The organism is Tepidimonas aquatica (genome assembly GCF_007556585.1).
GTDB lineage: Bacteria > Pseudomonadota > Gammaproteobacteria > Burkholderiales > Burkholderiaceae_C > Tepidimonas > Tepidimonas aquatica.
On the sequence record NZ_VJNA01000001.1, the window covers coordinates 55,411 to 111,049 of the forward strand.

Below are 55,639 nucleotides of genomic sequence, written 5' to 3' on the forward strand. Positions count from 1 at the left end.
GTTTCATATCACGGGCATGGTGGCGGGCATGCACACCAGCGTGTACCTGGGCGCGACGGCGGTGATCATGCCGCGCTGGGACCGGGATCTGGCGGGCCGGCTCATCTCGCGCTGGCGGGTGACGCACTGGACCAACATCCCCACCATGGTGATCGACCTGTTGGCCAGTCCGCACTTCGATCACTACGACCTGTCCAGCCTGGTGTTCATTGGCGGTGGTGGCGCGGCCATGCCGGCGGCGGTCGCGCAGCGCTTGCAGGATCAGTTTGGCCTGCGCTACGTCGAGGGCTATGGCCTGACCGAAACCGCTGCGCCGTCGCACCACAACCCGCCCGACCGCCCCAAGCCGCAGTGCCTGGGGGTGCCGTTCATCGGCTGCGATGCGCGCATCGTCGACCCCGATACGCTGCAGGAGCTGCCGGTGGGGCAGGCGGGCGAGATCGTCGTCAGCGGCCCGATGGTGTTCGACGGCTACTGGCAGCGGCCGGAAGCCACCGCGGCGGTGTTTTTCGAGCGCGACGGCAAGCGGTTTTTCCGCACCGGCGACCTGGGGCGCATGGACGAAGAGGGTTATTTTTTCATCACCGACCGCTTGAAGCGCATGATCAACGCCAGCGGCTACAAAGTCTGGCCAGCGGAGGTGGAAGCGTTGATGTTCCGCCACCCGGCGATCGCCGAAGCGTGCGTCATCGGCGTGCCCGATCCTTACCGCGGCGAGACGGTCAAGGCCGTGGTGGTGCTGCGGCACGAGGCCCGTGGCCGTGTCAGCGAGGCTGACATCATCGCCTGGTGCCACGAGCACATGGCCGTGTACAAGGCGCCGCGCATCGTGGAATTCGTCGAGTCGCTGCCGAAGAGCGGCAGCGGCAAGGTGATGTGGCGGCTGCTGCAGGAAGCGGCACGCGCCAGTGCCGGCGCGGCCTGAAGCCCCCCGCCTGCCGCGGGTGGACCATGCTACGCTTGGACACCGTTGAAGGAGACACCGTATGCCCTTTCGTGCGCTTTGGATCGACAAAACCGACGCGTCCGGCTACAGCTGCGCATTGACCGAGCTGCCCGACGAGCGCCTGCCCGCGGGGGACGTGACGGTGCAGGTGGCGTACTCGACGCTGAATTACAAGGACGCGTTGGCCATCACCGGACGCTCGCCGGTGGTGCGCCAGTTCCCGATGGTGCCCGGCATCGACCTGGCCGGCACCGTGCTGGCCAGCGACGACGGGCGTTTTCGGCCGGGCGACGCCGTGCTGCTCAACGGCTGGGGCGTCGGCGAGGTGCACTGGGGCGGGTTGGCCCAACGCGCCCGCGTGCGGGCCGACTGGCTGCAGCCGCTGCCGGCGCCGTTGAGCGCGTGGGACGCGATGGCCATTGGCACCGCGGGCTACACCGCCGCGTTGTGCGTGCAGGCGCTGCAAGCGCACTGGGCCGCGCAGGGTGTGGCCCCCGGCAGCGGCGAGGTGCTGGTGACCGGCGCCGCGGGCGGGGTTGGCAGCATCGCCGTGGTGCTGCTGGCGCGCGCCGGCCACCGCGTGGTGGCCAGCACTGGGCGCGTGCAGGAGGCCGAGTACCTGCGCCAGCTGGGGGCGGCCGAGGTGATCGACCGCGCGACGCTGGCCGCGCCGGGCAAGCCGCTGCAAAAAGAGCGCTGGATCGGCGTTGTCGACGCGGTGGGCAGCCACACGCTGGCCAACGCCTGCGCCAGCACCCGCTACGGCGGTGCCGTGGCCGCGTGCGGCTTGGCGCAGGGGATGGATTTGCCCGCCACCGTGGCGCCCTTCATCTTGCGCGGGGTGACGCTGTACGGCATCGACAGCGTGATGGCGCCGATGCCACGCCGTCAGGCGGCGTGGGCGTTGCTGGCGCAAACCCTCGACCACGCCACGCTGCAAAGCTTGAGCCGCACCATCGGCTTGGCCGAGGCCATCGACGCGGCGTCGGCGGTGCTGGCCGGTCAGGTGCGCGGCCGGCTGGTGGTGGACGTCAACACGTGAGCGGATCGGCACGCGGCGGCACGATGTGCCGGTACGCGTGCCAGGTGGCGTGACCCAGCACCGGCCCCACCACCAGCAGGCCAAGGAACGCCGGCACCATCGCCAGCACGCACAGCAGCGTGATCAGCGCGCCCCACAGCAACATCACGCCGGGGTTGTTCAGGCAGGCACGCAGGCTGGTCAGTGCAGCCGACACGGCGTCGGTCTGGCGGTCCAGGATCATCGGGATCGAAATGGCGCTGCTGACAAAAATCAGCCCGGCGAAGATCGCGCCCACCACCAGGTAGCTGATGATGAACTCCAGGTTGTCCCAACTGAGCAGCGCGGTCAGCATGTTGGCGCCGGACGGCATGGTGTTCATCGTCACGGCAAACACCACCATGGCGGCGCGGCCCCACAGCATTTCCAGGATCAGCAGCACACCGCCAAAAATCGCCATCGTCGACAGCGTCGGCCGCCACGCCAACAGCGACCGGCGCAACGACGGCGGCTCGCCGCGTTCCAACGCTCGGCTGACGTCGTACAGCCCCAGCGCCAAAAACGGCCCCATCAGCAAAAAGCCCGCGCTCAGCGCCAGCACGTAGGCCGGCGCGTGCTGAAACGCCTGCCACAGCGCTTGCCCCATCAACGCAAAACAGGCGCCGTAAAACAGCCCGATGCGCGGGCTGCGCCGAAAGTCCTGCCAGCCCTTGGCCAGCCAGCGCAGCGGGTCGGTGGCGCGCAGCTCAGCCAGCCGTAGGTCGAACACCGATTCGCGCGCGGGCGCTGCGGTGGGGTTGGACGAGGTGTCGCTTGGGTCGTGGTGCAGCGTGGCCATCGGTCCCTCCGGATGCACTTGGTTTGATCTTTGTCAAAGCAACGTTAGCGCGTTCGCGTGCGGTTGTCCACTTCGCGTTTACCCCTAGGGGTTGTCCTCCGGCTACACTGTGCTCCGCCATGACGACCACGTTTGCACCCCCGACCGTCGCTCCCGCCGAGCTGTTGGCCTCGCTGCGTCACCAAGGCTATGCGGTGCTGGACGCGGTCGGCGTGTCAGCCTGGCTGGGGGTGCCGCCGGATGCGCTGCAGGCGCTGCAGCCGGCGTGGGATGATTTGCCGCCTGACGAGTACCTGAAGGACGGCGGGCGCTACCGCCGTCGACGCCACGGCTGCTACCGCATCGAAGGTGGCCAGGTGCAGGCGGTGCCGCATCGCGCGCACTACCAGCCGGTCGAGTACAACGCCCTGCACGGCGGCATGCGGCGCTGGTTTGCGCCGTTGACCCCGGCCCTGACCACCCAGCCTGCGTGGCCGCGCCTGCTGCACGCGGTGGCCGATGTGGCCAGCGCGCTGCGCGGGCCGCAGCCGTGGTTTGTGGAGGCGCACCCGTTTCGCATCGACACCACCGGCGGCATCGGCCGGCCCACCCCGGAAGGCGCGCACCGCGACGGGGTGGACGTGGTGGCGGTGTTTTTGGTCGCGCGCCACGCCATCAAGGGAGGTGAGAGCCGTGTGTTCGAAGCCGACGGCCCCAATGGCCAGCGCTTCACGCTGACCGAGCCGTGGTCGTTGCTGCTGCTGGACGACACGCGCGTGATCCACGAGACCACGCCGATCCAGCCGCTGCAGCCTGGGGTGCTGGGGTGGCGCGACACCCTGGTGCTGACGGTGCGCGCGGGCGGCTTTTTGGGCGATGACGAACCCGGCACGACCGCCGCTGCGCCGGCCTGAGCCATGCCGCGCCACCGCCAGCGGCCCGCTGGCGGTGGCGGCTTAGCCCGCCGTCACTGTGGCTGAAAGCCGCTGTCGCGGATGATGCGCGCCCACACCTCGCGGTAGGTGCGCTCGCGCGCGGCCAACTGCTCGCCGCTCATGTGACCGACGTTGAGTCCCATCGCGGTCAAACGCTCGCGCAAGGCGGGCTGGGCGAGCACCTTGGCCAGCGCCGCGTCCAGCTGCGCCAGCCTGGCCGCTGGCGTGCCCGCCGGCGCGAACAGGCCATAAAACGGCACCTCCTCGAACCCGGCCACCCCGAGCTCGGCGAACGTCGGCACGTCCGGCAAGGCTGGCTGGCGCTGGCGGCCCATCACGGCCACCACGTGCAGCTTGCCGGCTTTGTGGTGGTCGATGAAGTCGGGGATGGAGCCGACGCCGGCGGGGATCTGGTTGCCCAGCATGTCCGCCATCATCGGGGCGCTGCCGCGGTACGGCACCGGCACCAGGTCGAGCTGCTGCTGGCGCGCCAGCACCTGCACCAAAAACTGTGGCACCGACGCCGGCGCCGGGATGCCCACCGCCGCCTTGCCGCCTTGGCCGCGTACCCACTGCACGAATTCGCGCAGCGAGCGCGCCGGCGTGCCCGCAGACACCGCCAAGGCGTTGACGAAGGTGGCCAGCCCGCCGACTGCGACGAAGTCGCGTGCCGGGTCGAAGCCGGGGTTGCGCAGCACCAGCGGCAGGATCGACACCGTGTGGTCGTGCGACAGCAGCACGGTGTAGCCGTCGGCCGGCGCTGCCTTGAGCGCCTGTGCTGCCAACTGGCCGCCGGCGCCGGCGCGGTTTTCCACGACCACGGGCATGCCCAGCACCTCGCGCAGTGGATCGGCCAGCAACCGCGCGATGGCGTCGGTGCCGCCGCCGGGCGGAAAGCCCACCAGGATTTTGAGCGTGCGGCTGTCGGCACGCACCGACCACGGCGCGGCCAGCGTTGCGACGGCCGCGCTGGTTTGGGCGATGAAGCGGCGACGGGTGGGCGACAGGTCGAGCATGGGGCCTCCGAGACGTTGGACACAAGCGAATCGTCAGCCGCTTATCGTACGCCCATGGCGCCGACGGCGGTGTCGCCTGGGGGCAGCGCGGCCCGCGCGGCTGCCGGATAATGCGGGGCCGATGTGGATCGACACCCACTGCCATTTGGATGCCCCCGAGTTTGGCCCGGACGCCGAGGCTGAGCGTGCGCGGGCACGGGCGGCCGGGGTGGCGTGGTGCGTGTTGCCCGCGGTGCAGGCCGCTGACTTTGAGCGGGTGCGTGCGTTGGCCCACGCCACCGGGGATGTTTACGCGCTGGGTATCCACCCGCTGTACGTGCCGCAGGCGCACGACGACGATGTGCGGCGCTTGGACGAAGCGCTGCAGCGCTGGGGCGACGACCCGCGGCTGGTGGCGGTGGGGGAAATTGGGTTGGATTTTTGGGTGCCGGCGCTGTGCACCGAGGCGATGCGTGCGCGCCAGCAGCACTTTTACCGCGCGCAGCTGCGCCTGGCGCAGCGCCACGGGCTGCCGGTGATCGTGCACGTGCGCCGCAGCGCCGACGCCCTGCTGGCGGGCCTGCGCGCGCAGGCCGCCGCGGGCCGCCCGGTGCTGGGCGGCATCGCCCACGCCTTCAACGGCAGCGTGCAGCAGGCCATGGCGTTCGTGGCGCTGGGCTTCAAGCTGGGCTTTGGGGGCGCGGCCACGTTCGAGACCGCGCGGCGGCTGCGCGCGCTGTGGGCCGCGGCGCCGGCCGACGCCATCGTGCTGGAGACCGACGCGCCCGACATCCCCCCACAGTGGTTGTACGTGCCGGCGCACGAGCGCGCCGCGGGCCGGCCGCAGGGACGCAACAGCCCGGCGGAGTTGCCGCGCATCGGGGCCGCGCTGGCGCCGCTGCGCGGGTTGGAGCCGGCGGCGCTGGCTGCGTTGACGTCGGTCAACGCGCGCGCGGCGCTGCCGCGCTTGGCCGCGCTGGCGCGGCAGGAGGGGATGCCATGAGCGCCCCCCCACGCCTGCAGGGTCTGCCGCCGGTGCTGGACGCCTCCACCCGCGTCGTCGTGCTGGGGAGCTTTCCCAGCGTCGCGTCGCTGCGGGTGCAGCAGTACTACGCCCACCCGCGCAACCATTTTTGGGCCATCCTCGGGCTGCTGTGGGGCGAGCCGCTGACGCAGTGGCCTTACGAGCAGCGGCTGGACGCGGTGTTGGCGCGTGGCCTGGGCATTTGGGATGTGTACGCCCGCTGCGAGCGCCAGGGCAGCCTGGACAGCGCCATCCGCGCCGCCGAGCTCAACGACCTGGCGTGGTTGCGCCAGCGCTGCCCGGCGCTGCGGGCGGTGGCGCACAACGGTGGGGAGAGCTGGCGCCACGCACGCCACACACGCGCGCTTGGGGTCGCGGTGGAGCGACTGCCTTCCAGCAGCCCGGCCAACGCCCGCTGGTCGCTGGCGCACAAGGCACAGGCGTGGGCGCGTGTGCTGGCGCGCCATGGGGTGCCGGTGCGCCCGGACGTGTGGCAGCAGCCCGTTGACGAGGTGTGACCGCGATGAGCCACGCGCCCGTGTTGCCCCCCGTCACCCTGTCCGAGCAGGACGGCGTGCGCCACCTGCACCTGGGCACCCCCTGGATCCAGGGCAGCATGCGCTTGAAGCGCCCGCAGGAGCTGGTGCTGCAGTACGTGCAGCGCATGATGGCGTGGCTGCTGTTCGTCGAGCCGGACGGGGTGGCGCAGCGGCGCGCCCTGCAGTTCGGGCTGGGGGCCGGGTCGATCACCCGCTTTTGTCACCACCGCCTGGGCATGCACACCACGGCGGTGGAGCTCAACCCCCAGGTGGTGGCCGCGTGCCGCGGGTGGTTTCGGTTGCCCGACGACGGCCCGCGGCTGCAGGTCATCGTGGGTGACGCCGCGCACTGGGTGCACCACGGTCCGTGGCAGGGCGCCGTCGACGCCCTCAGCGTCGACCTGTACGACCACGAAGCCGCCGCGCCCGTGTTGGACAGCGCCGACTTTTACGCGGCCTGCCGCGCACTGCTGACGCCCGATGGCTGCATGAGCGTCAACCTGTTTGGTCGCTGCGCGAGCTTGGCGCGCTCGATGGCGACGCTGCAGCAGGCCTTTGGCGCCCAGGCCCTGTGGGTGTTCAAGCCCACGCGCGAGGGCAACACCGTGGTGCTGGCGCAGCGCCAACCCCAACACCCGCCGCGCGAGGTGCTGCAGGCCCGCGCCGAAACCATCCGCGCGCGCTGGGGGCTGCCCGCCCCGCAGTGGTTGCGCAGCTTGCGCCCCTGGTCGCCATGAGTTCCGTTCCGTCCAACGCCGCCACCCACGCCCCGGATGCGCATGCCCAGGCCCGCCAGCGCAGTGGCCTGCTGCTGGCCGCGGCGGGGGCCGTGGCTTTCAGCGGCAAGGCCATCATCGTCAAGCTGGCCTACCGCCACGGGGTGGACGCGGTCACCCTGCTGATGTACCGCATGCTGTTTGCGTTGCCGTTGTTTGCGGCGATGGCGTGGTGGAGCACGCGCCGTGCACACGGTGGCGTGCCGCTGACGTGGCGTGACCGGCTCGGTATCGTCTGGCTGGGGTTCACGGGCTACTACGCGGCCAGCTTTCTGGACTTTTGGGGCTTGCAGTACATCAGCGCGAGCCTGGAGCGGTTGATCCTGTACCTCAACCCGACGCTGGTGCTGCTGCTGGGGTGGCTGCTGCATGGCCGGCGGGTGACGGCGCGCCAGTGGGGCGCCGTCGCGCTGAGCTACGCCGGCGTGCTGCTGGTGTTTGGGCACGAGGTGCGCTTCGACGGCCACGCCACCGTGGTGGGCAGCGCCCTGGTGCTGGCCAGCGCCGTCAGCTACGCGCTGTACCTGGTGCACAGCGGGCAGATGGTGGCGCGCGTGGGCGCGCTGCGGCTGGTGAGCCTGGCCACGGTGGTGGCGTGCGTGCTGTGCATCGCGCAGTTTGTGCTGTTGCGGCCGCTGCACGCCGCCGTGGTGCCGGCGCCGGTGCTGTGGCTGTCGGTGGCCAACGCGGTGTTGTGCACGGCCGCGCCGGTGGTGATGGTGATGCTGGCCATCGAGCGCATCGGCGCCGGTCTGACGGCCCAGACCGGCATGCTGGGGCCGCTGTCCACCCTGGCGCTGGGCGTGCTGCTCCTGGGCGAGCCGTTCAACGTGTGGATCGTGGCCGGCACCGCCTTGGTGCTGGCCGGGGTGCTGTGGGTGAGCCGTGCCGGCTCCGGGCGCTAGCGGCGCGGTGGGGGGCGGCGGCAACGGAAAGGAGTGCAACGATGGACTTGGGCATTGCCGGGCGTTGGGCGCTGGTGTGCGGCGCCAGCAAAGGCTTGGGGTGGGGCTGTGCGCGTGCGCTGGCGCGCGAAGGGGTTAACGTCGTCATGGCGGCGCGCGGCGAAGCGGCGCTGCAGGCTGCCGCCGACGCTTTGCGCGCCGAGCTGCCGGCGGGCGCGGCCACGCGCGTGCTGACCGTGGCCGCCGACGTCACCGCCGACGCCGGCCGCGCCGCGCTGTGGCGCGTGCCGGGCGGCCCGGGGCGCGACTTCGATATCGTCGTCACCAACGCCGGCGGCCCGCCGGCGGGCGACTTTCGGCAGTGGGGGCAGGCCGAGTGGATGCAAGCTTTGCAAGCCAACATGCTGGCCCCCATCGAGCTGATCAAAGCCACCGTCGACGGCATGGCCGCGCGGGGGTTTGGCCGCATCGTCAACATCACCTCCAGCGCCGTCAAAGCGCCGATCGACATCCTGGGCCTGAGCAACGGCGCGCGCAGCGGGCTGACCGGCTTCGTGGCCGGCCTGGCGCGCAGCGGCCTGGCCGCCCGGGGCGTGACGATCAACAACCTGCTGCCAGGCAAATTCGACACCGACCGCCTGCGCGCCACGCTGCAGGCCGCGGCCGAGCGCAGCGGCCGCACGCTGGACGAGGTGCGCGCCGCGCAGCTGGCGCAGATCCCCGCGCGGCGCTTCGGTACGCCCGAGGAGTTCGGCGCCGTGTGCGCGTTCCTGTGCAGCGTGCAGGCCGGCTACCTCACCGGCCAGAACATCCTGCTCGACGGTGGCGCCTACCCGGGGACGTTTTGAAGCTCACCTTCGGTGCGGCGCACGCCGCATGGCGCAAGCCGCCGCCGGCCACCATGCGCCGCACCGTCATGCGCGCCGCGCCGACACGACGATGCCGGCGACGATCAACACGAACGCCACCGCGTGGTAAGCGCGCGGCGGCTCGCCCAGCAGCAGCGTGGACATCAGCGCCGTGAACAGCGGCGTGAGGTTGGTGAAAAAGCCCGCCACCGTGGGGCCGGCGCGCTGCACCCCCGCGCCCCAGGCGCGGTAGGCCAACACCGACGGCCCCACCGCCACGAACAGCACGATGGCCGCCAGCGGCCAGCTCCATGCGATGCGGGTCGGCATGTCCGCCGGCGCGGCCAGCGTCAGCCACGTCCATTCTCCCGCGGTCAACACACCCGCGGTCAGCAGGCCAAACACCGTTTGCGCCAGCAAAAACGCCGCCCAGTCGGCGCGCACGCGGGGGTCTTCGTCGTGGCGTGTCAGCAGCCAGCTGTAGCACGACCAGGTGAAGGCGGCGGCCAGCATCCAGGCGTCTCCGGGCACGAAGCGCAGTTGCATCAGGTTGGCCCATGAGCCCTGCGACAGCACCACCAGCACGCCCGCCAGCGACAGCACCGCGCCACCCAACTGTGGGCGCTGCACCGGGGCGCCGAAGAACAGCCGCCCCACCAGCATCATCCACACCGGCATGCTGGAGGCCACCAGCGTCACGTTCAGCGGCGACGAGGTGTGCAGCGCCAGGTATTGCAGCATGTTGTAGCCGGCCACGGCCAGGCTGCCCAGCAGCAGGTAGCGGCGCCAGTCGTGCCAAACGGGGCTGCTGCGGCGCAGGATCCAGCCGCCCAGCGGCACCAGCAACAACGCCGCCAGCACCCAACGCAGCAGGTTGAACGTGATGGGTGGGATCCACGGGGCGGCCACGCGGCCGACGATGGCGTTGCCTGCCCACAGCAACGGTGGCAGGGTCAGCAGCGCGATCGTGGACAGTGTCAGGGCCGGGTGACGGGGGACGGACGGGGACGGCATGCGCCCGTACTGTAGCCGACCGTCGGCGACCCCGGGCGCCACGGGGGTGACAGCGCCCCGGTGGCGGCAAGCGCCGCCGATGTGGCACCATGCGCGCCCATCACCTTCAACGCGAACGCAAGGAGCATTTCACCATGACCACCACCAGCCGTGCCGTGCTGATCGACGTCCCCGGCGGCCCCGAGGCCATGCGCCTGGCCGAGGTGCCCGTAGGAGAACCGGGGCCTGGTGAGGTGCGCATCCGCCACCATGCCATCGGCCTCAACTTCATCGACGTGTACCACCGCACCGGGCTGTACCCGTTGCCCATGCCGGCCCGCTTGGGGATGGAGGGCGCGGGGGTGGTCGAAGCGGTGGGCCAGGGGGTGACCCACCTGCAGGTGGGCGACCGTGTGGCCTACGCCGCCCAGCCGCCGGGCAGTTACTGCGACGTGCGCGTGATGCCGGCGATGAACGTGTGCCGCTTGCCCGACGCGATTGGGTTTGAGGAGGGCGCGGCGATGATGCTCAAGGGCCTGACGGCGCAGTACCTGCTCAAGCACTGCCGGCCGGTGGAGGGGTTGCAGGCCGGCGATTGGGTGCTGCTGCACGCCGCCGCCGGGGGCGTGGGGCTGATCGCCTGCCAATGGGCGCGCTCGTTGGGGCTGCGCGTGATCGGCACCGCCGGCAGTGACGACAAGTGCCGCTTGGCCGAAGCCCACGGTGCCGAGGTGTGCATCAACTACCGCACGCACAACTTTGTCGAGCGCGTCAAGGCCATCACCGGCGGGCAGGGCGTCAAGGTGGTGTACGACTCGGTGGGCAAGGACACCTGGGAGGGCTCGCTGGACTGCCTGCAGCCATTTGGGCTGATGGTGTCGTTTGGCAACGCCAGCGGCCCCGTGCCGCCGTTTGCCCCCGGCATTCTCGGGCCCAAGGGGTCGCTGTATGTGACGCGGCAAACGCTGTTCACGCACATTCGCTCGCGCGAGCGCACCCAGGCCATGGCGGACGATCTGTTCAGCGTGGTGACGTCGGGGCAGGTGCGCATCCACGTCGCGCAGCGCTTTGCGCTGGCCGACGTGCAGGCCGCGCATCGGGCGCTGGAGGCGCGCCAGACCATCGGCTCGACGATCCTGCTGCCGTGACCGGTGAGGGTCAGCGCGCGGCAGCGGTCGGGTCGGCAGCGGCGCTGACCGCCGCCGTGCGCTCGCACCAGTAGCTGAGCGCGTGCCCCCGCGTGGGTTCGCGCACCACCTGCAAACCCGTGAAGCCGTGGGGCGCTACGGTGGGGCTGCCGGGCAGGTAGTGCGCTTCGTGCAGCAGATAGGTCTGACCCTGCCAGCGCCCCAGTGTGCGCACGGTCACGCCGGCGCCGGGCGCGGGGGGTAGGCGGTTGACGATTTCCAGCGCGATGCTGGCCCCCTCCAGCAGGGGCTGCACGGGGTCGTCCGGGGCGCTGGGGGCCACGACGAACGAGCGCGCCGCCCCGGCCCAGGCCACGTGGCACTGCACCGGCTGCGCCGCCACCGGCATGATGGCCAACATCGCCACGCCCAGCGGCACCCACCAGCCCCATGCAGGGCACCATGCATCGTTGCTGCGCACCATGGCTTGGCATTCTACGCACACGCCGGCCTTTCCACCCAGCCCCGCGTGGGGCAGGCTGTGGCGTGTCCGCCACGCGCGTGGCGATGGCGGGTGCGTGTCAGCGGCTGCGCCGCACGCGCCGCAGCTCATCGACGATCAGGCCGATGGCCCCTGCGGTGATGGCCATGTCGGCCACGTTGAACGAGGGGTAGTGCCCGCCGGCGAACAGGGGTGCCAGCCAACGGTGGTGAAAGTCCAACATGTCCACCACGTAGCCGTGCAGCGCGCGGTCGATCACGTTGCCCAGCGCGCCGCCCAGCAGGCACGCCAGCGAAAAGGCAAACAGCTTTTGTTGGTGGTGGGCGCGCAGCAGCCACAGGATGACGGCCACCGCCACGAGCCCGATGCCGAGGAACAGCCAGCGCTGCCACCCCCCCGCGCCGGCCAGGAAGGAAAACGCTGCGCCGGGGTTGTGCACCCGCACCAGGTTGAAAAAGCTGGTCACCGGCAGCACCTCGCCGGGGCGAAACAGCACCAGGATCAACCCCTTGGAGGCTTGGTCCAGCAGCACGATGACCGCCGCCAAGCCCAGCCATACCAGCATGCCGCGCGACGACGCCTTGGCCATGCGGCACCCTCAGGCGGCGTGGCGCGGTTCGCCCGCGCCGTACAGGTTGGCGGTGCAACGGCCACACAGGTGGGGGTGCGCCGGGTCGTGGCCGACGTCGGCGCGCCAGTGCCAGCAGCGCGCGCACTTGGCGTGCGGCGACGGCGTGACCTGCACCGCCAGCGCCGCCCCCGGCTGCAGCGTCAGCGCCGACACCAGGAAGACAAAGCGCGCGTCGTCACCCAGTGTGCTGAGCAGCGCGTGGTCTTCGGGCGGCAGCGTCAGCGTCACTTCGGCCTGCAGCGATGGACCGATGCGCCCGGCGCTGCGTTCGTCCTCGATGGCTTTGTTGACCGCGTCGCGCACCGCCAGAATGCGCTGCCACTTGGCCAGCAGCGCCTCGTCCGGCGTGGGCAAGGCCAGGTAGGTTTCGGTGAAGATCGACGGGGTGTGTCCGACCAAGGCCCAGGCCTCTTCGGCGGTGAACGACAAAAACGGCGCGATCCAGCGCAGCATCGCGTGCGTGATCTGGTGCAGCGCCGTTTGCGCGCTGCGCCGCGCCAGGCTGTTGGGCGCGGTGGTGTAGAGCCGGTCCTTGAGCACGTCGAGGTAAAAGGCCCCCAGCTCCTCGGAGCAAAATACCTGCACCTTGGCCACCACCGGGTGGAATTCGTAGCGCTGGTAGTGCGCCAGGATGTCGGCTTGCAGCTGCGCCGTGCGCGCCAGCGCCCAACGGTCGATTTCCAGCAACTGCGCCGCCGGCACGGCGTCGCGCGCAGCGTCGAAGTCGCTGATGTTGGCCAGCAAAAAGCGCAGCGTGTTGCGCATGCGCCGGTAGGCGTCGACCACCCGCGCCAGGATGTTGTCGTCGATGCCCAGGTCACCCGCGTAATCGGTGGAGGCGACCCACAGCCGAATGATTTCGGCGCCCAGCTTGTCGCTGACCTCCTGCGGGGCCACGACGTTGCCCAGCGACTTGCTCATCTTGCGGCCCTGGCCGTCGACCGTGAAGCCATGGGTGAGCAGCGCGCGGTACGGCGCGCGGCCGTGCATTGCACACGCCGTCAGCAGCGACGAGTGGAACCAGCCGCGGTGCTGGTCGTGGCCTTCCAGGTACAGGTCGGCCTCGGGGCCGTCGTCGTGGCCGGCGCCGGCGTGGCTGCCCCTGAGCACCGTGTGGTGCGTGGTGCCGGAGTCAAACCACACCTCCAGGATGTCGGTGCTCTTGGTGTACTGCGCGGGGTCGGTGGGGTCGCCCAGACGTTGCAGGATGTCGGCCACCGTCAGTTTGCTCCACGCCTCGACACCGCCCGCTTCGACGACGTCGGCCGCCAGGTCGATGATCTCGGGCGTGCGCGGGTGCGGCTCGCCGCTGTCCACGTGCAGCAGGAAGGGCAGCGGCACGCCCCACGAGCGCTGGCGGCTGATGCACCAGTCGGGTCGGTGCGCGATCATGTCGCGCAGCCGCGCGCGGCCGCTTTCGGGGTAAAAGCCGGTTTGCTCGATGGCGTGCAGGGCCAGCTCGCGCAGCGTCTGCGGGGCGGGGTCGGTGGCGAAGATGCCGCGCGTGGCCTCGGTGGGCGCGTCCATGCGGATGAACCACTGCGCTGCGGCGCGGTAGATCACCGGCGTTTTGTGGCGCCAGCAGTGCGGGTAGCTGTGCGTGATGGTTTGGGTGGCCAGCAGCCGGTCGGCGGCGCGCAACGTGTCGATGATCGCGGGCGTGGCCTGCCAGATCGACTGCCCGCCAAACAGCGGCAGGTCGGCTGCGTAGACGCCGTTGCCCTGCACCGGGTTGAGGATGTCGGCCGCGGCCAGCCCGTGCGCGGTGCACGAGTTGAAGTCCTCCACGCCGTAGGCGGGGGCGCTGTGCACGATGCCGGTGCCGTCGTCGGCGGTGGCGTAGTCGGCCAGGTACACCGGGCTCAAGCGGTCGTAGCCGGGGTGCACGTGCGCCAATGGGTGGCGGAAGTGGATGCGGTCCAGCACCCGGCCGGGTGCCACCGCCAGCACCTGGCCGCTCAAGCCGTAGCGCTGCAGGCAGGGCTCGACCAGCGCCTCGGCCAGCAGCAGCAGACCGCGCGGGGTGTCCACCAGCGCGTACGGCAGCGCGGGGTTGACGTTGAGGGCTTGGTTGGCCGGGATGGTCCACGCGGTGGTGGTCCAGATGACAGCGTAGATCGGGCGCTGGGCCAGCGCGGCCAGGTCGGCGTGCGGCAGCGGCGAAGCCGCCGCAAACGCCTGCAACAGCCGCTCGGGCTCGGCGCACAAAAACGCCACGTCCAGCGTCTGGCTGGCTTTGTCGGCGTACTCGATCTCGAACTCCGCCAGCGACGAGCCGCAGTCGAAGCACCAATACACCGGCTTCAAGCCACGGTACACGAAGCCCCGCTGCATCACGCGTTTGAAGGCGCGCAGCTCCTCGGCCTCGTTTTTGAAGTCCATCGTGCGGTACGGGTGCTCCCAGTCGCCCAGCACGCCCAGCCGCTTGAAGTCGGCCATCTGCAGCGCGATTTGCTCGCTGGCAAAGGCGCGCGCTTTGGCCTGCATGTCGTCGCGGCTCAGGCCGCGGCCGTACAGCTTTTCGATGGCGTTTTCGATCGGCAGGCCGTGGCAGTCCCAGCCCGGGATGTACTGCGCGTCAAAGCCAGCCAACTGGCGGGCTTTGACGATCATGTCTTTGAGCACCTTGTTGACGGCGTGCCCAATGTGGATGCGGCCGTTGGCGTAGGGCGGGCCGTCGTGCAGGATGAACTTGGGCGCGCCGCGGCGCGCGTCGCGCAGGCGCTGGTACAAGCCCTGCTCCTCCCACTGACGCACCCAGCCTGGCTCGCGCTGCGGCAGGTTGCCCCGCATCGGAAACGGCGTCTGCGGCAGGTTCAGCGTGGCGCTGTAGTCGGGCAGGGACGCGTCGCGCGCGTCGGCGGCAGGGGTGCGGTCAGGCTTCATGGTGGGCGCTATGCAAGCCACGGGCGGCCCACCAGGCACGGGCGTCGGCGCAGTCCTGGGCAATGCCAGCCGCCAGGGCATCCAGGCTGGGGTAGCGGAGTTCGTCGTGCAGCTTGTGCAGCAGCTCGACGCGGATGATTCTACCGTAGGCCTCGCCGGGCACCGCCGCGTGCGCCAGCGCCGCCTGCACGCGTGCCGGCCACGTCAAACAGTGGGTCTCCAGCAGCACGCGGCCGCCGTTGACGTCGCGCGGGTCGAGCGACGGGCGCACGCCGAGGTTGGCCACCCCCGGCAGCGGCGCGGCGCCGGGGGTTGGGTCCAGGCCGTGCACCTGCACGACAAAAATGCCGCTGGCCGCCGGCTTCCAGTGCGAAAAGCGCAGGTTGAGGGTGCGAAAGCCGTCGCCGCGTCCCGTGCCCGACTCGCCCAGCGCGCGCCCCAGCTTGCGCCCGTGCACCACGTGGCCGCTGATGGCGTAGGGCCGACCGAGCAACGCCGCCGCCGCATCCATGTCGCCGGCGGCCAGCGCCGCACGCACCGCCGAGCTGGACACACGCTGGCCGTGCACTTCGTAGCTGAGCATGCGCGCGACCTCGAAGCCGCGCGCGCCGCCGGCGGCGTCCAGCAGCGCGTAGTCACCGCGGCGCCCGGCGCCGAAGCGAAAGTCATCGCCCACCAGCACGTAGCGCACGCCCAGCGCGCCCACCAGCACGTCGTCGATGAACGCCTCGGCCGACAGCGCCGCCAGCCGCTCGTGGAACGGCAGGATGATGCACTCGTCGATGCCGCAGCGGCGCAGCTCCTCCAGCTTGTCGCGCAGCGTGGCGATGCGCGCCGGGGCCAGCGCCGGGTTGCGCGCCCGCGCGGCAAAAAAGTCGCGCGGGTGGGGCTCGAAGGTCAGCGCACACGCCGGCAGGCCGCGGTGACGCGCTTCGTTGAGCAGCAGCGCCAACATGGCCTGGTGCCCGCGGTGCACACCGTCGAAGTTGCCGATCGTCAGCGCCCGGGCGCGCGGGGGCTGGCGCAGCAGGTTGTGCAGGCCGAATACGATGTTCATGCGGGTGTTGCGCCGAGGTCACACACGGGTCATCAAAGGGCGCTACTATGACACACTGCCATGAGGGTGCTCAAACTCACCGCGCACGGTTTGCCGCAAGCGTGGCTGACGCTGCAGGAAGCCGTGCTGCACTACGCCGCAGGCGACGTGCGCTGGGTCGCCGGGGGGCGCATCGCCGTCTTTCGCGGTGGCATCAACGCCCGCACCGGGCGGCAGTCGCGCGTCGAGGTGCATTCGATCATCGGCACGCGCGGGCACGCCGCCGTCAACCCCTTCGATATCGTGCCGAGCCTGACCAACGCCAAGCTGTTTGCGCGTGACCGCCAGCTCTGCGCGTACTGCGGCGGCCGCTTCGACGAAACGGAGCTGACGCGCGAGCACGTGGTGCCGCTGGCGCAAGGCGGGCGCGACCATTGGATGAACGTGGTGACGGCGTGCCGCGCCTGCAACCACCGCAAGGGCAACCGTACGCCCGAGCAGGCGCACATGCCGTTGCTGTACGCACCGTACGTGCCCAGCCTGTGGGAAGACTTCATTCTGCGCAACCGGCGCATCCTGGCCGACCAGATGGAGTTTTTGATGGCGCACCTGCCGCGGCATTCGCGCTTGCACGCGTGATGGTGTGTGGCGCGGCGGCCACAGGGCGGGGGCGGGCGGTGACGATCGTGGCCCAGGCCGTGCGCCGTGGCGTTATGATGGCCCAACATCCACCACGAGCAGTGGGCGCCCATGACCAACGCCGCACACACCACCCCACGCCCCTACCGCTGGCGCTTCGTGCGCGTGGGCGGCGTTGACCAACCCGTGCTGGACAGCGCGGCGGATCTGCAGGCGCTGGCTGCGCTGGACCCCAAGCTGTGGGGGGCGTTGGCGTGCCCAACCCAGGGGTTGACGATCGACCCGCGCACGCTGGCGTGGCTCGACACCGACGCCGACGGTCGCATCCGCCGCCCGGAGGTGCTGCAGGCCGTGGGCTGGCTGTGCGCGCGCCTGCGCGACCCGGGCCTCGTGTGGGACGGTGGCGACCAGCTGCCGTTGGCGGCGTTGCGCGACGACGATGACGAGGGGCGCGTGTTGACCGCCGCGGCCCGGCTGGTGTTGCAGCGGGTGGGTCGCCCGGGCGTCGACGCAGTGGCCGTGGTCGACGTGGCCGACAGCGCCCGGTTGTTTCCGCCGGTGTACCCCAACGGCGACGGCGTGGTGCCGGCGGACCTGGTGGCGGACCAGCCGACGCTGGCGCTGTGGGTGCAGCGGCTGGTGCAGGACTACGGCGGGGCGGCGGACCGCAGCGGCCAGCCCGGCGTGACCGAGGCCATCATCGACCAGGCCGACGCCGATGTGCAGGCGCTGCGGGCGTGGCTGGCGGCCCGCCCGAGCGGTGACCCGGGGCCATGGCAACGGGCCTGGGACGCCGTGCAAGCCGTGGCGACCAAGGTGGACGACCATTTCGTGCGGTGCCGGCTGGCGGCGTTCGACCCCCGCTTGGTCGCTGCGTTGGAGCTGGCTGTCGCAACCGTGCCCGAATCCGGCTGGGAGGCTGCCGACTGGCCGCTGGCGCGCCTCACGCCCGAGGCCACGTTACCGTTGGAGGGCACGGCCGTCAACCCGCTGTGGGCCGAGGCGCTGGCGACCCTGCAGCGCGATGCGGTGGCGCCCCGGCTGGGCGCGCGTGCGGTGCTGAGCGAAGCCGACTGGCGCGCCCTGCGTGCCGGGTTGCAGCCATGGGGCGATTGGCTGGCGCAGCGGCCCGACGTCCCGGCCGCCGCCTGGGAGGCGGCCTGGTTGGACGACTGGCAGCGCGACGGGGTTGCCGACCAGCTGCGCGCCGCTGCGGCGCGCGACCGCGGGTTTGCCGCCGAGGCCGAGGGCATTGAGGCGCTGCGCCGCTTGCTGCACCTGCGCCGCGACATCGCCACGCTGCTGCGCAACATGGTCAATTTTTTGGACTTTTACACCCGTGCCCAGGCGGCGTTCCAAATCGGCACGCTGTACATCGACCAGCGCGAATGCCGGCTTTGCTTGCCTGTCGGCGACACGGCGGCGCACGCGCAACTGGCCGCTTACAGTGGCCTGTACCTTCTGTACGGCCAGTGCGAGCGCGCGGGCGAAACGCCGCAGGCCATGGTCGCCGCGCTGACGGCGGGCGACACGTCGGACTTCATGGTCCCGGGGCGGCATGGTGTCTTTGTCGACCGCCAAGGGCGCGACTGGCAGTTCACGTTGCAGCGCGTGGTGGAAAATCCTATCAGCGTGCGCGAGGCGTTTTGGCGCCCCTACAAGCGCATCGCGCGCATGATCGGCGATCAGATCCGCAAGTTCGCGGCGGCGCGCGATCAGGCCGTGGAGGCGCGCGCGGCGCAGCAGGTCAGTCAGGGCGCCGCTGCGGTCGAGCAAGGCAAGCCCACCGCACCCGCGCAGGCGTTTGATATTGCCAAGTTCGCCGGCGTTTTTGCCGCCATCGGCCTGGCGCTGGGGGCCATCGGCACGGCGTTGGCGGCGTTGGTGGCGGGCCTGATGCAGCTGGCGTGGTGGCAGGTGCCGCTGGTCGTGTTGGGCGTGATGCTGCTGATTTCGGGCCCGTCGATGCTGTTGGCCGCGCTCAAGCTGCGCCAGCGCAACATCGGTCCGCTGCTGGACGCCAACGGTTGGGCGGTCAACGCCCGCGCCCGCGTCGGCATTGCCTTTGGCACCCGCTTGACCAGCGTGGCCCAACGCCCCAGCGGCAGCCAAAGGGTCAGCGCCGCAGCATGAAGCGCAACAGCCGCTGCAGCGCCGCCCCGTAGGGGGGGCGCACCCAGCGGTCGAACACCGCACCCACCAGCGTCGACTGCTCGTACACGCCTTTCAGGTGCGAAAAGCGCTCGAACCCATGCCGCCCGTGGTACGCCCCCATGCCACTGGCACCCACGCCGCCAAAGGGCAGCGCGTGCTGCGGCTGGTGCAGCATGCAGTCGTTGACAGTGACGCCCCCGCTGACCGTGTGCGCCAGCACGTGCTCGATGGTGGCGCGGTCGCGCTCGAACAGGTACAGCGCCAACGGGCGCGGGCCGGCGTTGATGTGATCCAAAGCCTGCGGCAGCGTGTCGTAGGTTAGCACCGGCAGCAGGGGGCCAAAGATTTCCTCCTGCATCAGCGCGCAGGTGGCCGGTGGGTCCAGCACCGCCACCGGGCCGAGCACGGCCGGGCGGGGTGCGGCTGACTCGGCCGGGGGCGGACCATCCCCCATCAGCGGCACCAACGTGGCGCCGGCCGCGGTGGCCTCGTGCGCCAGGCGCAGCTGGCGCTGCCACGCGGTGGCCGACAGCAGGGCCGTGTAGTCGGGGTCGTCCACCCCGCGCGGCCAGCGCCGCTGCACACTGCGCCGCAGCGCCTGCACGAAGGCGTCGCGCTGCGCGCGCGGCACCAGGCAGTAGTCCGGCGCGATGCAGGTCTGGCCGGCGTTCCAGCCCTTCGCGGTGGCGATGCGGTCGGCGGCCAGCGCAACGTCCGCACCGGGGCCGACGATGGCGGGTGACTTGCCTCCCAACTCCAACGTCACTGGCGTGAGGTTGGGCGCGGCGGCTTGGGCCACCAGCTTGCCGACGCGGGTGGAGCCGGTGAACAGCAGGTGGTCCAGCGGCAGCGCCGCCAGCGCCGCGGCCACCGTCGTGCCACCCGTGACGACGCACACGTGGTCCGAGGCAAACGCTTCGGCCAACACACGCTGCAGCAGCTCGGCCGTGTGCGGGGCCAGCTCGGACGGTTTGAGCAGCACGCGGTTGCCGGCGGCCAGCGCGTCGGCCAGCGGCGACAGCGTCAATTGCACCGGGTAGTTCCAGGCGCCAATGATGCCCACCACCCCCAGCGGTTGCGGCACGATGCGTGCCCGTGCGGGCCAAAACAGCGGGTTGACCGGCGCGCGCCGCGGGCGCATCCAGCGCGCCACGTGGCGCAGGTTGTGGCGGATTTGGTCCGCCAGCGGACCCAGTTCCAACAGCCGCGTCTCGGTGGCGCTGCGGCGGCCGAAGTCGGCGTTCACCGCGCGCACCCAGTCGGCTTCGTGGTCCAATACCGCTTGCAGCAAGCGCCGCAGGTGGGTGCGGCGTTGGGCCGCGTTGGGCGCGCCGTCGCGCTGCGCGGCTTGGCGCATGCGCTGCAGCTGACCGCGCAGCACGGCGGCCACGTCGTCGGGGTGCAGGGCGGCAAAGTCGTGGCGCCAGGCGTTCATCGCAGTCTCCGGTAGGTGCGTCGGCCAAGCGTCAGTGTGCCGCAATCGGCGTGCCCACGCCATCCCAGGTGGCCAGGGCTGGTGGGGGCACCGCGGTCATGGCCCGTTCGGCCAATGCGGTGATGGTCAAGCTGGGGTTGACGCCGAGGTTGGCGCCGATGACCGAGCCGTCGACCAGCCACAGGTTGCGCTGCCCAAAAGCGCGCTGCCACGCATCGCACGCCCCCCGCGTGGCGTCGGTGGCCATGACCGCGCCGCCCAGGCAATGCGCCGTCATCGGGATGTGAAACAGCACCTGCGGCAGCGAGGCCATCGGCACGCCCCCGGTGGCCGCGGCGGCGGCACGGGCAAACGCGGTGGCCGCGGGGATGTGGTGCGGCAGCGGGGCCCCGTGGCTGCGCAGCACGTGCCGCCACGGCGCCCACCAAGGGCGCTGCCAGCGCAGCGTCAGCGTGCCGTCCAGCGTTTGCATGCACAGCAAGATCATCGACTCCCGTGCCCAGCCCTTGGGGCGCAGCAGCCGCCAGGTGGCGCGCGGGGCCGTCAGCAGCCCGCGTGCCAGCGCAGTCGCCCAGGCCAGCCGTCCGTCGCCGGGCGCCATCACGGTCGACAGCAGCGCCATGGCGTCGGAGCCGGCAGGGTAACGGGTTGCCTCGATGGTGGTGTGCGGGTCGAGCTGGATCTTCGAGCCGATGGCCACGCCGCGCGACAGGTCCTCGGCGCAGCCCGGCCAGCGTATGCCGATGAGCGATTCGGCGTTGGTGCGCACGTGCTGCCCCAGCGTTGGTGACAGGTGTGGCAGGTCACCGCGTTGGCGCGCGGCCATCAGCAAGGCCTGGGTGCCCAGCGATCCGGCGGCGCACACCACGGCCCGGGCACGCCAGACGCGCGCCCGCCGCCGCCCATCACGGTGTTCGAGCGCGTGCACGGCGTAGCCGTGGCGTCCATCGGGTGCGGGCCCACCGTCGGGGCGCGGCAGTGGCACGATGCGCACCACCTCGGTTTCGGCGTACAGCGTGGCGCCGCGGCGTTGTGCAAGGTGCAGGTAGTTGCGATCCAGCGTGTTCTTGGCGCCCTCGCGGCAGCCCACCATGCAGCCACCGCAGCCGGTGCAGGAGCGGCGCGCCGGTCCCTCACCGCCGAAGTACGGATCGGGGTAGTCGCGGTCGCCGCTCAGGTCGTGGTCATCACCGAAAAAGACCGCCACGCGTGTCGGTTGCCAAGAGTCGCCGACGCCAGCCAGCCGCGCCATCGCGCCCAGCCGCTCGTCGGCCGCCGCCAGGCGCCGGTTGGTGGTGACCCCCAGCATCTGGCTGGCGCGCGCGTAATGCGCCGGCATCACGCGCGCCCAGTCGTCCAGGCCGGCCCAACTGCCGTGCCGCCAGACGTCGTCGGGTGGCACCAGCAGCGTGTTGGCGTAGGTGATCGAGCCACCACCGACGGCGTTGCCGTGCAGCACCACGACGTGGCGCAGCAGCCGCAGGGCGAAAAAACCACGCCAGCCGAGCCCCGGGCGCCACAGCCAACGGCGCCACTGCCAGTTGTCGTGGGGCAGCTCGTGCGGGGGCCAGTGGCGACCCTGCTCCAGCACCACGACGCGGTAGCCTTGTTCGGCCAGCCGCAACGCGCTGACGCTGCCCCCGAAACCGGAGCCGATGACGACAAAATCCGTGTCGTAGGGTTGGCCGCTCATGGCAGGATCATCCGCCCCAGCAGCGCGGCGCCGGTTCAGGGTTTGCCCGTGAACCACGCCGCAGCGTGTCGGCCGGGCGACACGCCACAGGCATGGTTCGGTGCACGGATCACGCCGTCACGCCGGCGGCGTCGGTCATGCGCGCCGCCACCTCGCCCAGGTGGTGCAGCGTGTCGCCGAAGGTGAGCTCCAGCTGGGTCAGGCGCTTGAAGCAGTGGCCGACCAGGTATTCGTCGGTGACGCCGATGCCGCCGTGCAACTGCACCGCCTGCTGGCCAACGTAGCGCATCGACTGGCCCAGTTGCACCTTGGCGCGCGCCAGCGCCTGGCGGCGTTGCGGCTCGGGTGCGCCGAGCTTGAGCGTGGCGTAGTAGGCCATGCTGCGGGCCAGCTCCAGCTGCATTTTCATGTCGGCCACCCGGTGGCGCAGCGCCTGGAAGCTGCCAATGGGAACGCCAAACTGCTTGCGTGTTTGCAGGTATTGCACGGTCAGCGCCAGGGTGCGGTCCATCACACCGACGGCCTCGGCAGCCAGCAGCGCAATGCCCGCGTCCATCAGCCACGCCAGCGCGGCTTCGCCCGCGCGCGTGACGAGCGTGGCGGGGGCGCCGTCGAGCACCAGGTCGGCGCCGCGGCTGCCGTCTTGCAGCGGGTACCCTTGCATGCGCACCCCAGGGGCGCCGCGCTCCACCCACCACAGCGCCAGCGTCCCCTCGTGCACGGCGGGCACCAGCCACGCCGCCGCGTGGTCGCCGGCTGGCACCACGTGTTTGACGCCGTACAGGCGCGCACCGCCTTGGCCGTCGTGGCGCGCTTCGGTGTGGCAACGGTCCCAGCGATGGCGCGCCTGCGCTTCCACGTGCGCCAGCACCACCAGCTCGCCCGCCGCCAGCCGCGGCAGCCACGCCGCTTGCGCCGCGGCGCTGGCGTGGCGCTGCAGCACGGTGCTGGCCAGGTGGGCGTGCGCCAGCGGCTCCAGCAGCAGCGCGGCGCCCAGCGCCTCGTGCACCACCATCGCCTCGACCGGCCCCAGCCCCATGCCGCCGTGGACCTCGGGCACGGTCAGGCCGGGCAGGCCCAGGTCGGTCAGTTCGCGCCAGACACCGGCGTCGAAGCCACCGGCGGCGGCGATGGCGCGGCGCCGCTCGAACGGGTAGCCGCGCTCGGCCCAGCGCTGCACGGCATCGCGCAGCTGCAGCTGCTCGTCGCTGAAATCAAAATCCATGGTCACCTCCGCGGGTTGTTCGGGGTCAGCCCAGCAGCGTCTGGGCCACGATGTTGCGCTGCACCTCGTTGCTGCCGCCGTAGATGGTGGTCTTGCGCAGGTTGAAGTAGCGCGGGGCCAACGGCGCCAGGGCGCTGTCGCCACCGGGGTAGGGGCCATCCCAGCGGCCTTCCAGCGCCGGCTCCAGGTACGGCAGCGTCAGCGGCCCGCCCACCAGCATCATCAGCTCGCTCAAGCGCTGCTGGATTTCGCTGCCGCGGATCTTGAGCAGCGCGGCAATGTCCAGCGCCGGCTTGCCACTCTTTTCGGCGGCCAGCACGCGCAGCACCAGCATCTCCAGCGCCACGATGTCGACCTCCAGCAGCGCGATGGCGTCGCGCAGGCGCAGGTCGTCCCACACCCCGCACTGTTGCGCCAGCCGCTTGAGCCGCTTGAGCTCGCGCTTGGCGCGGTTGACGTCGGCGATGTTGGCGCGCTCGTGGCTCAGCAAGTACTTGGCGTAGGTCCAGCCTTTGTTTTCCTCGCCGATCAGGTTGTCCACCGGCACACGCACGTTGTCGAACCAGACTTCGTTGACCTCGTACTCGCCGTCCAGCAATCGGATCGGCCGCACGGTGATGCCGGGTGAGCGCATGTCGACCAGCAAAAAGCTGATGCCTGTTTGCGGTTTACCCTCGGTGCTGGTGCGCACCAGGCAAAAGATCCAGTCGGCGTGCTGCGCCAGCGTGGTCCAGGTTTTTTGACCGTTGACGACGTAGTGGTCGCCAGCGCGCTCGGCGCGGGTGCGCAGGCTGGCCAGGTCCGAGCCCGACCCGGGCTCGCTGTAGCCCTGGCACCACCACACCTCGCCGCTGGCGATGCCGGGCAAAAAGCGGCGCTGCTGCTCGGGCGTGCCAAAGGCCATGATGACCGGCGCCACCATCACAGGGCCGAACGGCAAGATCGGCGGGGCGCCCGCCTCGGCCAGCGCCTCGTCGAACAGGTGCTGCTGCACCACGCTCCAGCCCGGGCCACCAAACGCGCGTGGCCAGCGGTACGCCAGCCACCCCTGGCGGCCCAGCGTGCGCGCCCAACCCTGAATGTCGTCCTTGCTCAGGCGCAGCCCGCCGAGCACCTTGGCCGCCAGCGCCGGGTCCAGGTGCTCGCGTATCCAGCCGCGCACCTCCTCGCGGAAGGCCAGCTCCTCGGGCGTAAAGGCCAAATCCATACCGGACTCCTTGGTGTTGCGATGCAGCCGCGTTTATGCACGAACGCTCGCACGCTGGCTGTCGGCGGGGTGACAGGCGCGGCCGTTGGTTACACTGCCGGGCCATGACGTCCGCAGGCGCTACTTCCCCACGACCGCTGGTGATCCTGATTTCGGGCACCGGCTCCAACATGCAGGCCATCGTGCGCGCCGCCCAGCAGCGCCGCTGGCGCGAGCGCTACCGGGCCGAGGTGGCCGCGGTCATCAGCAACCGCCCCGACGCCAAGGGCCTGGCGTGGGCGGCCGAGCAGGGCGTGCCCACGGCCGTGGTGGACCACCAGGCCTACCCCAGCCGCGAAGCCTTCGACGACGCGCTGGCGCAGGCCATCGCACGCTTTGACCCCCACGGCCGCGGTCTGGTGATTCTGGCCGGCTTCATGCGCATCCTCACGCCCGGTTTTGTGCAGCACCATGAGGGGCGCATCGTCAACATCCACCCGTCGCTGCTGCCGGCGTTCCCCGGCTTGCACACGCACCGGCGCGCCATCGAGGCCGGCTGCCGCTTTGCCGGTGCCACCGTGCACCTGGTCACGGCCGAGCTGGACCACGGCCCGATCCTGGAGCAGGCGGTCGTGCCGATCCTGCCGGGCGACACGCCTGAGACGCTGGCGGCGCGTGTGCTGACGCAAGAACACCTCATCTACCCGCGCGCGATCGAGCGGTTGCTGGGCGCTGGCGTCTGAAGTCCAGCGCGGCACACGCCGCCGCCCTAACCGGTGACACCGCGGCGATGCGCGCTGCACTCAACGCAGCGCGTACGTCAGCGTCGCGCCGACGGCCACCACGGCCACCACCGCCCAGCCGATGCGGTCGATGTGGCGGCGCAGCAGCGGCTCCATGCGCGCGCCGCCCCAGCGCATCAGCGCGGCCACCAGAAAGAAGCGCGCCCCCCGCCCGACGAGCGAGGCCAGCGTGAACGGCAGCAGGGGCATGGCCAGCGCACCGGCGGCGATCGTGAAGACTTTGTACGGAATAGGCGAAAACCCGGCGATGAACACCGCCCACACTCCCCACGTCTGGAACCAGGTCATCGCCTGCTGGTAGGGGGCCGCGTAACGGCTGGCCAGCAGCCAGGGTTCGATGCTGGCCATGGCCAGCCAGCCGATCAGGTAGCCGGCCAACCCACCCAGCACCGAGGTCCACGTCGTCAGCCACGCCAGCCGCCAGGCCTGCTGCGGGTTGGCCAGCGCCATCGGCGCCAGCATGACGTCGGGCGGTACCGGAAAAAACGACGACTCGGCAAAGCTCAGTGCCGCCAGGTAGCGCGGCGCGTGGCGGTGGCGCGCCCAGCGCAGGGCACGTTCGTACAGGGGGGCAAACAGGCGCATGGTGACGGCGGGTTGGGTGCGGTCAGGCGCTGTGGAACACCAGGCCAGCGTGCTCGCGCATCGCGTGGAAGCGGATCTTGGGCCAGTTGCCTTCCACCGCGCGCAGCGTGGCGGCGTGGTCGAGCAGAATGGCGGGCGCGTCCACGGCATCCCACGCCATGCGGTGGATGTTGGCGTCGATGAAGCGCTTCAGTTCCGCCTCGCCGCCGTTGTCGGGCGGGCAGGTCACCCAGCGTACCACGTGGTAAGGGCTGCCGCTGATGCGCGCCTTGACGCCGTACTCCGTCTCCAGCCGGTGCTGCACCACCTCGAACTGCAGCTGTCCCACCGCACCCAGCAGCAACACCGAGCCGACCATCGGCCGAAACACCTGGATCGCGCCTTCCTCGCCCAGTTGCTGCAGGCCGGCGCGCAACTGCTTGGTGCGCAGCGGGTCGGCCACCTCCACGCTGCGGATGATCTCGGGGGCAAAAAACGGCAGCCCCGTGAACTGCAGCGCCTCGCCCTCGGTGAGCGTGTCGCCCAACTGCAGCAGGCCGTGGTTCGGGATGCCGATGATGTCGCCGGCGTAGGCCTCCTCCAGCAGCTCGCGCCGCTGCGACAGGAACGACACCACCGTGTTGGGCTTGAACTCCTTGCCGGTGCGGGTGATGCGCAGCTTCATGCCGCGCTCGAAGCGGCCGCTGGCCACGCGCACGAAGGCCACGCGGTCGCGGTGCGCAGGGTCCATGTTGGCCTGGATCTTGAACACCACGCCGCTGAACTTGGGCTCGGTCGGCGCCACCTCGCGCTGCAGCGCGGGCTTCGGCCCCGGCGGCGGCGCCAGATCGACCAGCGCGTCCAGCACCTCCTTGACGCCGAAGTTGTTGATCGCCGAGCCGAAGAACATCGGCGTCTGCGTGCCGGCCAGAAACGCCGCGTGCTCGAACGGCGGGGTGGCGCCATCGACCAGCTCCAGCTCGTCCAGCGCCTGCTGCCACTCCAGCCCAAAGCGCTGCGCGATGGCAGGGTTGTCGCGGCCAGCCAAAATCTCCTCGTCGCCGCCGCGGCGGTCTTCGCCGGGCGCAAAGACGCGCATCTGGTCGGCGCGGCGGTCCCACACGCCGTGGAACAGCTTGCCCATGCCGACCGGCCAGGTGAACGGCACCACCGTCATGCCCAGCTCGCGCTCGATCTCGTCCAGCAGATCCAGCGGTGCCTTGACCTCGCGGTCCATCTTGTTGATGAAGGTCAGAATCGGTGTGTTGCGCGCGCGGCAGACCTGCAGCAGCCGCCGCGTCTGCGGCTCCACGCCGTTGCCGGCGTCGATCACCATCAGCGCCGCATCCACGGCGGTCAGCACGCGGTAAGTGTCCTCGCTGAAGTCCTGGTGGCCAGGGGTGTCCAGCAGGTTGATGACGCAGTCGCGGTACTCCATCTGCATGACCGAGCTGGCCACCGAGATGCCGCGCTGCTTTTCGATCTCCATCCAGTCACTGGTGGCGTGCCGCGCGGCCTTGCGCGCCTTGACGCTGCCGGCGATATGGATGGCGCCGGAAAACAGCAGCAGCTTTTCGGTCAGCGTGGTCTTGCCGGCGTCGGGGTGGGAGATGATGGCAAACGTGCGCCGCCGGCGCACTTCGGAAGCAATGTCGGGCATGGGGCGCGATTATCCGGCACGGCGCGTGCGTGGCCAGCGTGTCGGTGGCGCACAATCGCGCCCATGGCACACCGGCACGCCTCACGCCCGACGCGCTCGTCAGCGCCCACGCCACCGCTGGCCTTGGCGGGCACCCTGTTGCAGCGCACCCTGCGGTTTGCTGAGCCGCCCGAGGCGGTGCTGGCGCGCACCCTGAGCGGCGCGAACCGCGTCGGCCAGCGCCTGCGCCACGCGCTGGCCGATGCCCTGTACGGCGCGCTGCGCGCGCTGCCGCAGCTGCACTGGCGTTGGCAGCGCTTGCAGGGTGGCACGCCAGCCCCGCTGGACGTGGCGGCGTTGCGCGACGACGCGCCGGCGTGCCAGGCCCTGATGGCGCTGGCGTGGCCCATCGATGCGGCGCCGTGGCTGGCGCAGGCCGACGCCACGTCGGCCGAGGTGGTGGCCGAATGGCAAGCCCGGGCGCAAGCGGTGTCGCTGGACGACGCCCCCGAGGCGGTGCGCCTGGGGCTGCCCGAGTGGCTGGTGCCGCGCTTGCAGGCGCAGGTGGGTGGGGAGCTGCCGCTGCTGGCGGCGGCGCTGCGGGCCCCGGCGCCGGTGGACCTGCGGGTCAACCTCCTCAAGGCCCGCCCCGCCCAGGCGCGCGAGGCGCTGCAACAGGCGCTGGGCGGCACCGTGTCGACCACCCCGTACGCGCCGCACGGCCTGCGCCTGCCGGGGCGCACCCGGCTGTCGGGCGTGCCTGCTTACGAGCAAGGCTGGGTCGAGGTGCAGGACGAAGGCTCGCAACTGATCGTGGCGCTGGTCGGCGCACGGCGCGGCGAGACGGTGGTGGACTTTTGCGCCGGGGCCGGGGGCAAAACGCTGGCGCTGGGGGCCGAGATGCGCGACAGCGGCCGCCTGTACGCTTTCGACACGGTGGCGCGGCGGCTGCTGGCGCTGCCCGCGCGCCTGGCCCGTGCGGGGCTGACCAACGTGGTCACGATGCAACTGCGCGACGAGCAGGACGAGCGTCTGGAGCGCTTGGCGGGCAAGGTCGACCGTGTGCTGGTGGATGCGCCTTGCACGGGCCTGGGCACGGTGCGGCGTCACCCCGAGCTGCCGTGGCGGCACGACCCCGCCTCGGTGGCGCAACACGCCGCGCTGCAGCAGCGCATCGTGGCGGCCGCCGCACGCCTGGTGCGCCCCGGCGGCAGCCTGGTGTACGCCACCTGCAGCCTGCTGCGCGAAGAAAACGAAGACGTGGCCGCGGCGTTCACCGCCCACCATCCCGACTTTGTCGTGCAACCCGCCGCCGAGCGGCTGGCTGCGGCCCGCGTGCCGCAAGCGCAGGCGCTGGTGCAGGGGCCGTACCTGCGTCTGTGGCCGCACCGCCACGGTTGCGATGGCTTTTTTGCCGCCGTGTGGCAGCGTCGCGGCTGACGGTGGCGCGACCGTGGTGCGGGTGGCGGGACTCGAACCCGCACGGCCCGGTGGGGCCTCAGGATTTTAAGTCCTGTATGTCTACCGATTCCATCACACCCGCGGTGCAGCGCGTCATTGTAGGCGCTGTGCGGGGGCACCCCGCCGCCGGGCGACGACCGCCCCGGGTCGTACAATGCGGCTTTTGACGTGATGGGTGGCGAGCATGAGCCAGGACAACCCGCCTTTTGAGATCCACGTGCACGGCGACGTGCCCCTGCGCGACGACGTGGACTTTCCGCAGATCCAGGAGGCGCTGCGGCCCCTGTGGCAATACGTGGGCGCGCGCTCGCTGGTGGATGCGGCCACCAGCAACTACGAAGAAGAACCCGGCATCCGCTTCGACCCCAAGGCCCATCTGTTGCAGATGTGCTGGACCATCGAGGGCGACGACGACTTTCGTCTGGCCATCGAAGAAGCGTGCATGGGCCTCAACGAAATCAGCGCCATGGGCGCGGCCATCGAGGTGTCGTTCTACGATCTCGAGTTCGACGAAGACGAGGCCGAGCCTGGCACGGAAGCGCGCGACGACTTCCTGATGTGCTTCGTCGGCCCGACCCCGGCGGCCATCATGCAGGTGCAGCGTGACATGCTGGTGCACGACGTCGTGCAGTTGATGGAGCGCCATTTTGACGCCTCCGAGCTAGGGGGCGTCATCCAGGCCATCGATCAGCTGTTTGCCAACCGCTTCGATGCCATGGTCAACTCGCTGCAGTTGGGCAAACCGCCGCGCGGCGGTGGCCATGGCGGGCCGCGCAAGCCGCGCCATTTGCACTGACCCTTGTTGGCACACTGGCCCGGCCCGGTGCGGGCGGCCGTGGCCGCGCACGTGTCGGGCTGCACGTGCCTGCAGCGGCCGCACGCGCCACCACGTGTTCGGGTGGCACCGCAGCCACGTGCGGCTTACGCCGCCGCGATGGCGATGCCCTTGAACTCGCCGCGGGCGATGCGCTGGCGCCACTCGGCCGGGCCGGTTTCGTGCACGCTGGTGCCGGTGGCGTCCACCGCCACCGTGACCGGCATGTCGCGCACCTCGAACTCGTAAATCGCCTCCATGCCCAGGTCCTCAAACGCCACCACGCGCGCGCTCTTGATGGCTTTGGCCACCAGGTAGGCCGCGCCGCCCACCGCTATCAAGTAAGCGCTGCGGTTGTCGCGGATCGCCTCGATCGCCGCCGGCCCGCGCTCGCTTTTGCCGATCATCGCGATCAGGCCGGTTTGCTCCAGCATCATGCGCGTGAACTTGTCCATGCGCGTGGCGGTGGTGGGGCCGGCGGGGCCGACCACCTCGTCGCGCACCGGGTCCACCGGGCCCACGTAGTAAATCACGCGGTTGGTGAAGTCCACCGGCAGCTTCTCGCCCTTGGCCAGCATGTCGGCAATGCGCTTGTGCGCGGCGTCGCGGCCGGTCAGCATCTTGCCGTTCAGCAGCAGCTTGTCGCCCACCTTCCAGGTGGCCACTTCGTCTTTGGTCAGCGTGTCCAGGTTGACCCGGCGCGCGCTCTTCGTGTCGGGGGTCCAGGTGACCGCCGGCCAATCCTCCAGGCGCGGCGGCTCCAGCGTGGCCGGTCCGCTGCCGTCCAGGTGGAAGTGCACATGCCGCGTGGCGGCGCAGTTGGGGATCATCGCCACCGGCAGGCTGGCCGCATGCGTGGGGTAGTCCAGGATCTTGACGTCCACCACCGTGGTCAGGCCGCCCAGCCCTTGCGCGCCAATGCCCAGCGCGTTGACCTTATCGTACAGCTCCAGGCGCAGTTCCTCCACGCGGGTGAGCTTGTCACCCCGGCGTGCGCGGTCGATCAGGTCGTGGATGTCGACCGGCGCCATCAGCGCTTCCTTGGCCATCAGCATGGCTTTTTCGGGCGTGCCACCGATGCCGATGCCCAGGATCCCCGGCGGGCACCAGCCCGCGCCCATCGTCGGCACGGTCTTGAGCACCCACTCGACGATCGAGTCCGACGGGTTGAGCATCACCATCTTGGACTTGTTTTCCGAGCCGCCGCCTTTGGCGGCGCAGATCACCTCGATGCCGTCGCCGGGCACGATTTCGTAGTGCACCACGGCGGGCGTGTTGTCCTTGGTGTTTTTGCGCGCGCCGGCCGGGTCGGCCAGCACCGAGGCGCGCAGCGGGTTGTCGGGGTTGGTGTATGCGCGGCGCACCCCTTCGTTGACCATCTCCTGCACGCTCATCGTGGCGTCGGGCCAGGTCACGTTCATGCCGACCTTCAGGAACACCACGGCGATGCCGGTGTCTTGGCAAATCGGGCGGTGCCCCTCGGCGCTCAGGCGCGAGTTGGTCAGGATTTGCGCGATGGCGTCCTTGGCGGCGGGGCTTTGCTCACGCTCGTACGCCTTGCCCAAAGCCTGGATGTAGTCCAGCGGGTGGTAGTAGCTGATGTACTGGAAGGCGTCGGCGATCGACTGGATCAGGTCTTCCTGGCGAATGGCGGTCATGGTGTGGCTCCAGTGCAGGGCGACGGGTCGGCCGCAGGTCAGGTCCGGCCGGCGGCCTGGTGCGGTGGCTGGCGGCGTGCTCAGTGCGCGCCGTCGTCCTCGTCACCCGGGTGGTGAATCAGTTTTTCGGTCAAGGCAATGGCCAGGGCGCTGAGCAAAAACACCGCGTGGATGACGGTTTGCCACAGCAACACCTTGTCGGTGTAGTTGGCCGCGTTGATGAAGGTTTTCAGCAGGTGGATGCTGGAAATGCCGATGATGGCCGTGGCCAGCTTGACCTTCAACACCCCGGCGTTGACGTGGTTGAGCCACTCGGGCTGGTCGGGGTGGCCTTCCAGGCGCAAGCGGCTGACAAAGGTCTCGAAGCCGCCGACGATGACCATGATCAGCAGGTTGCTGATCATGACCACGTCGATCAGTGCCAGCACCACCAGCATGATGATGGTCTCGTTGAGGCCGTCCAGCGGCGCGCTGGGCACGTAGCCGATGCTGGTGACGAGCTTTTCCAGTGCCACGCGGTTGCCAAACGCCGCCTCGATCAGGTGCACCAGCTCCACCCAGAAGTGGTACACATACACCGTTTGGGCCACGATCAGGCCGATGTACAGTGGCAACTGCAGCCAGCGGCTGGCAAAGATCAGCCGCGGCAGCGGGGCGATGGGTTTGAGGTGCTGGGGAGCTTGCATCGTGGGTCGACGCTGGGGTACAAAATGGACGCCCCATTGTAGTGGCTGGCGGGGCACGCGGCCCGAGGCCCGCTGCGTAAGGGCCTCGTCAGCGCGCAGCGGCACAGTAACCGATCATCAACCGCCCCGCGGTTTGTCCCGTTGTTTGTGTCACCCGAGGAGTAACAACATCATGGCTGAATCGAGCGCTGCCATCGAGTCGATGCTGGTGGAAAACCGCGTATTCGAACCCAACCCGCAACTGGTGGCGCAGGCGCGCGTCAGCGGCATGGACGCCTACCGCGCGTTGTGCGACGAAGCCGAACGGGACTTCGAAGGCTTCTGGGCGCGCCGCGCGCGCGAGCTGCTGCACTGGCACAAGCCCTTCACCCAGGTGCTGGACGAGTCCAACAAACCGTTTTACAAGTGGTTCGCCGACGGTGAGCTCAACGCCTCGTACAACTGCCTGGACCGCCACATGGGCACCCCCGTCGAGAACAAGACGGCCATCGTCTTCGAGGCCGACGACGGGGCGGTCACCCGCGTCACCTACAAGGAACTGCTGGCGCGCGTCAGCCAGTTTGCCAACGCCCTCAAGAGCCTGGGCGTCAAGAAAGGCGACCGCGTCGTCATCTACATGCCCATGACCATCGAGGGCGTGGTGGCAATGCAGGCGTGCGCGCGCATCGGCGCCACGCACAGCGTGGTGTTCGGCGGCTTTTCCGCCAAGGCGCTGCAGGAGCGCATCCAGGACGCTGGTGCGGTGGCCGTCATCACCGCCAACTTCCAAATGCGCGGCGGCAAGGAGCTGCCGCTCAAGGGCATCGTCGACGAAGCCATCGCCTTGGGCGGCTGCGACACCGTGCGCCATGTGGTCGTGTGGCAGCGCACCGCCAGCGCCTGCACCATGGTGGCGGGCCGTGACATCTGGCTGCACGACGCGCTGGACGGCGTCGGCGACGACTGCCCGCCTGAAATCGTCGGCGCCGAGCACCCGCTGTTCGTCCTGTACACCTCCGGCTCCACCGGCAAGCCCAAGGGCGTGCAGCACAGCACCGGCGGCTACCTGCTGTGGGCCAAGCAAACGATGCTGTGGACCTTCGACCTGAAGGGCGACGACATCTTCTGGTGCACGGCCGACATCGGCTGGATCACTGGCCACACCTACGTCGCCTACGGTCCGCTGGCGGCGGGCGCCACGCAGATCGTCTTCGAGGGCGTGCCGACCTACCCCAACGCCGGGCGCTTCTGGCAGATGATCGAGCGCCACAAGGCCACCATTTTTTACACCGCGCCGACCGCGATCCGCTCGCTCATCAAGGCCAGCGACACCGACGACAAGGTCCACCCGAAGAACTGGGACCTGTCCAGCCTGCGCATCCTCGGCTCGGTGGGCGAGCCGATCAACCCCGAGGCGTGGATGTGGTACTACAAGCACGTTGGCGGCGAGCGCTGCCCCATCGTCGACACGTTCTGGCAGACCGAGACCGGCGGCCACATGATCACGCCGCTGCCGGGTGCCACGCCGTTGGTGCCGGGTTCGTGCACGCTGCCGCTGCCGGGCATCTTCGCCGCCATCGTCGATGAGCAGGGCAACGACATGCCCAACGGCCAAGGCGGCATCCTGGTGATCAAAAAGCCGTGGCCGTCGATGATCCGCACCATCTGGGGCGACCCCGAGCGCTTCAAGAAGAGCTACTTCCCCGAAGAGCTCAAGGGCTACTACCTGGCTGGCGACGGCGCCGTGCGCAGCGCCGACCGTGGCTACTTCCGTATCACCGGCCGCATCGACGACGTGCTCAACGTCAGCGGCCACCGCATGGGCACGATGGAGATCGAGTCCGCCTTGGTGGCCAAGACCGACCTGGTGGCTGAGGCCGCGGTGGTGGGTCGTCCTGATGATCTGACTGGCGAGGCGATCGTCGCCTTCGTCGTGCTGAAGCGCCCGTTGCCGCAGGGCGAGGAGGCCAAGCAGATCGCCAACGAGCTGCGCAACTGGGTGGCCAAGGAAATCGGCCCGATCGCCAAGCCCAAGGACATCCGCTTCGGCGAAAACCTGCCGAAGACGCGCTCGGGCAAGATCATGCGCCGCTTGCTGCGTGCCATCGCCAAGGGCGAGGCCATCACGCAAGACGTCTCCACCCTGGAAAACCCGGCCATCCTGGAGCAGTTGGCCAAGGCCAACTGAACCCAGCTCCGCGCCGCCGGCCTCGTCGGGCGGCACCGGGGCGACCCACAAGCAAAAGCCCGCCATGGAGGCGGGCTTTCGTCGTTTAGGCCGGGCAAGGATCTGGCGCGGCGGCGCGTCCCGGGGCCAACGGGGCTCAGATCACTTCAGGCTCAGCACCCACTGGGCCAGCTTCTTGGCTTCCGCGGCGCTGACCTGCGGGTTGGCCGGCATCGGGATCGCGCCCCACACGCCCGAGCCGCCTTTTTGGATCTTGGTGGCCAGCATGTCGACCGCCTTGGCATCGCCGGCGTATTTCTTGGCGACGTCCTTGTACGCGGGGCCGACGAGCTTTTTGTCGGTGGCGTGGCAGGCCATGCAGTTCTTGGCCTTGGCCAGGGCTTCGTCGGCCAGGGCGGGGCCGGCCACGGCAGCGGTGGCGGCGAGGATCAGCAGTGCGCGCTTCATGGTGTGTTCCTCCAGGAGGGTTGACGGACGGTGTTCCGTGCCATTCTAGCCTCGCCACCATACGGCACAATGCATGTTTACACCTTGTTGCAACGGATACTGAACGGGCGTAGGCGGTCGGTTGGACGGGCCCGGCGTGGTTTGGGAGAGAGATGCCATGGCGCTGCTTGTGTTGGGTTTGGTCCTGGTGACGCTGAAGCTGCTGGCGTGGCCGCCGGTGGCCGACTGGGGCTGGACCTGGGTGCTGGCGCCGTTTGCGCTGGCGGCGTTGTGGTGGTGGTGGGCCGACTGGTCCGGCTACACGCGGCGCAAGGCCATGGAAAAGGAAGAGGCCCGCAAAGCCGCCCGTTTGGCCAAGGCCCGCAGCCAGCTGCGGCCGCCCAGTCAGCGTTGACCATGTTGGCCCGCAGCGTGCGCGGGTGCTGTTACCATCGTCGGGACGGTGCGGCGTACCTGCCAGCGCAGCCGATGCTTGCTCTCGCGGCGTGCGAGCCTGCACCCTGTCGTAGACCCCACCTCATCACCGCAAGCACCATGCCCACCTACCGTTCCCGCACCACCACGCACGGCCGCAACATGGCTGGCGCGCGCGCCTTGTGGCGCGCCACCGGCATGAAGGACGGCGACTTCGACAAACCCATCATCGCGGTGGCCAACAGCTTCACGCAGTTCGTGCCGGGTCACGTGCACCTGAAGGACCTAGGTCAACTGGTGGCGCGCGAAATCGAAGCCGCCGGTGGGGTGGCCAAGGAGTTCAACACCATCGCGGTGGACGACGGCATCGCCATGGGGCACGATGGCATGTTGTACTCGCTGCCCAGCCGCGAGCTGATCGCCGACAGCGTCGAGTACATGGTCAACGCGCACTGCGCGGATGCGTTGGTGTGCATCTCCAACTGCGACAAGATCACGCCCGGCATGCTGATGGCCGCGATGCGGCTCAACATCCCGGTGGTGTTCGTCTCCGGCGGCCCCATGGAGGCCGGCAAGGTGCGCCTGGCCGTGCCCGGCGAGCAGGCGGTGCAGATCAAAAAGCTCGACCTGGTCGACGCCATGGTCATGGCCGCCGACCCGCACGTGGACGACGCCACGGTGGCCGAGGTCGAGCGCTCGGCCTGCCCGACCTGCGGTTCGTGCTCGGGCATGTTCACCGCCAACTCGATGAACTGCCTGACCGAAGCGCTGGGCCTGAGCCTGCCGGGCAACGGCACGCTGCTGGCCACGCACGCCGACCGCGAGCAATTGTTCCGTCGCGCCGGGCGGTTGATCGTCGAGTTGGCGCGGCGCTACTACGAGCAGGGTGACGCGTCGGTGCTGCCGCGTGCGGTGGGCTTCAAGGCGTTCGAAAACGCCATGGCGCTGGACATTGCGATGGGCGGCTCCACCAACACCATCCTGCACCTGCTGGCGGTGGCTCAGGAAGCGGGCATTCCCTTCACGATGGCCGACATCGACCGCCTGTCGCGTCAAATTCCGCAGCTGTGCAAGGTGGCGCCCAACACCAACAAGTACCACATCGAAGACGTGCACCGCGCCGGCGGCATCATGGGCATCCTGGGCGAGCTTGCGCGCGCCGGCAAGCTGCACCTGGATGTGCCGACCGTGCACAGCCCGACGCTGGGCGACGCGCTGCGCCAGTGGGACATCATGCAAACCCCCTCGGAAGAGGTGCGTACTTTCTACCGCGCTGGGCCAGCGGGCATCCCGACGCAGCAGCCGTTCAGCCAGGATACGCGTTGGCCGTCGCTGGATGATGACCGTCGCCAGGGCTGCATCCGTTCGGTCGAGCACGCGTACTCCGCCGAAGGGGGCTTGGCGGTGCTGTACGGTAACCTCGCCCCCAACGGTTGCGTGGTCAAAACCGCCGGCGTCGATGAAAGCATCCTGGTCTTTGAAGGGGTTGCGCATGTGGTCGAATCGCAGGACGAAGCGGTCGAGCACATCCTGGGCGACCGCGTCAAGCCAGGCGAGGTGGTGGTCGTGCGCTACGAAGGGCCGCGTGGTGGCCCCGGCATGCAGGAAATGCTGTACCCGACCTCGTACCTGAAGTCCAAGGGGTTGGGCAAGGTGTGCGCGCTGCTGACCGACGGGCGCTTTTCCGGCGGTACCTCGGGCCTGTCGATTGGTCACGTGTCGCCGGAAGCGGCGGCGGGCGGTCCGATTGGTCTGGTCCGTGACGGCGACCGCATCCGCATCGACATCCCCAACCGCCGCATCGACGTGCTGGTCAGCGACGAAGAACTGGCGCGCCGCCGCGCCGAGCAAGACCGGCTGGGCTGGAAGCCGGCCAAGCCGCGCGCGCGCAAGGTCTCGGCCGCGCTGCGTGCGTACGCGCTGCTTGCGCAAAGCGCCGACAAGGGCGCGGTGCGCGACCTGTCGCGTTTCGAGGGGTGAAGCGCGCGGGCGCTGCCTGGGATCCGTTGCGCGTGTGCCGCTGACCGCTGGGTCAGCCACCGAGTCGTCTGCGTGTCCATGCGGCACGCAGCGCGACGGACAGCACCAGCACCTCTTCCTGCCTCAGATCTGGGAGATGCTCCCGCAACCGCAATGGAACCTGCCGGTCCAGGGCGTGGCCATTGAGACCTTGCCCGGGGTCGAGCAACGGTGTGCACAAGACAAACGCCTCGTCGAAAATGGCACGCAAGCGCGTGTTGTGCCGTCGTTCGGTGCCGGGGTGCATGCTCTCCTCCGTCTGCCCGTTGAGTGGGTACGCGGCAGCCATCATACGACGGCGGCGCCGCGATGGGTTAGCATCGCGCCATGCTGATCCACCCTGAGTTTGATCCCGTCGCGCTGCGCGTCGGGCCGCTGGCGGTGCACTGGTATGGGCTGATGTACCTGGCCGGGTTCGTGGCGTTCGTCCTGCTGGGGCGGTGGCGCTTGCAACACGAGCCGTACCGCAGCCTGGGCTGGCAGCCGCGCGACGTCGAGGACATGCTGTTCTGGGGCGTGCTGGGCGTCATCCTGGGCGGGCGGCTCGGCTATGTGTTGTTCTACAAGCCGGATGTGTACCTGGCCGAGCCCTGGCGGGTGTTCGCCGTGTGGGAAGGTGGCATGAGCTTCCACGGCGGCCTGCTGGGCGTGCTGCTGGCCATGGCGTGGTGGGCGCGGCGTCAGCGGCGCCCGTGGCTGCAGGTGATGGATTTTGTGGCGCCCTGCGTGCCGGTGGGGCTGGCGCTGGGTCGCATCGGCAACTTCATCAACGGCGAGCTTTGGGGGCGGCCGGCGCCGCCCGAACTGCCCTGGGCGATGGTGTTTCCCGAGGCGGGGCCGCTGCCGCGCCACCCGTCGCAGCTGTACCAGTTCGCGCTGGAAGGCGTGCTGCTGTTCGTGCTGCTGTGGCTGTACGCGCGCCGGCCGCGGCGCACAGGGCAGGTGTCGGCTGCGTTTTTGCTGGGTTACGGCGCGACGCGTTTTGTGGCCGAGTATTTCCGTGAGCCTGACGCGCACCTGGGCCTGCTGTCGCTGGGCCTGAGCATGGGCCAGTGGCTGAGCCTGCCGATGGTGCTGGCCGGGCTGGCCCTGGGTTGGTGGGCTCAGCGTCGCCCCGCAAGCCAAGAGAACGACCATGCCCGAGCCTGACGTGCGCAACCTGTACGCGGCGCTGCGTGCCGCGTTTCCTGCCGACTTGGACCGCACCGCGATCGAGACCGACACCGGGCTGCACTACACCTGGCGCGACCTGGAGCGCGGCAGCGCCATGATCGCGCAGGAGTTGCTGAGCCGCGGGTTGCAGCCGGGCGAGCGCGTCGTGGCGCAGGTGGACAAATCGGTCGAGGCGTTGATGCTGTACCTGGCCGTGCTGCGCGCGGGGCTGGTGTACGTGCCGCTCAACACCGCCTACCCGGACGCCGAGGTCGAATACTTCGTGCGCGACGCCGAGCCGGCCGCGGTGGTGTGCGTACCGCAACGTTTTGGCCGCATCAGCGCACTGGCGTTTGCGGCCGGGGCGCGCTTCGTGTACACGCTGGGCGCCGACCGCAGCGGCACGCTGCTGCAGCGCGCCGCGCACCGCCCGGACCAGCACGATCCGGCGCCGGTGGGGCTGGACGCGCTGGCGTCGATCATCTACACCAGCGGCACCACCGGGCGCAGCAAGGGGGCCATGTTGACGCACGGCAACCTGCTGGCCAACGCGCGGGTGCTGCACGGCTACTGGGGCTGGCGGCCCGACGACGTGCTGATCCACGTGCTGCCGATCTTTCACGTGCACGGGCTGTTCGTGGCCGTGCACGGGGCGCTGCTGAGCGGCAGCCCGATGCTGTGGGCGGCCAAATTCGACCCCACCACCGTGCTGCGCTGGCTGCCGCGCGCCACCGTCTTCATGGGGGTGCCAACGCTGTACAGCCGGCTGCTGGCCGAGCCCGAGCTCACCGCGCAGCGCTGCGCCTCGATGCGTCTGTTCATCTCGGGCTCGGCCCCGCTGCTGATCGACACCTTCACCCAGTGGCAGCAGCGCACCGGGCACACCATCCTGGAGCGCTACGGCATGAGCGAAACCATCATGCTGACCTCCAACCCTTACCGGCCCGATCCGCGCTTCGGGCACCAGGACGAACGTCGCGGCGGTACGGTGGGCTTTCCCTTGCCCGGGGTCGAGGTGCGCATCGCCGACGCGCACGACCAACCGCTGCCGGTGGGCGAGGTGGGAGGCGTGCAGGTGCGTGGCCCCAGCGTGTTCGCCGGCTACTGGCGCATGCCCGACAAAACCCGCGCCGAATTCACCGCCGACGGCTGGTTTCGCACCGGCGACGTCGGGCTGTTCGACACGCGCGGTTACCTGACGCTGGTGGGGCGCAGCAAGGACCTGATCATCAGCGGTGGCTACAACGTCTACCCGGCCGAGGTCGAAGGTGCGATCAACGAGCTGCCCGGTGTGGCCGAGAGCGCGGTGATCGGCGTGCCGCACCCCGACTTTGGCGAGGTCGGCGTGGCGCTGGTGGTGCCGCGCGCTGGCGCGCCGCTGGACCCCGAGGCGATCCTGGCCGCGCTGCGCCAGCGCCTGGCCAACTACAAAATCCCCAAACGCTGCGCCATCGTGGCGGAGCTGCCACGCAACACCATGGGCAAGGTGCAAAAAAACGTGCTGCGCCAGCAGTGGCGCGACACCTTCATCGCCCAGCCGGGCGGCTGAGGAGGCCGTCAGCGCAGCACCCACACCGGCGTGTGCGCGTGTGTCAGCGCCTGCCGCACCTCGCCGCCCAACAGCAACCTTTTCAGGCCGCGGTGCTTTGACTTGGGTCAAGCCCCCGTGCGCCGCGATCGGTTAAGGTGACACGATGCCGACGTCTGCCTCCAACGACCTGCAACCCGCGCCGCCTCAACGGCCGCTGGGGGCGAGCGCGCTGTGGACGGGACACCGTGGCCCGCTGCAGGTGGACGACGACTTCACCGTGCTGGACGACCCGCTGGAGCAGCAAGACTTCACGGTCGTGCATGACGAGGGCGCGCAGCGGGTGTGCGAGTCCACCCTGGTCGTGCAAGGCATGTACTGCGCCGCGTGCGCCGACACCGTGGAGACCGCGTTGGCCGGGCGGTCCGGTGTGCTGGACGCCCAAGTGCACGCCGCCACGCGGCGTCTGACGCTGCGCTGGGACCCGGCACGCGCGCGCCTGTCGGAGCTGGCCGCTGCGGTGGGCCGTGCGGGCTACCGGCTGCTGCCGATGCAGCAAGCCTGGGCGGTGAGCCAGCGCACGCGCGAGACGCGCACGATGCTGTGGCGGCTGTTCGTGGCCGGCTTTTGCATGATGCAGGTGATGATGTACACGTGGCCCGAGTACGTCACCGAGCCGGGGCAAATCCCGCCCGACATCGTGCAGCTGTTGCGTTGGGCCTCGTGGGTGCTGAGTGTGCCGGTGCTGCTGTTTGCCAGCGGACCGTTTTTTGCTAGCGCCTGGCGCGACCTGCGCCTGCGGCGCATCGGCATGGACGTGCCGGTGGCGCTGGGCATCCTGATCACCTTCGTGGTGAGCACCTTGGCCACGTTCGACCCCGCCGGGCCGTGGGGGCACGACATTTGGTACGACTCGCTGACGATGTTCGTATTTTTCCTGCTCGGCGGGCGCTACCTGGAGCACAAGCTGCGCGACCGCACCGCGGGGGCGCTGGACGTGTTGATGAACCGGCTGCCCGAGCGCGTGCAGCGCGAGCGCCCCGATGGCACGCTGGAGCCCGTCTCGATCAAGCGGCTGCAGCCGGGCGATGTGGTGTGGGTGCACGCGGGGCAAGCGTTCCCGGGCGACGGCGAGGTGCTGAGCGACGCCGCCACCGTGGACGAGGCGTTGCTGACCGGTGAATCGCACCCGGTGACGCGGCGCCGCGGCGAGCAGGTCGTCGCGGGCAGCCACAACCTGGCCGGCAGCGTGCGCGTGCGGCTGCAGCGCGTGGGGCGCGAGACCCGTTTTGCCCAGATCGTGGCGCTGATGGAGCAGGCCAGCACCGACAAGCCGCGGCTGGCGCGGCTGGCCGATCGCATCGCGGCACCGTTTTTGGCCGCGGTGCTGATCGCGGCGGGGTTGGCCGCGCTGTACTGGTGGCCGCTGGACCCCAGTCGGGCCTTGGCGGTGGCGGTGGCGGTGCTGATCGTCACCTGCCCGTGCGCGTTGTCGCTGGCCACGCCGGCGGCCATGCTGGCCGCAGCCGGCGCCTTGGCGCGCCGCGGGGTGCTGACACGCCGCCTGCAGGCGCTGGAGGCTTTGGCGACCATCGACACCGTCGTGTTCGACAAGACCGGCACGCTGACGCAGGACCGTGTCGTCGTGCGCCAGGTGTGGACGCGCGACGGCATTGCGCCCGAGCAGGCCCTGCAAGCGGCGGCGGCGCTGGCCCGGGTGTCGCTGCACCCGGTGTCGCGGGCCATCGTCGGCGCGGCGGGGCCGATGGACAACACGCCGCACCTTGCGGTGCAGGAAGTGCCCGGCCGCGGCCTCGTGGCCACCGACGATGCCGGCCGCACCTGGCGGCTGGGTTCGCCGGCCCACTGCGGCCTCGACGCCGCCGCCAGCGCGGGGCAGGGCGTGCGCTTGCCCGCCGACGCACCGTGCGCGTGCCTGTGCGACGAGCAAGGCTGGATGGCCACCTTCGTGCTGGACGAAGGCATCCGGCCCGAAGCGCGCGCGGCCATCGAGGCGCTGCGCGCGCTGGGGCTGCGCGTGCGGCTGCTGTCGGGTGACCGCGCCGGGGCGGCGGCCCGGGTGGCGGCGGCGCTGGGCATCGACGACGTCGTCGCCGACGCCAGCCCGGAGGCCAAGCTGGCCGCCCTGCAACGCTGGCAGCAAGCGGGCGAACGGGTGGCGATGGTCGGCGACGGGCTCAACGATGGCCCGGTGTTGGCGCGCGCCGACGTCGCGTTTGCGCTTGGGCACGGCGCGCCGCTGACGCAGACGCGCGCCGATTTCGTCGTGCAAAGTGGTCGGTTGACCGAGGTCGTGCAGGTGGTGCGGCTGGCGCGCGACACGCTGAAGGTGGTGCGCCAAAACCTGGCCTGGGCCGCCGCCTACAACCTGTTGGCGGTGCCGCTGGCGGTGGCTGGTTACATGCCGCCCTGGGCGGCGGGGCTTGGCATGGCGGCCAGTTCGTTGGTCGTCATCGGCAACGCGATGCGGCTGGGCGGCTGGCGCGGTGGTGCCGCACCTGGGCGCGACGCGCTGGCGGCGGCGCCCGCGCCCGCGGCCGGTTGAACCTTGCGCAGCAAGGAGAGTGTGGCGATGGAGATTTTGTACTTGCTGATCCCGCTGTCGGTGGTGCTGGTGCTGCTGATCATTGGGGTGTTCTGGTGGGCGCTGCAGTCCGGCCAGTTCGACAACATCGAGCGCGAGGGCGAGCGCATCCTCAAGCACGATTGACATAAGTCAAGGGCGGCGGACGGCCGTTTGGCCATACTGCACCCCGGGTAGGTTTTTGCACAACAGGAGCGTCTCTATGTCTGCAACCACGGCGGCCCCTGCGACGGGGGTCTATAACGACAAGGTCGTGAGGCAGTTCGCCATCATGACCGTGGTGTGGGGCATCGTCGGCTTTCTGGTCGGCGTCATCATTGCCGCACAACTGGCGTGGCCGGAGCTCAACTTCGGCATCGAGTACCTGACGTACAGCCGGCTGCGCCCGCTGCACACCAGCGCGGTGATTTTTGCTTTCGGCGGCTCGGGCCTGTTCGCCACTGCCTATTACGTGGTGCAGCGTACCTGTCAGACGCAATTGTTTGCGCCGGCACTGGCCTCGTTCACGTTCTGGGGCTGGCAGGCCGTCATCGTGCTGGCGGCGATCACCTATCCGCTGGGCTACACCCAGGGCCGTGAATACGCCGAACTGATCTGGCCGATCGACCTGCTGGTGGCCGTGGTGTGGGTGGCGTTCGCCATCGTCTTTTTCGGTACGGTGGGCACGCGCAAGGTCAAGCACATCTATGTGGCCAACTGGTTCTACGGCGCCTTCATCATCGCCGTGGCGATGCTGCACATCGTCAACAACATCCAGATCCCGACCAGCCTGACGCACTCGTACTCGGTGTATGCCGGTGTGCAGGACGCCATGGTGCAGTGGTGGTACGGCCACAATGCGGTGGGCTTCTTCCTGACCGCGGGCTTCCTGGGCATGATGTACTACTTCATCCCCAAGCAGGCCGAGCGACCGGTGTACTCCTACCGGCTGTCGATCGTGCACTTCTGGGCGCTGATCTTCACCTACATGTGGGCGGGTCCGCACCACCTGCACTACACCGCGCTGCCGGACTGGGCGCAGTCGCTGGGCATGGTGTTCTCGCTCATTCTGCTGGCGCCGTCGTGGGGCGGCATGATCAACGGCATCATGACGCTGTCGGGCGCCTGGCACAAGCTGCGTGACGACCCGATCCTGCGCTTCCTGATCGTGTCGCTGTCGTTCTACGGCATGTCCACGTTCGAAGGGCCGATGATGTCGATCAAGACCGTCAACGCCCTGAGCCACTACACCGACTGGACCATCGGCCACGTGCACTCCGGCGCGCTGGGCTGGGTCGGCTTGGTGACCATGGGCTCGCTGTACTACCTGATCCCGCGCCTCTTCGGTCAGACCAAGATGTACAGCGTCAAGGCCATCGAGCTGCACTTCTGGATCGCCACCGTGGGCATCGTGCTGTACATCGCCGCGATGTGGATTGCCGGCGTCATGCAAGGCCTGATGTGGCGCGCGGTCAACCCGGACGGCTCGTTGACCTACACCTTCGTCGAGTCGGTCAAGGCGTCGTACCCATTCTACGTGATCCGTTTGCTGGGCGGTCTGTTGTACCTGGGCGGTATGTTGGTGATGGCGTGGAACGTCTGGAAGACCGCGCAGCAAGGCAAGGTCGTCCCGGTGGCCATCCCAGCGCCCGCGCACTGAACGTTTGAGGGAGAACCGACATGGCTCAACACGATCACAAGCCCAGCGGTCACGAGCGCATCGAGACCAACAACTTCCTGATGATCATCCTGATCACCCTGGTGGTGGCGGTGGGTGGTCTGGTGGAAATCGTGCCGCTGTTTTTCCAGCACTCGACCACCAAGCCGATCGAGGGCGTCAAGCCCTACACGGCGCTGCAACTGGCCGGCCGCGACATCTACATCCGCGAGGGCTGCTACGTGTGCCACTCGCAGATGGTGCGCCCGTTCCACGCCGAAACGCTGCGCTACGGGCCGTACTCGGTGGCGGGCGAGTTCGTCTACGACCACCCGTTCCAGTGGGGCTCCAAGCGCACCGGCCCGGACCTGGCGCGTGTGGGTGGCCGCTACTCGGACGAATGGCACCGCATCCACCTGAATAACCCGCGTGACCTGGTGCCCGAGTCCAACATGCCGGCCTACCCGTGGTTGGAGCGTCGGGAGGTGCAGGCCGACGCAATGCCCGGCCGCATGGCGGCGCTGCGCAAGCTCGGTGTGCCCTACACCGACGAAGAGATCGCCAAAGCCGCCGATGAGGTGCGTGGCAAGACCGAGATGGAGGCCTTGATTGCGTACTTGCAAGGCTTGGGCACCGCGCGTTCGTGGGACAAGCTGGTACAGCAAGCCGCCCAAACCGCGCAAGCGCCCGCCCAGCCGGCGGCCAGCAGCGCCCAGTGACCACGACCAACGGGGATTTCACCATGGACATCAACGATATGCGCGTCATCGTCACGGTGCTCAGCTTCGTGACTTTTGTCGGCATTTGGGTGTGGGCGTGGTCGCGCAAGAACCAGCGCCGTTTCGAAGAAGCTGCCCAGTTGCCGTTCCAGAGCGAGTGAGTCCCCATCCGGAGAACCATCATGAGTGACTTCACGAGCGATTTCTGGCACCTGTTCGTGGCGGGCCTCACCGTCATCAGCATCCTGGTGTGCGCCTTCTTCCTGTGGGTCAGCGGCAAGGCCCGCGTCATGCCCGCCGCCGACAACACCACCGGCCACGTGTGGGATGGCGACCTGCGCGAGTGGAACAACCCGCTGCCGCGCTGGTGGGTGTACCTGTTCATCATCACGGTGCTGTTTGCATTGGGCTACGGCTTGCTGTACCCGATGTTCGGCCAGTGGCAAGGGGTGCTGAAGTGGTCGTCGCACGAGCAGTGGGCGGCCGAGCGGGCCAAGGCGTTGGCGGCGGTGGAACCGTTGTACGCCAAGTTCCGCGGCACCGACCCGAAGGATCTGGCCAAGGACGCCAACGCGATGGCGGTGGGTGAGCGCCTCTACATGAACTACTGCGCGCAGTGCCACGGCTCCGACGCGCGCGGCAGCAAGAGCTTCCCCAACCTGACCGACAACGACTGGCTGGGCGGTGACGGCGGCCCCGAGTACATCAAAACCACCATCACGCAGGGCCGCGTGGGTGTGATGCCGCCGATGGCCGCCGCGGTGGGTGGCCCGGAAGACGTGCGCAACTTGGCCCACTACGTGCTCAGTCTGTCGGGCAGCCCGCACGACAGCGTGCGTGCGGCGCAAGGGGCACCCAAATTCGCGGCGTGCGCGGCCTGCCACGGGCCGGACGGCAAGGGCATGCATGCCACCGGGGCGCCCAACCTCACCGACCAGATCTGGCTGCACGGCTGGGGCGAGGAGGCCATCGTCCGCGCCATCAACCAGGGCTTCAACAACGTGATGCCGGCGCAAAGCGCGTTGTTGACGCAAGACCAGATCCACGTGCTGACCGCCTACGTCTGGAAGTTGTCGCACGCGCAGTGATGCGGTTTGCGTAACATCAAGGCGCTGATACCGGCCCGGGTACTACAATAGGTTCCGGGCCGGTTTTCTCATTTGTGGAGTGCATCCCATGGGCAGCAACCCGAACCCCACCGCCATGACCGACCAAGAGGTCGAAGTCTCACTCTACGCGGCGCGCCAAAAAATCTACCCCCGTTCCGTTTCGGGGCTGTTTGCCAAATGGCGCTGGTTTTTCGTGTGGCTGACGCAGCTTGTGTTTTATGGGCTGCCATGGCTGACGTGGGGTGAGCGCCAGGCGGTGCTGTTTGACCTGGAAGCACGGCGTTTCTACATTTTTGGTCTGGTGTTGTACCCGCAGGACTTCATTTACCTGACGGGTATTTTGGTGGTGTCGGCGCTGTTGCTGTTTTTGTTCACCGCCATCGCTGGGCGGCTGTGGTGTGGGTACGCCTGTCCTCAAACCGTGTACACCGAGATCTACCTGTGGCTGGAAAAGCTGTTCGAGGGTGATCGCTCGGCACGCATGCGGCTGGACCAGGGGCCGTGGAACGCCAACAAGATCGTGCGCAAGACCGGCAAGCAACTGGCGTGGATCGCGGTGGGGCTGTGGACCGGGTTTACCTTTGCCGGTTACTTCACCCCGATACGCGAGCTGGGCCAGGCGCTGCTGACGTGGGACCTGGGGCCGTGGCAGACGTTCTGGATTTTCTTCTACGGCTTTGCCACCTACGGCAACGCCGGCTACATGCGCGAGCAGGTGTGCAAATACATGTGCCCGTACGCGCGCTTCCAGGGCGCTATGTTCGACAAGGACACGATGATCGTGACCTACGACGCGGCGCGCGGGGAACCCCGTGGGGCCCGCAAGCGCTCCGCCGACCCCAAGGCGCTGGGCTTGGGCGACTGCATCGATTGCACGCTGTGCGTGCAGGTGTGCCCCACCGGCATCGACATCCGCAACGGCTTGCAGTACGAGTGCATCAGCTGTGGGGCGTGCGCCGACGTGTGCGACGAGGTGATGGAGAAAATGGGTTACCCGAAGGGGCTGATCAAATACTCCACCCAAAACGGCATGACCCATGGCTGGACGGGGGCGCAGATGATCCGGCGCGCGTTTCGGCCTCGGGTGTTGGTCTACAGCGCCATTTTGCTCACCATCGTGGCGGCGCTGGGCGTGAGCCTGTGGCTGCGCGTGCCGCTGAAGGTGGACGTGATCCGCGACCGCGGCGCGCTGGCGCGGCTGGTCGAGATGGGCCGCATCGAAAACGTGTACCGCGTGCAGATGATGAACGCGTCGGAACACGAGCGTGAATTGCTGGTCTCGGCGGAAGGGTTGCCCGGCATCGAGGTGGTGTCCGACCGGACGGTGCACCTGCTGCCGACCGAGGTGCGTTCGGTGGCGGTGCGGGTGCAGGTGCCGCCCGGGCTGGCCAGCGGCACCCACCCGATCGTGTTGCGCTTGCGCAACGCCGATGGCAGCATCGACGTGAAAGAAAAAACCACCTTCCTGGTGCCGCGCTGACGCGTGCATCGGCGGCGGCATGCGGGTTGTCACGCATACCGCCGATACCCATGAGGGCATATACTATGCAAACGATGAACCCCGTTGCCGCATCGCCTGCCGTGCGCCGCCCCTGGTACCGCGAGCCCATGATGTGGCTCGTGGTCGGGGGGCCGCTGGTGGTGGTGGTGGCCTCGCTGATCACGGTGTGGATCGCGGTGCGCAACGCCGACACGGTGTTGCCGCGCGAGGCCGCGCCGGCGCGCGTGGCGCAACCGCTGGACGCGCTGTCGGCCCAAGAGCGGTTGCAGGTCGAAAAAGCGGTGCTGCCAGCCGGGCAGGCGCGCAACCACGTGGTGTCGCCCACGTTGCCGCGCGAGCGCTGACCGACGCTGGGGCGGGGTTCACAAGGTTTGCCCAACGATACCGAGGAGACCCCCGATGGCCCGTGTCCAACGTGTGCTGTGGATCGCCTGGCCGGCGTTCTTGATGGCCGCCTTGATCGAGATGGTCGTGTTCGCCTTTGTCGATCCGAACGAGCTGCACTGGGCTGGCGAAACGCTGGGTTGGTCGCGGCAGGCGGTTTACACGCTGGCGTTCTTTGTCTTTTGGGCGTTGACGATGGCCTCCAGCGCCCTGACCATGCTGCTGTCGATGTCGTCGTGGGAGATCAACCGCTGCCCCGTGCCGCCCGATCAGCGGCCCGCGGACTGCGTCAAACAGCCCGGCTCGGGGGCGCAGGGTTGTCAGGGCTGCGGTTGAACGCGGGCGGCTGAGCAGCGCACGGCGCTCGTCGTCGCCACTCCCCCTCCTTTTGTTGCATCGCAATATCGAATGATGATGCGATGAACGTTTGTTATCGTATGAAGGAGATACTAGAGGAAGTTCAACCCGGGGTCAAGAGGGTCTGGTCGAAGGAGATTTGTTGCATAGCAACGAGGCTCACACCTTGCCGGCCGCCTGCAAGGCGGCATATTCTTCATCAGTAAAAAGCCGAGAACGCACGAGGAAGCGCACTCCTTCGCCATTTTCCAGGGAGAACATGCCGCCCCGGCCGGGCACGACGTCGATGATGAGCTGCGTGTGTTTCCAGTACTCGAACTGCGGCTTGCTGATGTAGAACGGCGCCCCGCCGATCTCGCCGAGCAGCACATCGTTGTCTCCGACGAGGAACTCCCCCTGCGGATAGCACATGGGGGAAGAGCCGTCGCAGCAGCCACCGGATTGATGAAACATCACGGGTCCGTACTTCTCCTGGAGCCTTTTGATGAGCTCGAGCGCGGCCGGCGTGGCGATCACTTGGGGCGGTGCTTGCATCGGAGGGCGTTCCTCGGATGCAGTTTGTGTGGACATTTCTGCAGCCATCGTATCCTCCCAGACAAAAGCGCCAGGGGATGCCCCTGGCACCCAGCACAATCGAATGGAAGGGAGGGAATTTCCCTCCCCCTATCCCTATTAGAAGAAACCGAGTTTCTTCGGCGAGTAGCTCACCAGTAGGTTCTTCGTCTGCTGATAATGCTCCAGCATCATCTTGTGGTTCTCACGGCCGATGCCGGACTGCTTGTAACCGCCGAAGGCGGCGTGCGCCGGATAGAGGTGGTAGCAGTTGGTCCACACCCGACCGGCTTGGATGCCGCGGCCCATGCGATAGGCCCGGCTGCCGTCGCGCGTCCACACGCCCGCGCCAAGGCCGTAGAGCGTGTCGTTGGCGATCGAGAGCGCTTCGGCTTCGTCCTTGAAGGTGGTCACGGCCAGCACGGGGCCGAAGATCTCCTCCTGGAAGATGCGCATCTTGTTGTGCCCTTTGAAGATCGTGGGCTTGACGTAGTAGCCGCCGGCGAGTTCCCCGGGCAATTTGGCCTGTTCGCCACCGATGAGGCACTGCGCCCCCTCTTGCCTGCCGATGTCGAGGTAGGAGAGGATTTTCTCCAGCTGTTCGGAGGAAGCCTGCGCCCCGATCATCGTCGTCGGATCGAGCGGGTTGCCCTGCTTGATCGCCTTGACGCGTTCCAGGGCGCGCGACATGAATTTGTCGTAGATCGACTCCTGGATGAGGGCGCGCGAAGGACAGGTGCACACTTCGCCTTGGTTGAGGGCGAAGAGCACCATGCCTTCGATTGCCTTGTCAAAGAAGTCGTCGTCGGCCGCGGCCACGTCCTCGAAGAAGACGTTGGGCGATTTGCCGCCGAGCTCCAGCGTGACCGGGATGAGATTCTGGCTGGCATACTGCATGATGAGCCGGCCGGTGGTGGTCTCGCCGGTGAAGGCGATCTTGGCGATGCGCGGGCTGGTGGCCAGGGGCTTGCCCGCCTCGAGACCAAAGCCGTTGACGACGTTGACCACGCCCGGCGGAATGATGTCGGCGATGAGCTCCATGAGCACCATGATGCTCACGGGCGTCTGCTCGGCGGGCTTGAGCACCACGCAGTTGCCAGCCGCCAGCGCCGGGGCGAGTTTCCAGGCCGCCATCAGGATGGGGAAGTTCCAGGGAATGATCTGACCGACCACGCCCAGCGGCTCGTGGAAGTGGTAGGCGACGGTATTTTCGTCGATCTCGGAGAGCGTCCCTTCTTGGGCGCGGATGCAGCCGGCGAAGTAGCGGAAGTGATCGACGGTGAGCGGAATGTCGGCCGCAAGGGTTTCGCGGATCGGCTTGCCGTTGTCCACCGTGTCGGCGTAGGCGAGTTTTTCCAGGTTCTGCTCGAGCCGATCGGCAATCGCGAGCAACACCTGGGCGCGTTGCGCCGGCGGGGTCTTGCCCCATTTTTCCTTGGCGGCATGCGCGGCATCGAGCGCGAGCTCGATGTCTTCGGCCGTGGAGCGCGCCGCTTGGCAGAACACCTTGCCAGTGATGGGCGTGATGTTGTCGAAGTACTGCCCCTTGACGGGCGGCACCCATTTGCCGCCGATGAAGTTGTCGTACTTGGCCTTGAACTGGACCGGGGCGGACGGATCGCCAGGGAACGGATAAGTCATGTGCTGCTCTCCTCTTCTGATGGTAGGAAACCGATGGAAAACTCCATGCGCCCTTGCCAAGGCGCAGGCAAGACGAGATTGCAAGCATCGTGCCAATCCTGAAACGAACCTCTTTATCCATTGATCCAAGGATTTTTTTGCTATGCTGTCTCAGCGAGACGTCGCAAAATGAGACATCGACCGTCTCATCGTCTCAGATTCGACGAATCAACAAGAAAAACAGTCATACAAGCATGGAAAAGGAGGGACGAAGGATGACCATGCTGACTCCATCGCTGGAATCGGTCGCACTCGCCCGTCAGACGTTCATCGAACGGGGAGAGCTCACCGCGCTGCACCTGGCACCCGAGATCGTGCGCTCGTGGCAGCGCTGCCGTGCAAAAGGCCTTTCATGCGATCGACATCCTGATGTCAAGGAGAGTCTGGTCGATACGCCTCGACTCACCACCGCCCGCGAACGATTGGAAGAATGGCTGCGCTACGCCCGCCCGGTATTCGAGAGCGTCTTCTGGGATCTCGGCGCTGGACGCAGCATCCTCGTACTGGCCGACCCAGAGGGCGTCATCGTCGAGACGAGCGGCGATCCGCGCTTCCTCGAACGCGCGCAACGGGTCCACCTGGCCCGCGGTGCGATCTGGCACGAAGGCGTGCGCGGCACCAACGCCGTGGGTACGGCGATCGCCGAAGGGGCGCCGGTCGAGGTGCTGGGGCCGGAGCATTATCTGAGCTGCAACGAATTTCTCGCCTGCACCGCCGCCCCCATCTTCGACGGCACTGGCCGCTTGGTGGCGGTGCTCGACGTCTCCTGCGATTGGCACGACCACCATCCGCACACCCGCGCCTTGGTCAATACCGCGGTTCGCCTCATCGAGAATCACGCCATCGCCGCCCGCCACCGCGGCCTGCGCATCCATTTGCATCGCGATGCGCACGCCCTGGGCAGCTTCGTCGATGACGCCATCGTCTGCGTGGACGACGACGGTCGCGTGGTGGCAGCCAATTCCGCTGCCCGCCGCCTTTTTTCTCTACGGCACGAGGAGCTTGGTGCGGTGCCACTGGAACGGCTCTTCCGCCGCGCCGCCCCCGTGCCGCGCGGCGACGAACCGGTGCTGCTGTACGATCCGCAGGGCAATCCCCTCTATGCGCGCTTCGAAGGACGCCGCGCGCGCGTCGTGATCCGCCGCGCCGATCCTGCACCGGCCAACGATGCCTTGGCCGAGCTCGACACCGGCGACGAGGCGCTGCGCCGGGTCATCGCCCAGGCCCGTCGGGTGCTCGACAAGGACATCCCCATCCTGCTGCGCGGCGAGAGCGGCGTGGGGAAGGAACTCTTCGCCCAAGCCCTCCATCGCAGCTCGCCGCGGCGCGACAAACCGTTCGTGGCAGTCAATTGCGCCGCGTTACCGGAAGCGCTCATCGAGGCCGAGCTCTTCGGCTATGCCCCCGGCGCCTATACCGGCGCGCGCCGCGAGGGGAGCCTCGGGCGCATCCGCGAGGCGCACGGCGGCACGCTCTTTCTCGACGAGATCGGCGACATGCCGCTCGCGCTGCAGGGGCGACTGCTGCGGGTGCTGGAGACGAAGGAGGTCGTGCCTCTGGGCGGAAAACCGGTGCGCGTCGAGTTTGCGCTCATCGCGGCCACACACCGCGACCTGCCAGCAGAAGTCGAGGCGGGGCGATTCCGTGCCGATCTCTACTATCGGCTGGCGGGTCTGACGCTCACCTTGCCGCCGCTGCGCGAGCGCAGCGATCTACCCGTGCTGGTGGAGCGCATCCTGCGCGCCTGCGCGCCGGACCGGGACCTGAGGCTCGCGCCCGAGGTGGCCGCCGCGTTCGCGGCCTATTCCTGGCCGGGCAACGTGCGGGAACTGGCGCAGGCACTGCGCGTGGCCGCGGCCTTGGTGGATGAGGAAGAAATGGCGATCGGCTGGGAAGCGCTGCCCGAAGGGCTCGCGGCGGCGCTGAAACGATCGCCCGGAACGACGCCGCTCACTTCCCCCGCAGGGGAAGAAGCGTTCGAACTGGCAACCCTGTCACGCGCCGCGATCGAGCGGGCGCTCGTCGCAAGCCGCGGCAACCGCACGGCGGCGGCGAGGCGCCTGGGCATCAGCCGCGCCACGCTCTACCGCAAATTGCGCGAGATGGGCAGCCCCCCCGCGCAAGCGGCGGGTTGACCGTTCAGGCCCGCACGCCCAGGCGTTCGAGCAGGCCCTCGAGCGTGTCGTCGTCGGCGAAGGAGATCTCGAGCGTGCCGCGCCCGTCGCGGCGGCGCTTGATGAGGACTGGCGCGCCGAAGTGTTCGGAAAGCGCCTCTTCCAGCCGCCGCCAGTCGGGGTCTTTCACCGCTTCGGGTTTGGGCGCGGGCGGAGCAAGCAGCGCCTGCACGGCGCGCTCGGTCTGGCGCACCGACCAGCCCTGCACCGCAGCGCGGCGGGCGAGTTCCACCTGTTGCGGCACGGCAAGCGCGAGCAGTGCCCGGGCGTGGCCCATTTCGAGCGCCCCCTCCATCAGCAGCTCGCGCACCGGCTCGGCCAGTTGCAGCAGGCGAAGCAGGTTGGTGACCGCCGAGCGGCTGCGCCCGACGGCCTCGGCCGCCTGCTGGTGGGTCATGCCGAATTCGTCGATGAGCCGCTGCAGCCCTTGAGCTTCTTCGAAGGGGTTGAGGTCTTCACGCTGGAGGTTCTCGATGAGGGACATCGCCAGCGCCGCCTCGTCCGGAATCTCGCGCACGAGACAGGGTACTTCCAGCAGACCCGCCATGCGGGCGGCACGCCAGCGCCGCTCGCCGGCGATGAGCTCGTAGCGCTCGCCCACGGGGCGCACCAGCAGCGGCTGCATCACGCCCTGGGCGCGGATCGAGGCAGCGAGCTCTTGCAGCGCCTGAGGGTCCATGCGCGTGCGCGGCTGGTAGCGGCCGGGGTCGATGCAGTCGATGTCGACGCTGCGCAGCGCCTCTTCCACCGCCGTCGGCGCGCCCAGCAGTGCGTCCAGCCCGCGCCCCAGCCCCTTGCGCTTGCCCGCCGCCATCAGTGCGCCTCCGCGAGCGGGGCGGCCACGCCCAGGCGCCGCTCCAGCTCGGCGGCGAACTCGAGGTAGGCGAGGGCGCCCCGAGAGCGGGGAGGGGCGACGGCGTGCTGGGCCGGCCGCGCGGCGCCTACAGCGGCTCGCCCTGGTTGACGATGGCCTGCAAGGCCTGCGGCTCTAGGATGCGCACGTAGCGCTGGCGCACCTCGATGATGCCTTCGTCCTGAAAGCGCGAAAACGTGCGGCTGACCGTCTCCAGCTTCATGCCGAGGTAGCTGCCGATCTCCTCGCGCGTCATGCGCAGCACCAGCTCGGAGCGCGAAAAGCCCCGCGCGTGCAGCCGCTGCACCAGGTTGAGCAAAAACGCCGCCAGCCGCTCCTCGGCGCGCATGCTGCCCAGCAGCAACATCACGCCTTGGTCACGCACGATCTCGCGGCTCATGATGCGGTGCACGTGGTGCTGCAGCGTGCTGAATTCGCGCGACAACGCTTCCAGCTTGTCAAACGGCAGCACGCACACTTCGGCGTCTTCCAGCGCCACCGCCGAGCACGAGTGCTTGTCCTGCACGATGCCGTCCAGCCCCAGGATTTCACCGGCCATCTGAAAGCCCGTGACCTGGTCGCGTCCGTCGGCCGTGTTGATGACGGTTTTGAAAAACCCTGAGCGCACCGCGTACAACGACGTGAACGCGTCCCCGGCGGCAAACAGCGTCGCGCCTCGGCGCACGCGGCGCCGGGTGCTGATCAGGTCATCCAGCTGCGCCATCTCATCGGTCGACAGGCCCACGGGGATGCACAGCTCGCGCAGGTTGCAGCTGGAACAGGCGACTTTGATCGAATGCAGGTCCATGGGCGCAGCGGTGGCGAACGTTGGTGGGATGATAACCGTGATCGCTGCCTTGTGCCGCCGCAGCGCCACCGACCTTGGGCGCGGCGCCGTGGCAGGCTGTTTGACCCACGTCAACAGGCCCCGTGGGGCGCTGCGGCACAGTTCATACCCCAAGGAGTCGTACTTGTTGTGAAACACGTCATCGAGCCCAGCCTGCTGCGCCGCTTCGATATTCCAGGTCCGCGCTACACGTCGTACCCGACCGCGGACCGTTTTGTCGAGGCGTTTGGCGAGCGGGACTACATCCAGGCACTGCAGCAACGGCGCGCCGGGTCGTTGGCGCTGCCGCTGTCGGTGTACGTGCACATCCCGTTTTGCGCGTCGTTGTGCTACTACTGCGCGTGCAACAAGATCATCACGCGCCACCACGAACGTGCCACCGAGTACCTGCGCTACCTTGGGCATGAGTTGGAGCTGCAAACCCGCCATCTCGGCCGGGGGCACCGCGTCAGCCAGTTGCACCTGGGTGGTGGCACCCCGACGTTTTTGTCGGACGACGAGCTGGCCGATTTGATGGGGATGTTGCAGCGCCACTTCGAGCTGGTGCCGGGCGGCGAGTACTCGATCGAGATCGATCCGCGCACGGTGACGCAGCAGCGGTTGGCGCACCTGCAGCGGCTGGGGTTCAACCGCCTGAGCTTCGGGGTGCAGGATTTCGACCCAACGGTGCAAAAAGCGGTGCACCGCGTGCAGCCCGCCGAGCAGGTGTTTGCGTTGATGGCGGCGGCGCGCGAGCTGGGGTTCGAGTCGGTCAACGTCGACCTGATCTACGGGCTGCCGCAGCAAACGCCGGAATCGCTGCGGCGCACGTTGGAGCAGGTGCAGCAGCTGCGTCCCGACCGCATCGCGCTGTACGCTTACGCGCATCTGCCGGCGCGCTTCAAGCCGCAGCGGCGCATCGTGGCGGCGGAGCTGCCCAGCGCCGCCGACAAGCTGGCCATGTTGGCGCTGGCGCTGGACATGCTCAGCGCCGCCGGCTACGAGTACATCGGCATGGACCACTTCGCGCTGCCCAACGACGCGCTGGCCGTGGCCAAGCGGCAGGGGCGGCTGCACCGCAACTTCCAGGGCTACAGCACGCAGCCCGACTGCGACCTGATCGCGCTGGGGGTGTCGGCCATCGGACGGGTGGGGGCCACCTACAGCCAAAACACCAAAACGCTGGAGGAGTACTACGACGCGCTCGACCAGGGGCAGCTGCCCATCATCCGCGGCATCGTGCTGAGCCGCGACGATGTGCTGCGCCGCAGCGTCATCATGGCCATCATGTGCCAAGGGCTGGTGGACTTCGAGTCGATCAACCTGGCGCACCTGGTGGACTTCCGGGTCTATTTCGCCCGTGAGTTGGAGCAGCTGCGCGAGATGGCCGAGTGGGGACTGGTGCGGGTGCACGACACGCACCTTGAGGTGACGCCGACCGGCTGGTACGTCGTGCGCGCGATTGCGATGGTGTTCGACCGCTACCTGCAGCTGGACCAGGACCGCGCGCGCTTTTCCAAGATCATTTGACAGCGGCCCGCGCGGCGCGGGGGCATCCGCGGCGAGGCCGCCCTGCCC

51 protein-coding genes and 1 tRNA gene (1 of these 52 cut by a window edge) are annotated in these 55,639 nt (G+C 69.0%); 30 read left to right on the plus strand and 22 right to left on the minus strand.

Annotated elements, in window-relative coordinates; all coding sequences use genetic code 11:
* Both Taqua_RS00270 and acuI read left to right on the plus strand, forming a co-directional pair.
* Positions 1-925, plus strand: partial view of a long-chain fatty acid--CoA ligase gene (locus Taqua_RS00270; protein WP_144324059.1) — the 3' portion only. It extends 836 nt beyond the left edge of the window; the window shows 925 of its 1,761 coding nt (coding positions 837-1,761); its start codon lies beyond the left edge, outside the window; its stop codon occupies positions 923-925.
* Positions 926-986: 61 nt separating this feature from the next.
* Positions 987-1,988 (plus strand): acrylyl-CoA reductase (NADPH), encoded by a 1,002-nt coding sequence (acuI, locus tag Taqua_RS00275; protein ID WP_144324060.1) that lies wholly within the window; start codon positions 987-989, stop codon positions 1,986-1,988.
* On the opposite strand, the gene Taqua_RS00280 is transcribed toward acuI, so the two are convergent.
* The gene (locus Taqua_RS00280; RefSeq protein WP_144324061.1) at positions 1,978-2,805 is read right to left on the minus strand and encodes a DUF2189 domain-containing protein; all 828 of its coding nucleotides are present in this window, start codon (positions 2,803-2,805) and stop codon (positions 1,978-1,980) included. The two genes, acuI and Taqua_RS00280, sit on opposite strands and share 11 nt — an antisense overlap.
* 119 nt (positions 2,806-2,924) lie before the next feature.
* Between Taqua_RS00280 and Taqua_RS00285 the strand changes: the two genes are divergently transcribed.
* The gene (locus Taqua_RS00285; RefSeq protein ID WP_144324062.1) at positions 2,925-3,698 is read left to right on the plus strand and encodes a 2OG-Fe dioxygenase family protein; all 774 of its coding nucleotides are present in this window, start codon (positions 2,925-2,927) and stop codon (positions 3,696-3,698) included.
* Between the two features lie 53 nt (positions 3,699-3,751).
* Here Taqua_RS00285 and Taqua_RS00290 read toward each other — a convergent pair whose 3' ends face one another.
* Positions 3,752-4,726: a Bug family tripartite tricarboxylate transporter substrate binding protein gene (locus Taqua_RS00290; RefSeq protein WP_246094562.1), complete on the minus strand. Its 975-nt coding sequence runs from the start codon at positions 4,724-4,726 to the stop codon at positions 3,752-3,754.
* A 130-nt stretch (positions 4,727-4,856) separates the two neighbouring features.
* Between Taqua_RS00290 and Taqua_RS00295 the strand changes: the two genes are divergently transcribed.
* From Taqua_RS00295 to Taqua_RS00315, 5 genes are read left to right on the plus strand one after another with little or no spacing between them, the layout of a single operon-like run.
* Positions 4,857-5,717: a TatD family hydrolase gene (locus tag Taqua_RS00295; protein ID WP_144324064.1), complete on the plus strand. Its 861-nt coding sequence runs from the start codon at positions 4,857-4,859 to the stop codon at positions 5,715-5,717.
* On the plus strand, positions 5,714-6,256 hold the full coding sequence (locus Taqua_RS00300; protein WP_144324065.1) for a DNA-deoxyinosine glycosylase: 543 nt from the start codon (positions 5,714-5,716) through the stop codon (positions 6,254-6,256). Before Taqua_RS00295 ends, Taqua_RS00300 begins: the two co-directional genes overlap by 4 nt.
* A 5-nt stretch (positions 6,257-6,261) precedes the next feature.
* A complete protein-coding gene (locus tag Taqua_RS00305; protein WP_144324066.1) occupies positions 6,262-7,014 on the plus strand; it encodes a class I SAM-dependent methyltransferase in 753 nt (250 codons plus the stop codon).
* The gene (locus tag Taqua_RS00310) at positions 7,011-7,958 is read left to right on the plus strand and encodes a DMT family transporter (RefSeq protein WP_144324067.1); all 948 of its coding nucleotides are present in this window, start codon (positions 7,011-7,013) and stop codon (positions 7,956-7,958) included. Before Taqua_RS00305 ends, Taqua_RS00310 begins: the two co-directional genes overlap by 4 nt.
* 41 nt (positions 7,959-7,999) lie before the next feature.
* Positions 8,000-8,806 carry an SDR family oxidoreductase gene (locus Taqua_RS00315; RefSeq protein WP_144324068.1) on the plus strand — a complete coding sequence of 269 codons (807 nt, stop codon included), beginning with the start codon at positions 8,000-8,002 and terminating at the stop codon, positions 8,804-8,806.
* Between the two features lie 66 nt (positions 8,807-8,872).
* On the opposite strand, the gene Taqua_RS00320 is transcribed toward Taqua_RS00315, so the two are convergent.
* Complete coding sequence (locus Taqua_RS00320) at positions 8,873-9,820, minus strand: DMT family transporter (protein ID WP_144324069.1); 948 nt, start codon at positions 9,818-9,820, stop codon at positions 8,873-8,875.
* A gap of 134 nt (positions 9,821-9,954) precedes the next feature.
* On the opposite strand from Taqua_RS00320, the gene Taqua_RS00325 reads away from it, so the two are divergent.
* On the plus strand, positions 9,955-10,947 hold the full coding sequence (locus Taqua_RS00325; RefSeq protein ID WP_144324070.1) for a quinone oxidoreductase family protein: 993 nt from the start codon (positions 9,955-9,957) through the stop codon (positions 10,945-10,947).
* A 10-nt stretch (positions 10,948-10,957) separates the two neighbouring features.
* Here the strand turns inward: Taqua_RS00325 and Taqua_RS00330 are convergent, their stop codons facing one another.
* The 4 genes from Taqua_RS00330 to Taqua_RS00345 all read right to left on the minus strand — a co-directional run bounded on the left by Taqua_RS00330 (position 10,958) and on the right by Taqua_RS00345 (position 16,002).
* Entirely contained in the window at positions 10,958-11,410 is a 453-nt protein-coding gene (locus Taqua_RS00330) for a hypothetical protein (protein ID WP_144324071.1), read from the minus strand.
* A gap of 97 nt (positions 11,411-11,507) precedes the next feature.
* Complete coding sequence (gene lspA, locus Taqua_RS00335) at positions 11,508-12,017, minus strand: signal peptidase II (protein ID WP_144324072.1); 510 nt, start codon at positions 12,015-12,017, stop codon at positions 11,508-11,510.
* A gap of 9 nt (positions 12,018-12,026) precedes the next feature.
* Positions 12,027-14,945 carry an isoleucine--tRNA ligase gene (gene ileS / locus Taqua_RS00340; protein WP_144324073.1) on the minus strand — a complete coding sequence of 973 codons (2,919 nt, stop codon included), beginning with the start codon at positions 14,943-14,945 and terminating at the stop codon, positions 12,027-12,029.
* Positions 14,935-16,002 carry a bifunctional riboflavin kinase/FAD synthetase gene (locus Taqua_RS00345; protein WP_144324074.1) on the minus strand — a complete coding sequence of 356 codons (1,068 nt, stop codon included), beginning with the start codon at positions 16,000-16,002 and terminating at the stop codon, positions 14,935-14,937. Before Taqua_RS00345 ends, ileS begins: the two co-directional genes overlap by 11 nt.
* A gap of 60 nt (positions 16,003-16,062) precedes the next feature.
* Between Taqua_RS00345 and Taqua_RS00350 the strand changes: the two genes are divergently transcribed.
* Entirely contained in the window at positions 16,063-16,620 is a 558-nt protein-coding gene (locus Taqua_RS00350; RefSeq protein ID WP_132963353.1) for an HNH endonuclease, read from the plus strand.
* Positions 16,621-16,731: 111 nt separating this feature from the next.
* Positions 16,732-18,753 carry a hypothetical protein gene (locus tag Taqua_RS00355; protein ID WP_144324075.1) on the plus strand — a complete coding sequence of 674 codons (2,022 nt, stop codon included), beginning with the start codon at positions 16,732-16,734 and terminating at the stop codon, positions 18,751-18,753.
* Here Taqua_RS00355 and Taqua_RS00360 read toward each other — a convergent pair.
* From Taqua_RS00360 to Taqua_RS00375, 4 genes are all read right to left on the minus strand, one after another.
* The gene (locus tag Taqua_RS00360) at positions 18,737-20,209 is read right to left on the minus strand and encodes a coniferyl aldehyde dehydrogenase (RefSeq protein WP_144324076.1); all 1,473 of its coding nucleotides are present in this window, start codon (positions 20,207-20,209) and stop codon (positions 18,737-18,739) included. The two genes, Taqua_RS00355 and Taqua_RS00360, sit on opposite strands and share 17 nt — an antisense overlap.
* Before the next feature lie 31 nt (positions 20,210-20,240).
* Entirely contained in the window at positions 20,241-21,902 is a 1,662-nt protein-coding gene (locus tag Taqua_RS00365; protein WP_144324077.1) for a GMC family oxidoreductase N-terminal domain-containing protein, read from the minus strand.
* 109 nt (positions 21,903-22,011) lie between these two features.
* Positions 22,012-23,127: an acyl-CoA dehydrogenase family protein gene (locus Taqua_RS00370; protein ID WP_144324078.1), complete on the minus strand. Its 1,116-nt coding sequence runs from the start codon at positions 23,125-23,127 to the stop codon at positions 22,012-22,014.
* A gap of 25 nt (positions 23,128-23,152) precedes the next feature.
* Complete coding sequence (locus Taqua_RS00375; RefSeq protein ID WP_144324079.1) at positions 23,153-24,334, minus strand: acyl-CoA dehydrogenase family protein; 1,182 nt, start codon at positions 24,332-24,334, stop codon at positions 23,153-23,155.
* A 104-nt stretch (positions 24,335-24,438) separates the two neighbouring features.
* Here Taqua_RS00375 and purN point away from each other — a divergent pair, with 104 nt between their 5' ends.
* Positions 24,439-25,056, plus strand: coding sequence for a phosphoribosylglycinamide formyltransferase (gene purN, locus Taqua_RS00380; RefSeq protein ID WP_144324080.1), 618 nt, complete (start codon positions 24,439-24,441; stop codon positions 25,054-25,056).
* Positions 25,057-25,116: 60 nt separating this feature from the next.
* Here the strand turns inward: purN and Taqua_RS00385 are convergent, their stop codons facing one another.
* A complete protein-coding gene (locus Taqua_RS00385) occupies positions 25,117-25,701 on the minus strand; it encodes a YqaA family protein (protein WP_144324081.1) in 585 nt (194 codons plus the stop codon).
* A gap of 22 nt (positions 25,702-25,723) precedes the next feature.
* Positions 25,724-27,340, minus strand: a complete 1,617-nt coding sequence (locus Taqua_RS00390; protein WP_144324082.1) for a peptide chain release factor 3 — start codon at positions 27,338-27,340, stop codon at positions 25,724-25,726.
* 63 nt (positions 27,341-27,403) lie between these two features.
* Between Taqua_RS00390 and Taqua_RS00395 the strand changes: the two genes are divergently transcribed.
* On the plus strand, positions 27,404-28,759 hold the full coding sequence (locus Taqua_RS00395) for an RsmB/NOP family class I SAM-dependent RNA methyltransferase (protein WP_144324083.1): 1,356 nt from the start codon (positions 27,404-27,406) through the stop codon (positions 28,757-28,759).
* Positions 28,760-28,773: 14 nt separating this feature from the next.
* Here the strand turns inward: Taqua_RS00395 and Taqua_RS00400 are convergent.
* Positions 28,774-28,862, minus strand: a tRNA-Leu gene (locus Taqua_RS00400).
* Positions 28,863-28,964: 102 nt separating this feature from the next.
* Here Taqua_RS00400 and Taqua_RS00405 point away from each other — a divergent pair.
* Positions 28,965-29,576 (plus strand): DUF6806 family protein, encoded by a 612-nt coding sequence (locus Taqua_RS00405; protein ID WP_144324084.1) that lies wholly within the window; start codon positions 28,965-28,967, stop codon positions 29,574-29,576.
* Positions 29,577-29,701: 125 nt separating this feature from the next.
* Here the strand turns inward: Taqua_RS00405 and Taqua_RS00410 are convergent, their stop codons facing one another.
* On the minus strand, positions 29,702-31,252 hold the full coding sequence (locus Taqua_RS00410) for a fumarate hydratase (protein WP_144324085.1): 1,551 nt from the start codon (positions 31,250-31,252) through the stop codon (positions 29,702-29,704).
* A gap of 80 nt (positions 31,253-31,332) precedes the next feature.
* Positions 31,333-31,938, minus strand: a complete 606-nt coding sequence (locus tag Taqua_RS00415) for a YqhA family protein (protein ID WP_144324086.1) — start codon at positions 31,936-31,938, stop codon at positions 31,333-31,335.
* A gap of 172 nt (positions 31,939-32,110) precedes the next feature.
* On the opposite strand from Taqua_RS00415, the gene acs reads away from it, so the two are divergent.
* On the plus strand, positions 32,111-34,105 hold the full coding sequence (acs, locus tag Taqua_RS00420; RefSeq protein WP_144324087.1) for an acetate--CoA ligase: 1,995 nt from the start codon (positions 32,111-32,113) through the stop codon (positions 34,103-34,105).
* 141 nt (positions 34,106-34,246) lie between these two features.
* On the opposite strand, the gene Taqua_RS00425 is transcribed toward acs, so the two are convergent.
* Positions 34,247-34,552 (minus strand): c-type cytochrome, encoded by a 306-nt coding sequence (locus Taqua_RS00425; RefSeq protein ID WP_144324088.1) that lies wholly within the window; start codon positions 34,550-34,552, stop codon positions 34,247-34,249.
* Between the two features lie 157 nt (positions 34,553-34,709).
* Between Taqua_RS00425 and Taqua_RS00430 the strand changes: the two genes are divergently transcribed.
* Entirely contained in the window at positions 34,710-34,946 is a 237-nt protein-coding gene (locus tag Taqua_RS00430; protein ID WP_144324089.1) for a TIGR04438 family Trp-rich protein, read from the plus strand.
* A 140-nt stretch (positions 34,947-35,086) separates the two neighbouring features.
* Positions 35,087-36,946, plus strand: a complete 1,860-nt coding sequence (gene ilvD / locus Taqua_RS00435; RefSeq protein ID WP_144324090.1) for a dihydroxy-acid dehydratase — start codon at positions 35,087-35,089, stop codon at positions 36,944-36,946.
* 52 nt (positions 36,947-36,998) lie between these two features.
* Here the strand turns inward: ilvD and Taqua_RS00440 are convergent, their stop codons facing one another.
* Positions 36,999-37,232 carry a hypothetical protein gene (locus Taqua_RS00440; RefSeq protein WP_144324091.1) on the minus strand — a complete coding sequence of 78 codons (234 nt, stop codon included), beginning with the start codon at positions 37,230-37,232 and terminating at the stop codon, positions 36,999-37,001.
* A gap of 80 nt (positions 37,233-37,312) precedes the next feature.
* Between Taqua_RS00440 and lgt the strand changes: the two genes are divergently transcribed.
* The 11 genes from lgt (at position 37,313) to Taqua_RS00500 (ending at position 47,955) form a co-directional block, all read left to right on the plus strand.
* Positions 37,313-38,134 (plus strand): prolipoprotein diacylglyceryl transferase, encoded by an 822-nt coding sequence (lgt, locus tag Taqua_RS00445; RefSeq protein ID WP_144324092.1) that lies wholly within the window; start codon positions 37,313-37,315, stop codon positions 38,132-38,134.
* A complete protein-coding gene (locus Taqua_RS00450) occupies positions 38,121-39,686 on the plus strand; it encodes a malonate--CoA ligase (protein WP_144324093.1) in 1,566 nt (521 codons plus the stop codon). The genes lgt and Taqua_RS00450 overlap by 14 nt, the downstream gene beginning before the upstream one ends.
* A gap of 145 nt (positions 39,687-39,831) precedes the next feature.
* Complete coding sequence (locus tag Taqua_RS00460) at positions 39,832-42,231, plus strand: heavy metal translocating P-type ATPase (protein WP_144324094.1); 2,400 nt, start codon at positions 39,832-39,834, stop codon at positions 42,229-42,231.
* Positions 42,232-42,258: 27 nt separating this feature from the next.
* Complete coding sequence (ccoS, locus tag Taqua_RS00465; protein WP_132962848.1) at positions 42,259-42,396, plus strand: cbb3-type cytochrome oxidase assembly protein CcoS; 138 nt, start codon at positions 42,259-42,261, stop codon at positions 42,394-42,396.
* A 76-nt stretch (positions 42,397-42,472) separates the two neighbouring features.
* The gene (ccoN, locus tag Taqua_RS00470; RefSeq protein ID WP_144324095.1) at positions 42,473-43,909 is read left to right on the plus strand and encodes a cytochrome-c oxidase, cbb3-type subunit I; all 1,437 of its coding nucleotides are present in this window, start codon (positions 42,473-42,475) and stop codon (positions 43,907-43,909) included.
* A 20-nt stretch (positions 43,910-43,929) separates the two neighbouring features.
* The gene (gene ccoO / locus Taqua_RS00475) at positions 43,930-44,625 is read left to right on the plus strand and encodes a cytochrome-c oxidase, cbb3-type subunit II (protein ID WP_144324096.1); all 696 of its coding nucleotides are present in this window, start codon (positions 43,930-43,932) and stop codon (positions 44,623-44,625) included.
* Between the two features lie 23 nt (positions 44,626-44,648).
* Positions 44,649-44,786, plus strand: coding sequence for a cbb3-type cytochrome oxidase subunit 3 (locus Taqua_RS00480; protein WP_144324097.1), 138 nt, complete (start codon positions 44,649-44,651; stop codon positions 44,784-44,786).
* 21 nt (positions 44,787-44,807) lie between these two features.
* Positions 44,808-45,713 carry a cytochrome-c oxidase, cbb3-type subunit III gene (gene ccoP / locus Taqua_RS00485; protein ID WP_144324098.1) on the plus strand — a complete coding sequence of 302 codons (906 nt, stop codon included), beginning with the start codon at positions 44,808-44,810 and terminating at the stop codon, positions 45,711-45,713.
* Between the two features lie 88 nt (positions 45,714-45,801).
* A complete protein-coding gene (gene ccoG, locus Taqua_RS00490; protein ID WP_144324099.1) occupies positions 45,802-47,214 on the plus strand; it encodes a cytochrome c oxidase accessory protein CcoG in 1,413 nt (470 codons plus the stop codon).
* A gap of 128 nt (positions 47,215-47,342) precedes the next feature.
* Positions 47,343-47,579 (plus strand): hypothetical protein, encoded by a 237-nt coding sequence (locus Taqua_RS00495; RefSeq protein WP_144324100.1) that lies wholly within the window; start codon positions 47,343-47,345, stop codon positions 47,577-47,579.
* Positions 47,580-47,634: 55 nt separating this feature from the next.
* The gene (locus Taqua_RS00500; protein WP_144324101.1) at positions 47,635-47,955 is read left to right on the plus strand and encodes a hypothetical protein; all 321 of its coding nucleotides are present in this window, start codon (positions 47,635-47,637) and stop codon (positions 47,953-47,955) included.
* Positions 47,956-48,135: 180 nt separating this feature from the next.
* Here the strand turns inward: Taqua_RS00500 and Taqua_RS00505 are convergent, their stop codons facing one another.
* Together Taqua_RS00505 and adh are read right to left on the minus strand one after the other, a co-directional pair.
* Positions 48,136-48,510: a DUF779 domain-containing protein gene (locus Taqua_RS00505; protein WP_055423322.1), complete on the minus strand. Its 375-nt coding sequence runs from the start codon at positions 48,508-48,510 to the stop codon at positions 48,136-48,138.
* A gap of 138 nt (positions 48,511-48,648) precedes the next feature.
* Positions 48,649-50,169, minus strand: coding sequence for an aldehyde dehydrogenase (gene adh, locus Taqua_RS00510; RefSeq protein ID WP_144324102.1), 1,521 nt, complete (start codon positions 50,167-50,169; stop codon positions 48,649-48,651).
* Between the two features lie 254 nt (positions 50,170-50,423).
* Between adh and Taqua_RS00515 the strand changes: the two genes are divergently transcribed.
* Positions 50,424-52,343, plus strand: coding sequence for a sigma-54-dependent Fis family transcriptional regulator (locus Taqua_RS00515; RefSeq protein ID WP_144324103.1), 1,920 nt, complete (start codon positions 50,424-50,426; stop codon positions 52,341-52,343).
* Positions 52,344-52,347: 4 nt separating this feature from the next.
* Here Taqua_RS00515 and Taqua_RS00520 read toward each other — a convergent pair whose 3' ends face one another.
* Complete coding sequence (locus Taqua_RS00520) at positions 52,348-53,199, minus strand: ParB/RepB/Spo0J family partition protein (RefSeq protein WP_221933902.1); 852 nt, start codon at positions 53,197-53,199, stop codon at positions 52,348-52,350.
* Positions 53,200-53,323: 124 nt separating this feature from the next.
* Positions 53,324-54,043 carry a fumarate/nitrate reduction transcriptional regulator Fnr gene (gene fnr, locus Taqua_RS00525; RefSeq protein ID WP_144324105.1) on the minus strand — a complete coding sequence of 240 codons (720 nt, stop codon included), beginning with the start codon at positions 54,041-54,043 and terminating at the stop codon, positions 53,324-53,326.
* Between the two features lie 168 nt (positions 54,044-54,211).
* Here fnr and hemN point away from each other — a divergent pair, with 168 nt between their 5' ends.
* Entirely contained in the window at positions 54,212-55,591 is a 1,380-nt protein-coding gene (gene hemN, locus Taqua_RS00530; RefSeq protein ID WP_246094552.1) for an oxygen-independent coproporphyrinogen III oxidase, read from the plus strand.
* Positions 55,592-55,639: the final 48 nt, after the last annotated feature.

Bases quoted from the DNA above. Each gene is read 5' to 3' on its own strand.
- ccoS (WP_132962848.1), top strand. From the start codon at position 42,259: ATGGAGATTTTGTACTTGCTGATCCCGCTGTCGGTGGTGCTGGTGCTG.
- Taqua_RS00515 (WP_144324103.1), top strand. From the start codon at position 50,424: ATGACCATGCTGACTCCATCGCTGGAATCGGTCGCACTCGCCCGTCAG.
- adh (WP_144324102.1), bottom strand. From the start codon at position 50,169: ATGACTTATCCGTTCCCTGGCGATCCGTCCGCCCCGGTCCAGTTCAAG.
- Taqua_RS00285 (WP_144324062.1), top strand. From the start codon at position 2,925: ATGACGACCACGTTTGCACCCCCGACCGTCGCTCCCGCCGAGCTGTTG.
- Taqua_RS00320 (WP_144324069.1), bottom strand. From the start codon at position 9,820: ATGCCGTCCCCGTCCGTCCCCCGTCACCCGGCCCTGACACTGTCCACG.
- ccoO (WP_144324096.1), top strand. From the start codon at position 43,930: ATGGCTCAACACGATCACAAGCCCAGCGGTCACGAGCGCATCGAGACC.
- lgt (WP_144324092.1), top strand. From the start codon at position 37,313: ATGCTGATCCACCCTGAGTTTGATCCCGTCGCGCTGCGCGTCGGGCCG.
- lspA (WP_144324072.1), bottom strand. From the start codon at position 12,017: ATGGCCAAGGCGTCGTCGCGCGGCATGCTGGTATGGCTGGGCTTGGCG.
- Taqua_RS00315 (WP_144324068.1), top strand. From the start codon at position 8,000: ATGGACTTGGGCATTGCCGGGCGTTGGGCGCTGGTGTGCGGCGCCAGC.
- ccoG (WP_144324099.1), top strand. From the start codon at position 45,802: ATGGGCAGCAACCCGAACCCCACCGCCATGACCGACCAAGAGGTCGAA.
- Taqua_RS00505 (WP_055423322.1), bottom strand. From the start codon at position 48,510: ATGCAAGCACCGCCCCAAGTGATCGCCACGCCGGCCGCGCTCGAGCTC.
- Taqua_RS00480 (WP_144324097.1), top strand. From the start codon at position 44,649: ATGGACATCAACGATATGCGCGTCATCGTCACGGTGCTCAGCTTCGTG.
- acuI (WP_144324060.1), top strand. From the start codon at position 987: ATGCCCTTTCGTGCGCTTTGGATCGACAAAACCGACGCGTCCGGCTAC.
- Taqua_RS00325 (WP_144324070.1), top strand. From the start codon at position 9,955: ATGACCACCACCAGCCGTGCCGTGCTGATCGACGTCCCCGGCGGCCCC.
- Taqua_RS00410 (WP_144324085.1), bottom strand. From the start codon at position 31,252: ATGACCGCCATTCGCCAGGAAGACCTGATCCAGTCGATCGCCGACGCC.
- ileS (WP_144324073.1), bottom strand. From the start codon at position 14,945: ATGAAGCCTGACCGCACCCCTGCCGCCGACGCGCGCGACGCGTCCCTG.
- Taqua_RS00430 (WP_144324089.1), top strand. From the start codon at position 34,710: ATGGCGCTGCTTGTGTTGGGTTTGGTCCTGGTGACGCTGAAGCTGCTG.
- purN (WP_144324080.1), top strand. From the start codon at position 24,439: ATGACGTCCGCAGGCGCTACTTCCCCACGACCGCTGGTGATCCTGATT.
- Taqua_RS00330 (WP_144324071.1), bottom strand. From the start codon at position 11,410: ATGGTGCGCAGCAACGATGCATGGTGCCCTGCATGGGGCTGGTGGGTG.
- Taqua_RS00460 (WP_144324094.1), top strand. From the start codon at position 39,832: ATGCCGACGTCTGCCTCCAACGACCTGCAACCCGCGCCGCCTCAACGG.
- Taqua_RS00280 (WP_144324061.1), bottom strand. From the start codon at position 2,805: ATGGCCACGCTGCACCACGACCCAAGCGACACCTCGTCCAACCCCACC.
- Taqua_RS00415 (WP_144324086.1), bottom strand. From the start codon at position 31,938: ATGCAAGCTCCCCAGCACCTCAAACCCATCGCCCCGCTGCCGCGGCTG.
- Taqua_RS00425 (WP_144324088.1), bottom strand. From the start codon at position 34,552: ATGAAGCGCGCACTGCTGATCCTCGCCGCCACCGCTGCCGTGGCCGGC.
- Taqua_RS00355 (WP_144324075.1), top strand. From the start codon at position 16,732: ATGACCAACGCCGCACACACCACCCCACGCCCCTACCGCTGGCGCTTC.
- fnr (WP_144324105.1), bottom strand. From the start codon at position 54,043: ATGGACCTGCATTCGATCAAAGTCGCCTGTTCCAGCTGCAACCTGCGC.
- Taqua_RS00405 (WP_144324084.1), top strand. From the start codon at position 28,965: ATGAGCCAGGACAACCCGCCTTTTGAGATCCACGTGCACGGCGACGTG.
- Taqua_RS00370 (WP_144324078.1), bottom strand. From the start codon at position 23,127: ATGGATTTTGATTTCAGCGACGAGCAGCTGCAGCTGCGCGATGCCGTG.
- Taqua_RS00350 (WP_132963353.1), top strand. From the start codon at position 16,063: ATGAGGGTGCTCAAACTCACCGCGCACGGTTTGCCGCAAGCGTGGCTG.
- Taqua_RS00365 (WP_144324077.1), bottom strand. From the start codon at position 21,902: ATGAGCGGCCAACCCTACGACACGGATTTTGTCGTCATCGGCTCCGGT.
- Taqua_RS00390 (WP_144324082.1), bottom strand. From the start codon at position 27,340: ATGCCCGACATTGCTTCCGAAGTGCGCCGGCGGCGCACGTTTGCCATC.
- Taqua_RS00395 (WP_144324083.1), top strand. From the start codon at position 27,404: ATGGCACACCGGCACGCCTCACGCCCGACGCGCTCGTCAGCGCCCACG.
- Taqua_RS00500 (WP_144324101.1), top strand. From the start codon at position 47,635: ATGGCCCGTGTCCAACGTGTGCTGTGGATCGCCTGGCCGGCGTTCTTG.
- Taqua_RS00440 (WP_144324091.1), bottom strand. From the start codon at position 37,232: ATGCACCCCGGCACCGAACGACGGCACAACACGCGCTTGCGTGCCATT.
- Taqua_RS00360 (WP_144324076.1), bottom strand. From the start codon at position 20,209: ATGAACGCCTGGCGCCACGACTTTGCCGCCCTGCACCCCGACGACGTG.
- Taqua_RS00495 (WP_144324100.1), top strand. From the start codon at position 47,343: ATGATGTGGCTCGTGGTCGGGGGGCCGCTGGTGGTGGTGGTGGCCTCG.
- acs (WP_144324087.1), top strand. From the start codon at position 32,111: ATGGCTGAATCGAGCGCTGCCATCGAGTCGATGCTGGTGGAAAACCGC.
- Taqua_RS00310 (WP_144324067.1), top strand. From the start codon at position 7,011: ATGAGTTCCGTTCCGTCCAACGCCGCCACCCACGCCCCGGATGCGCAT.
- Taqua_RS00375 (WP_144324079.1), bottom strand. From the start codon at position 24,334: ATGGATTTGGCCTTTACGCCCGAGGAGCTGGCCTTCCGCGAGGAGGTG.
- ccoP (WP_144324098.1), top strand. From the start codon at position 44,808: ATGAGTGACTTCACGAGCGATTTCTGGCACCTGTTCGTGGCGGGCCTC.
- Taqua_RS00305 (WP_144324066.1), top strand. From the start codon at position 6,262: ATGAGCCACGCGCCCGTGTTGCCCCCCGTCACCCTGTCCGAGCAGGAC.
- Taqua_RS00385 (WP_144324081.1), bottom strand. From the start codon at position 25,701: ATGCGCCTGTTTGCCCCCCTGTACGAACGTGCCCTGCGCTGGGCGCGC.
- ilvD (WP_144324090.1), top strand. From the start codon at position 35,087: ATGCCCACCTACCGTTCCCGCACCACCACGCACGGCCGCAACATGGCT.
- Taqua_RS00345 (WP_144324074.1), bottom strand. From the start codon at position 16,002: ATGAACATCGTATTCGGCCTGCACAACCTGCTGCGCCAGCCCCCGCGC.
- Taqua_RS00300 (WP_144324065.1), top strand. From the start codon at position 5,714: ATGAGCGCCCCCCCACGCCTGCAGGGTCTGCCGCCGGTGCTGGACGCC.
- Taqua_RS00295 (WP_144324064.1), top strand. From the start codon at position 4,857: ATGTGGATCGACACCCACTGCCATTTGGATGCCCCCGAGTTTGGCCCG.
- Taqua_RS00450 (WP_144324093.1), top strand. From the start codon at position 38,121: ATGCCCGAGCCTGACGTGCGCAACCTGTACGCGGCGCTGCGTGCCGCG.
- ccoN (WP_144324095.1), top strand. From the start codon at position 42,473: ATGTCTGCAACCACGGCGGCCCCTGCGACGGGGGTCTATAACGACAAG.